56 protein-coding genes and 1 pseudogene (2 of these 57 cut by a window edge) are annotated in these 56,416 nt (G+C 68.2%); 28 read left to right on the top strand and 29 right to left on the bottom strand.

The features are described 5' to 3' along the window. A protein-coding gene (couN, locus tag H0B43_RS10590; protein WP_185727950.1) for a 4-hydroxyphenyl-beta-hydroxyacyl-CoA dehydrogenase crosses the window boundary here: on the bottom strand, window positions 1-390 show its 5' end (the start). The gene continues 522 nt to the left of window position 1, outside the view; the window shows 390 of its 912 coding nt (coding positions 1-390); it begins with the start codon at window positions 388-390; its stop codon lies beyond the left edge, outside the window. Window positions 391-505: 115 nt separating this feature from the next. Here couN and couR point away from each other — a divergent pair, with 115 nt between their 5' ends. Both couR and H0B43_RS10580 read left to right on the top strand, forming a co-directional pair. Then, window positions 506-955 (top strand): MarR family transcriptional repressor CouR, encoded by a 450-nt coding sequence (gene couR / locus H0B43_RS10585; RefSeq protein WP_185727952.1) that lies wholly within the window; start codon window positions 506-508, stop codon window positions 953-955. Window positions 956-1,011: 56 nt separating this feature from the next. Beyond that, entirely contained in the window at window positions 1,012-1,590 is a 579-nt protein-coding gene (locus tag H0B43_RS10580; protein ID WP_185727953.1) for a DJ-1/PfpI family protein, read from the top strand. Between the two features lie 14 nt (window positions 1,591-1,604). On the opposite strand, the gene couL is transcribed toward H0B43_RS10580, so the two are convergent. The 6 genes from couL to H0B43_RS41425 all read right to left on the bottom strand — a co-directional run bounded on the left by couL (window position 1,605) and on the right by H0B43_RS41425 (window position 6,885). After that, window positions 1,605-3,143: a p-hydroxycinnamoyl-CoA synthetase gene (gene couL / locus H0B43_RS10575; protein ID WP_185727954.1), complete on the bottom strand. Its 1,539-nt coding sequence runs from the start codon at window positions 3,141-3,143 to the stop codon at window positions 1,605-1,607. Between the two features lie 52 nt (window positions 3,144-3,195). Continuing rightward, the gene (gene couT / locus H0B43_RS10570; protein WP_185727956.1) at window positions 3,196-4,524 is read right to left on the bottom strand and encodes a p-hydroxycinnamate MFS transporter; all 1,329 of its coding nucleotides are present in this window, start codon (window positions 4,522-4,524) and stop codon (window positions 3,196-3,198) included. A gap of 121 nt (window positions 4,525-4,645) precedes the next feature. Beyond that, complete coding sequence (gene couH, locus H0B43_RS10565; protein ID WP_185727957.1) at window positions 4,646-5,812, bottom strand: dihydro-p-hydroxycinnamoy-CoA dehydrogenase; 1,167 nt, start codon at window positions 5,810-5,812, stop codon at window positions 4,646-4,648. A 129-nt stretch (window positions 5,813-5,941) separates the two neighbouring features. Further along, window positions 5,942-6,097: a DUF6131 family protein gene (locus H0B43_RS10560; RefSeq protein ID WP_005263616.1), complete on the bottom strand. Its 156-nt coding sequence runs from the start codon at window positions 6,095-6,097 to the stop codon at window positions 5,942-5,944. 33 nt (window positions 6,098-6,130) lie between these two features. Continuing rightward, window positions 6,131-6,337: a hypothetical protein gene (locus H0B43_RS10555; RefSeq protein WP_185727959.1), complete on the bottom strand. Its 207-nt coding sequence runs from the start codon at window positions 6,335-6,337 to the stop codon at window positions 6,131-6,133. Window positions 6,338-6,570: 233 nt separating this feature from the next. Continuing rightward, complete coding sequence (locus tag H0B43_RS41425) at window positions 6,571-6,885, bottom strand: hypothetical protein (RefSeq protein WP_252189823.1); 315 nt, start codon at window positions 6,883-6,885, stop codon at window positions 6,571-6,573. A gap of 225 nt (window positions 6,886-7,110) precedes the next feature. Here H0B43_RS41425 and H0B43_RS10545 point away from each other — a divergent pair, with 225 nt between their 5' ends. The 4 genes from H0B43_RS10545 to H0B43_RS10530 all read left to right on the top strand — a co-directional run bounded on the left by H0B43_RS10545 (window position 7,111) and on the right by H0B43_RS10530 (window position 9,423). After that, window positions 7,111-7,527 (top strand): LysR family transcriptional regulator, encoded by a 417-nt coding sequence (locus tag H0B43_RS10545; RefSeq protein ID WP_397517475.1) that lies wholly within the window; start codon window positions 7,111-7,113, stop codon window positions 7,525-7,527. A gap of 122 nt (window positions 7,528-7,649) precedes the next feature. After that, window positions 7,650-7,850 (top strand): hypothetical protein, encoded by a 201-nt coding sequence (locus H0B43_RS10540; RefSeq protein ID WP_252189824.1) that lies wholly within the window; start codon window positions 7,650-7,652, stop codon window positions 7,848-7,850. A 5-nt stretch (window positions 7,851-7,855) separates the two neighbouring features. Beyond that, complete coding sequence (locus H0B43_RS10535; RefSeq protein WP_213015118.1) at window positions 7,856-8,485, top strand: alpha/beta family hydrolase; 630 nt, start codon at window positions 7,856-7,858, stop codon at window positions 8,483-8,485. 41 nt (window positions 8,486-8,526) lie between these two features. Further along, entirely contained in the window at window positions 8,527-9,423 is an 897-nt protein-coding gene (locus tag H0B43_RS10530; RefSeq protein ID WP_185727962.1) for an alpha/beta fold hydrolase, read from the top strand. Between the two features lies 1 nt (window position 9,424). Here H0B43_RS10530 and H0B43_RS10525 read toward each other — a convergent pair whose 3' ends face one another. After that, complete coding sequence (locus tag H0B43_RS10525; RefSeq protein ID WP_185727964.1) at window positions 9,425-10,012, bottom strand: phosphoribosylanthranilate isomerase; 588 nt, start codon at window positions 10,010-10,012, stop codon at window positions 9,425-9,427. Between the two features lie 66 nt (window positions 10,013-10,078). Here H0B43_RS10525 and H0B43_RS10520 point away from each other — a divergent pair, with 66 nt between their 5' ends. The 4 genes from H0B43_RS10520 to H0B43_RS10505 all read left to right on the top strand — a co-directional run bounded on the left by H0B43_RS10520 (window position 10,079) and on the right by H0B43_RS10505 (window position 13,927). Beyond that, window positions 10,079-11,383: an esterase family protein gene (locus tag H0B43_RS10520; RefSeq protein ID WP_185727965.1), complete on the top strand. Its 1,305-nt coding sequence runs from the start codon at window positions 10,079-10,081 to the stop codon at window positions 11,381-11,383. Between the two features lie 27 nt (window positions 11,384-11,410). Beyond that, window positions 11,411-12,136, top strand: coding sequence for an ABC transporter substrate-binding protein (locus H0B43_RS10515; RefSeq protein ID WP_185727967.1), 726 nt, complete (start codon window positions 11,411-11,413; stop codon window positions 12,134-12,136). Window positions 12,137-12,240: 104 nt separating this feature from the next. Continuing rightward, window positions 12,241-13,479: an acyl-CoA dehydrogenase family protein gene (locus tag H0B43_RS10510; protein ID WP_185727968.1), complete on the top strand. Its 1,239-nt coding sequence runs from the start codon at window positions 12,241-12,243 to the stop codon at window positions 13,477-13,479. A gap of 70 nt (window positions 13,480-13,549) precedes the next feature. After that, the gene (locus H0B43_RS10505) at window positions 13,550-13,927 is read left to right on the top strand and encodes a VOC family protein (RefSeq protein ID WP_185727970.1); all 378 of its coding nucleotides are present in this window, start codon (window positions 13,550-13,552) and stop codon (window positions 13,925-13,927) included. 4 nt (window positions 13,928-13,931) lie between these two features. On the opposite strand, the gene H0B43_RS10500 is transcribed toward H0B43_RS10505, so the two are convergent. Genes H0B43_RS10500 through H0B43_RS10490 form a run of 3 tightly spaced genes read right to left on the bottom strand, consistent with a single transcriptional unit; the run spans window position 13,932 to window position 16,195 of the window. After that, window positions 13,932-14,735, bottom strand: a complete 804-nt coding sequence (locus H0B43_RS10500; protein ID WP_185727972.1) for an alpha/beta fold hydrolase — start codon at window positions 14,733-14,735, stop codon at window positions 13,932-13,934. 3 nt (window positions 14,736-14,738) lie between these two features. Further along, on the bottom strand, window positions 14,739-15,752 hold the full coding sequence (locus tag H0B43_RS10495) for an aldo/keto reductase (RefSeq protein ID WP_185727974.1): 1,014 nt from the start codon (window positions 15,750-15,752) through the stop codon (window positions 14,739-14,741). Then, entirely contained in the window at window positions 15,749-16,195 is a 447-nt protein-coding gene (locus H0B43_RS10490) for a MerR family transcriptional regulator (protein ID WP_185727976.1), read from the bottom strand. The genes H0B43_RS10495 and H0B43_RS10490 overlap by 4 nt, the downstream gene beginning before the upstream one ends. A 99-nt stretch (window positions 16,196-16,294) precedes the next feature. Between H0B43_RS10490 and H0B43_RS10485 the strand changes: the two genes are divergently transcribed. Next, entirely contained in the window at window positions 16,295-16,774 is a 480-nt protein-coding gene (locus H0B43_RS10485; RefSeq protein WP_185727978.1) for a nucleoside deaminase, read from the top strand. Between the two features lie 39 nt (window positions 16,775-16,813). On the opposite strand, the gene H0B43_RS10480 is transcribed toward H0B43_RS10485, so the two are convergent. Beyond that, complete coding sequence (locus tag H0B43_RS10480; RefSeq protein ID WP_185727980.1) at window positions 16,814-18,412, bottom strand: ABC-F family ATP-binding cassette domain-containing protein; 1,599 nt, start codon at window positions 18,410-18,412, stop codon at window positions 16,814-16,816. A 140-nt stretch (window positions 18,413-18,552) separates the two neighbouring features. After that, window positions 18,553-19,119: a hypothetical protein gene (locus H0B43_RS10475; RefSeq protein ID WP_185727982.1), complete on the bottom strand. Its 567-nt coding sequence runs from the start codon at window positions 19,117-19,119 to the stop codon at window positions 18,553-18,555. Window positions 19,120-19,213: 94 nt separating this feature from the next. Here H0B43_RS10475 and H0B43_RS10470 point away from each other — a divergent pair, with 94 nt between their 5' ends. From H0B43_RS10470 to H0B43_RS10460, 3 genes are all read left to right on the top strand, one after another. Continuing rightward, window positions 19,214-21,022 carry a penicillin-binding transpeptidase domain-containing protein gene (locus H0B43_RS10470; protein ID WP_185727983.1) on the top strand — a complete coding sequence of 603 codons (1,809 nt, stop codon included), beginning with the start codon at window positions 19,214-19,216 and terminating at the stop codon, window positions 21,020-21,022. A gap of 96 nt (window positions 21,023-21,118) precedes the next feature. Further along, window positions 21,119-22,798, top strand: coding sequence for an NTF2-like N-terminal transpeptidase domain-containing protein (locus tag H0B43_RS10465; protein ID WP_185730024.1), 1,680 nt, complete (start codon window positions 21,119-21,121; stop codon window positions 22,796-22,798). A 53-nt stretch (window positions 22,799-22,851) separates the two neighbouring features. Next, window positions 22,852-23,589 carry a sulfite exporter TauE/SafE family protein gene (locus tag H0B43_RS10460; RefSeq protein ID WP_185727984.1) on the top strand — a complete coding sequence of 246 codons (738 nt, stop codon included), beginning with the start codon at window positions 22,852-22,854 and terminating at the stop codon, window positions 23,587-23,589. Window positions 23,590-23,670: 81 nt separating this feature from the next. On the opposite strand, the gene H0B43_RS10455 is transcribed toward H0B43_RS10460, so the two are convergent. Beyond that, window positions 23,671-25,143, bottom strand: a complete 1,473-nt coding sequence (locus H0B43_RS10455) for a peptide MFS transporter (RefSeq protein WP_185727985.1) — start codon at window positions 25,141-25,143, stop codon at window positions 23,671-23,673. 59 nt (window positions 25,144-25,202) lie between these two features. Then, window positions 25,203-25,580, bottom strand: coding sequence for a DUF3054 domain-containing protein (locus H0B43_RS10450; RefSeq protein WP_185727986.1), 378 nt, complete (start codon window positions 25,578-25,580; stop codon window positions 25,203-25,205). Window positions 25,581-25,687: 107 nt separating this feature from the next. Here H0B43_RS10450 and H0B43_RS10445 point away from each other — a divergent pair, with 107 nt between their 5' ends. Next, complete coding sequence (locus tag H0B43_RS10445; protein ID WP_185727987.1) at window positions 25,688-26,323, top strand: TetR/AcrR family transcriptional regulator; 636 nt, start codon at window positions 25,688-25,690, stop codon at window positions 26,321-26,323. Continuing rightward, window positions 26,241-27,230: pseudogene (locus H0B43_RS10440) on the top strand (YbhN family protein); the annotation flags it as partial. The gene H0B43_RS10445 and the pseudogene H0B43_RS10440, both read left to right, overlap by 83 nt. A 141-nt stretch (window positions 27,231-27,371) precedes the next feature. Here H0B43_RS10440 and H0B43_RS10435 read toward each other — a convergent pair. Both H0B43_RS10435 and H0B43_RS10430 read right to left on the bottom strand, forming a co-directional pair. Beyond that, entirely contained in the window at window positions 27,372-27,926 is a 555-nt protein-coding gene (locus H0B43_RS10435) for a YceI family protein (protein ID WP_185726867.1), read from the bottom strand. Between the two features lie 150 nt (window positions 27,927-28,076). Next, on the bottom strand, window positions 28,077-28,655 hold the full coding sequence (locus H0B43_RS10430; protein ID WP_185727988.1) for a TetR/AcrR family transcriptional regulator: 579 nt from the start codon (window positions 28,653-28,655) through the stop codon (window positions 28,077-28,079). A gap of 83 nt (window positions 28,656-28,738) precedes the next feature. Between H0B43_RS10430 and H0B43_RS10425 the strand changes: the two genes are divergently transcribed. Beyond that, window positions 28,739-29,572 carry an alpha/beta fold hydrolase gene (locus tag H0B43_RS10425; protein WP_185727989.1) on the top strand — a complete coding sequence of 278 codons (834 nt, stop codon included), beginning with the start codon at window positions 28,739-28,741 and terminating at the stop codon, window positions 29,570-29,572. Window position 29,573: 1 nt separating this feature from the next. Here the strand turns inward: H0B43_RS10425 and H0B43_RS10420 are convergent, their stop codons facing one another. Further along, a complete protein-coding gene (locus tag H0B43_RS10420; protein WP_185727990.1) occupies window positions 29,574-30,701 on the bottom strand; it encodes a YbhN family protein in 1,128 nt (375 codons plus the stop codon). Between the two features lie 28 nt (window positions 30,702-30,729). Then, window positions 30,730-32,187 (bottom strand): adenylate/guanylate cyclase domain-containing protein, encoded by a 1,458-nt coding sequence (locus H0B43_RS10415; protein ID WP_185730025.1) that lies wholly within the window; start codon window positions 32,185-32,187, stop codon window positions 30,730-30,732. Between the two features lie 187 nt (window positions 32,188-32,374). Here H0B43_RS10415 and H0B43_RS10410 point away from each other — a divergent pair, with 187 nt between their 5' ends. The 5 genes from H0B43_RS10410 (at window position 32,375) to H0B43_RS10390 (ending at window position 38,105) form a co-directional block, all read left to right on the top strand. Further along, complete coding sequence (locus H0B43_RS10410; protein ID WP_185727991.1) at window positions 32,375-33,604, top strand: AI-2E family transporter; 1,230 nt, start codon at window positions 32,375-32,377, stop codon at window positions 33,602-33,604. Continuing rightward, window positions 33,588-34,790 (top strand): MacS family sensor histidine kinase, encoded by a 1,203-nt coding sequence (gene macS / locus H0B43_RS10405; protein WP_185727992.1) that lies wholly within the window; start codon window positions 33,588-33,590, stop codon window positions 34,788-34,790. The genes H0B43_RS10410 and macS overlap by 17 nt, the downstream gene beginning before the upstream one ends. Next, entirely contained in the window at window positions 34,783-35,451 is a 669-nt protein-coding gene (locus H0B43_RS10400; RefSeq protein ID WP_185727993.1) for a response regulator transcription factor, read from the top strand. Before macS ends, H0B43_RS10400 begins: the two co-directional genes overlap by 8 nt. Window positions 35,452-35,513: 62 nt before the next feature. Continuing rightward, window positions 35,514-36,155, top strand: a complete 642-nt coding sequence (locus H0B43_RS10395) for a DUF1707 domain-containing protein (protein ID WP_185727994.1) — start codon at window positions 35,514-35,516, stop codon at window positions 36,153-36,155. A gap of 66 nt (window positions 36,156-36,221) precedes the next feature. Continuing rightward, complete coding sequence (locus H0B43_RS10390; RefSeq protein ID WP_185727995.1) at window positions 36,222-38,105, top strand: DUF2339 domain-containing protein; 1,884 nt, start codon at window positions 36,222-36,224, stop codon at window positions 38,103-38,105. Here H0B43_RS10390 and H0B43_RS10385 read toward each other — a convergent pair. Genes H0B43_RS10385 through trmB form a run of 3 tightly spaced genes read right to left on the bottom strand, consistent with a single transcriptional unit; the run spans window position 38,080 to window position 42,588 of the window. Next, window positions 38,080-41,073 (bottom strand): MMPL family transporter, encoded by a 2,994-nt coding sequence (locus H0B43_RS10385; RefSeq protein ID WP_185727996.1) that lies wholly within the window; start codon window positions 41,071-41,073, stop codon window positions 38,080-38,082. The two genes, H0B43_RS10390 and H0B43_RS10385, sit on opposite strands and share 26 nt — an antisense overlap. A gap of 10 nt (window positions 41,074-41,083) precedes the next feature. Then, on the bottom strand, window positions 41,084-41,815 hold the full coding sequence (locus tag H0B43_RS10380; protein WP_185727997.1) for an NYN domain-containing protein: 732 nt from the start codon (window positions 41,813-41,815) through the stop codon (window positions 41,084-41,086). Continuing rightward, window positions 41,812-42,588 (bottom strand): tRNA (guanosine(46)-N7)-methyltransferase TrmB, encoded by a 777-nt coding sequence (gene trmB, locus H0B43_RS10375; RefSeq protein ID WP_185727998.1) that lies wholly within the window; start codon window positions 42,586-42,588, stop codon window positions 41,812-41,814. The genes H0B43_RS10380 and trmB overlap by 4 nt, the downstream gene beginning before the upstream one ends. 122 nt (window positions 42,589-42,710) lie before the next feature. Here trmB and H0B43_RS10370 point away from each other — a divergent pair, with 122 nt between their 5' ends. The 5 genes from H0B43_RS10370 to H0B43_RS10350 all read left to right on the top strand — a co-directional run bounded on the left by H0B43_RS10370 (window position 42,711) and on the right by H0B43_RS10350 (window position 48,198). Beyond that, complete coding sequence (locus tag H0B43_RS10370; protein ID WP_185727999.1) at window positions 42,711-43,583, top strand: hypothetical protein; 873 nt, start codon at window positions 42,711-42,713, stop codon at window positions 43,581-43,583. After that, entirely contained in the window at window positions 43,550-45,028 is a 1,479-nt protein-coding gene (locus H0B43_RS10365; protein WP_312037616.1) for a hypothetical protein, read from the top strand. Before H0B43_RS10370 ends, H0B43_RS10365 begins: the two co-directional genes overlap by 34 nt. A 104-nt stretch (window positions 45,029-45,132) precedes the next feature. Then, the gene (locus tag H0B43_RS10360) at window positions 45,133-45,444 is read left to right on the top strand and encodes a DUF6802 family protein (protein ID WP_185728001.1); all 312 of its coding nucleotides are present in this window, start codon (window positions 45,133-45,135) and stop codon (window positions 45,442-45,444) included. Window positions 45,445-45,717: 273 nt separating this feature from the next. After that, window positions 45,718-47,547, top strand: a complete 1,830-nt coding sequence (locus tag H0B43_RS10355) for a phosphoenolpyruvate carboxykinase (GTP) (protein WP_185728002.1) — start codon at window positions 45,718-45,720, stop codon at window positions 47,545-47,547. Between the two features lie 150 nt (window positions 47,548-47,697). After that, complete coding sequence (locus tag H0B43_RS10350; protein WP_252189825.1) at window positions 47,698-48,198, top strand: hypothetical protein; 501 nt, start codon at window positions 47,698-47,700, stop codon at window positions 48,196-48,198. Window positions 48,199-48,223: 25 nt separating this feature from the next. On the opposite strand, the gene H0B43_RS10345 is transcribed toward H0B43_RS10350, so the two are convergent. The 6 genes from H0B43_RS10345 to H0B43_RS10320 form a co-directional block, all read right to left on the bottom strand. Next, window positions 48,224-49,183 (bottom strand): cation diffusion facilitator family transporter, encoded by a 960-nt coding sequence (locus H0B43_RS10345; protein ID WP_185728003.1) that lies wholly within the window; start codon window positions 49,181-49,183, stop codon window positions 48,224-48,226. A 73-nt stretch (window positions 49,184-49,256) separates the two neighbouring features. Next, a complete protein-coding gene (locus H0B43_RS10340; RefSeq protein ID WP_185728004.1) occupies window positions 49,257-50,705 on the bottom strand; it encodes an aldehyde dehydrogenase in 1,449 nt (482 codons plus the stop codon). Between the two features lie 28 nt (window positions 50,706-50,733). Further along, window positions 50,734-51,879 carry a hypothetical protein gene (locus tag H0B43_RS10335; RefSeq protein ID WP_185728005.1) on the bottom strand — a complete coding sequence of 382 codons (1,146 nt, stop codon included), beginning with the start codon at window positions 51,877-51,879 and terminating at the stop codon, window positions 50,734-50,736. After that, window positions 51,876-53,045, bottom strand: coding sequence for a phosphotransferase family protein (locus H0B43_RS10330; RefSeq protein WP_185728006.1), 1,170 nt, complete (start codon window positions 53,043-53,045; stop codon window positions 51,876-51,878). The genes H0B43_RS10335 and H0B43_RS10330 overlap by 4 nt, the downstream gene beginning before the upstream one ends. 80 nt (window positions 53,046-53,125) lie before the next feature. After that, a complete protein-coding gene (locus H0B43_RS10325) occupies window positions 53,126-54,013 on the bottom strand; it encodes an ROK family protein (RefSeq protein ID WP_185728007.1) in 888 nt (295 codons plus the stop codon). Window positions 54,014-54,015: 2 nt separating this feature from the next. Further along, window positions 54,016-54,771 (bottom strand): class I SAM-dependent methyltransferase, encoded by a 756-nt coding sequence (locus tag H0B43_RS10320; protein ID WP_185730027.1) that lies wholly within the window; start codon window positions 54,769-54,771, stop codon window positions 54,016-54,018. Window positions 54,772-54,945: 174 nt separating this feature from the next. Here H0B43_RS10320 and H0B43_RS10315 point away from each other — a divergent pair, with 174 nt between their 5' ends. Then, window positions 54,946-56,166 carry a glycosyltransferase family 4 protein gene (locus H0B43_RS10315; protein WP_185728008.1) on the top strand — a complete coding sequence of 407 codons (1,221 nt, stop codon included), beginning with the start codon at window positions 54,946-54,948 and terminating at the stop codon, window positions 56,164-56,166. On the opposite strand, the gene H0B43_RS10310 is transcribed toward H0B43_RS10315, so the two are convergent. Then, on the bottom strand, window positions 56,107-56,416 hold the end of the coding sequence (locus H0B43_RS10310; protein WP_185728009.1) for a hypothetical protein. The gene runs 1,412 nt beyond the window's last position; the window shows 310 of its 1,722 coding nt (coding positions 1,413-1,722); its start codon lies beyond the right edge, outside the window; the stop codon is at window positions 56,107-56,109. The genes H0B43_RS10315 and H0B43_RS10310 overlap by 60 nt on opposite strands.

Raw genomic sequence — 56,416 nt, 5'->3', positions numbered from 1 at the left:
CTCGCGGAAGCGCAGGACCGCTTCGCGCACGCAGGTGAACGTGCCGCGCAGGTGCACGCCGACGACCGCGTCGAAGTCGTCGTCGGTCATCTTCCACAGCACCTTGTCGCGGAGGATGCCGGCGTTGGTGACCATGATGTCGAGGTGGCCGAATGCCTCGACCGCGCCGGCGACCAACTTCTGGGCGGTGTCGGTGCTGCCGACCGCGGCGACGACGGCGACGGCGCGCCCGCCCGCGGCGGTGATCTCTGCGACGGCGGCGTCGGCGGTGGCCTGGTTGACGTCGTTGATCACGACCGCTGCGCCGTGTCGGGCCAGGTCCTGGGCGTAGGCGAGCCCGAGGCCCTGCCCGCTGCCGGTGACGACGGCGACTTTGTGGCTGAGGTCCATGTCGCGATTCTCCTAAGGTCGTGTTCGGTGAATCACACGTAATCATTGATGATTGAGAATGTCAATGATTAAGGTCTGCTACGCTACCGGCAATCATCGGAAAGGGGGTCGTCGCATGGCCGACTCGCAGGCGTTATCGGACGACATCGGGTTCCTGCTCTCGCGCGTCGGCGGGATGGTGCTGGGGTCGGTCAACAAGGCCCTCGTCCCCACTGGTCTGCGGGTGCGCTCCTATTCGGTCCTGGTCCTCGCGTGCGAACAGGCTGAGGGCGTCAACCAGCGCGGGGTGGCCGCCACGATGGGGCTCGACCCCAGCCAGATCGTGGGACTCGTCGACGAACTCGAGGAACGCGGACTCGTCGTCCGCACCCTGGACCCCTCGGATCGCCGCAACAAGCTGATCGCCGCCACCGACGAAGGGCGTCGGCTCCGCGACGACGCGAAGGCACGTGTCGACGCCGCGCACGGGCGCTATTTCGAGGGCATCCCCGAAGCCGTCGTCACGCAGATGCGAGACACGTTGCAGAGCATCGCCTTTCCCTCATCTGCGCTGCCGCACCCGTGAGTACTTGTTAACCGCGGCCGGTTAACAAGTACTCACGGGTGTGCTTGCATGGTGGAATGAAGCACATCGGGATCGTGTTGTTCGACGACGTCGAAGAACTGGATGTCGTCGGCCCGTGGGAGGTGCTGTCCGCGTGGACGCGCACGTACCCGGACGACGGATACGCCGTGTCCTGCCTGTCCGCGACGGGCGGAAGTGTGCGGTGCGCCAAGGGGCTCGTCCTGGGCGCTCATCATTCCTACGCCGACGCTCCGTCGCTGGAGGTGCTGATCCATCCCGGCGGTCGGGGCACGCGGCCACAACTTCTCGACCACGAACACCTCGACTGGGTGCGTCGGCAGCGCACCGACGTCCCGTTGATGGCCGGCGTCTGCACGGGTTCCCTGGTCTACGCGAAAGCCGGCCTGTTGAAAGACAGGCCGGCTACGACGCATTGGGCGTCACTGGCACTGCTGGCGGAGATCGATCCCAGCATCGACGTGCGGCCGGACGATCGGTTCGTCGACGACGGTGACGTGATCACCTCGGCCGGCGTGTCCGCGGGTATCGACATGGCGCTGCACCTCGTCGCCCGCTTCGCCGGAGCGGAGCGGGCGCGGGAGGTGCGTCGCTACATCCAGTACGAGCCGCAGTAGCTCGTGAGTACGTGTCAACCGCGGGACGTTGACAAGTACGCACCGGCGCGGGAGCGCAGATCGGGTTTGCGGATCTTCCCGGTCGCAGTGCGGGGAAGCTCCTCCGCGATCTGGACGAACGTGGGAATCTTGAACCCCGCGAGCCTTTCTCGCAGCCGGGTGCGGACGGTCTCCGCGTCGAGCGACGTGCCGTCGGCGGCCACGACGAACGCCATGCCGGTCTCGCCCCACTTCTCGTGGGGGACGCCGATCACCGCCGCCTCCCGGATTCCGTCCAGTTTCAGCAGCGCCGCCTCGATCTCGGCGGGGTAGACGTTCTCGCCGCCCGAGATGTACATGTCCTTGTAGCGGTCGCAGATGAAGAGGAAGCCATCGTCGTCGAAGTAACCGGCGTCGCCGGTGTGCAGCCAGCCGTCCACGACGGTGCGGGCGGTCGCGTCGGGCTGATTCAGGTAGCCGAGCATCACGTTCGGTCCCTGGGCGACGATCTCGCCGACCTCGTTCGGTTCGGCGCTCGACCCGTCCGGGCGGACGACGTCGACGTCGGTGAAGAACGTCCGCTTGCCCGCCGATCCGACCTTCGCGCGCACGTCGTCACCCGACAGCATCGTCACCGACGGCGCGGTCTCGGTCAGCCCGTACGCCTGCGCGATCGCGACGCCACGTTCCTGCCACGGTGAGATCAACGCTTCGGGCACGGGTGCGCCGGCGACGCAGATGGCCCGCAGGCTGGACAGATCGGCGCCCGCGAACCGGGGGTGGTGCCACAGTTCCTGAATCATCGTGGGAACTGCGAAGAACGTGGTGATGCGTTCCTTCTCGATCGTGTCGAGGACGACGCCGGCATCGAACTTGCGCAGCAGCACCACGGTGCCGCCGGTGAGAAGCGTGGGTGTGACGGCACCGCCGATACCGCCGATGTGGAACAGCGGCGCCACCGACAGGGTGCGGTCCTTCGACGTCATGTCTTGGGCGAGAAGCTGGTTCAACGCGTTCCACAGCATGTTGCCGTGGCTGAGCATGACGCCCTTCGGTGCGCCGGTGGTGCCCGACGAGTACATCAGCACCGAGAGGTCGTCGAGGCCAACCCGCTCGTCGATGCGCGTGTCGGGTCGGCCGGCCCGCACCTCCTCGTACGTGAGACCCGGCCACGAGTCGTCCAGACCGATCCAGGTGGTCACGGGCGTCTCCGACTGCGCCAGCTCCCGCGCGACGTCGGATTGCTGATCTCCGAAGATGACTGTGCTGCATCGTGAATCGCGGAGGACGTAGCGCGCCTCTTCGGCGGTGAGGCGGGCGTTGAGCGGAAGATAGGTGGCACCGAGCAAGCCGGCCGCGAACATCACTTCCAGTGCCGCGGGATCGTTGAATCCGAAGAAGCCTACGCAGTCGCCCTTGTCGACTCCGAGGGCGCGCAGACCGTGGGCGAGACGACGTGTCCGCAGGGCCATCTCCTCGTAGGTGACGGCCTGTCCGTCGAAGACGAGCGCCTCGCTCTTCGGCGTCATCGCGATGCGGCGCTCGAGCCACGAGCCGATGCCTTCGTTGTTCATGGTGACTCCTCGTTCTCTTCGAAACTACTCTCGAGCGTGGTCGATGAATTTCTCAGGCCGACGGGGTGTCGGCGCTCAGGTCGTTGTCCTTGCTCTCCTTCGTCGCGACGAGGAAGACGGCGCTCACCACGCACAGTGCGATGATGAACAACCCGACGGGGAGGATCGATTTGCCCGACGACGCGAACAGCGACGCCAGAATGACCGGGGTGAATCCCGCGCCGATGAGCGTGGCCAGCTGATATCCGAGTGACGCTCCCGTGTAGCGCGCCCGGGTGCCGAACTGCTCGGAAATGAACGCCGCCATCGGCCCGTAGGTGGCCGAGTGGCAGACGGTGTAGCCGACGAAGGCGAGCGCGATGAACAGGAACCGTCCCGTGCTCAGCAGCAGGAACAGCGGGTAGACGCTGACGATCATCGCGCCGAGGCCCGCGAGCATGACCGGTCGCCGCCCGATCCGGTCGGACAGTCGCGCCGAACCGAGTACCAGGAAGATCGCGCAGAACTGGCAGATGGAGAACGCGAGCAGTACGTCGGATCGCTGGGCGCCACTCGACACGCCGAAGGTGATGGCGAACGTGGTGAACGCGGTCTGCATTCCGAAGCTCGCGATGCAGCTCATCGCGGCCACGACCACCGCGCGGGGACGCCTGAGGATCGTGACGATCGGCGGGGCGGTCTCCTTCTTCGCGGTCTCCTTCAGCGCCGCCGTGAACAGCGGGCTCTCCGACACTCTGGCGCGGATGAACAGGCCGAGGGCCAGCATGAATGCGGAGATCAGAAAGGGGATGCGCCAGCCCCACGTCAGGAACTGCTCGTCAGGGAGGAGCGACACGGCTGCCAGCGCGAGGGTGCCGAGCAGCGCCCCGGTCGGGGCCCCCGCGTTGGTGAACGCCGCAGCGAAACCGCGCTTGCCGGATTCGGCGTGTTCGAGCGACATGAGCGCTGCGCCACCCCATTCGCCGCCGACGGCGAGACCCTGGCAGACCCGGAGGAGGACGAGGATCACCGCGGCCCAGGACCCGATCATCTCCGGCGGGGGAATGAGCCCGATCGCGAAGGACGCGATGCCCATGACCGTCATGGAGATCAGCAGCATCGCCTTGCGGCCGACCGTGTCGCCGAAGTGCCCGAAGACGATTCCGCCCAGGGGGCGCGCGACGTAGCCGGCGGCGAACGTTCCCATCGAGGCGATGCTCGCGGCCAGGGGGTCCAGGCCGGCGAAGAACACGGGGCCGAAGACGAGGGATGCTGCGGTGGCGTAGAGCAGGAAGTCGTAGAACTCGATGGTGCTGCCCAGGTAGCTCGACAGGATCACCCTGCGAACTTCCTTCTTGCGGCGGGTGGCCGACATGGTGCCGGCGGTGGCGGTGACCGTCATCGATACTCCTTGGCCGAGCGGGACATCAGAGTGGATCGCGCATGTAGCGCGGATCACAATTAAACATTAATCATTGAAGATGTCAATGGAAGAGATCGACAACGCTTCCGCGCTCGGGCAGCTAGGCCCGTGTGAGCTTGCGCCCGATGATTTCCTTCATGATCTCGGTGGTTCCGGCGTAGATCGGCCCGCCGCGGCAGTCGAGGTAGTCCTGTGCGACGTCGTATTCCCGCATGTAGCCGTAGCCGCCGTGCAGCTGCACCGCGCGCTGGACGACGCGCTGCTGCAATTCGGTGATCCACCACTTGGCCATCGCCGCGGTCACCTCGTCGAGCGTGCCGTGCGCGGCGTCGAGGATGCAGCGGTCGGTGAAACACTGCGCGATCTCGATCTCGGTGGCGAGTTCCGCGAGGTAGAAGCGGTTGGCCTGGAAGTCGGCCACCCGCCTGCCGAACGCCGTGCGGTCGCAGCTGTACGCCAGCGCCTGGTCGAAGGTGCGCCGCATCGACGCCATCGACGTCACCGCCACGCTCAGGCGTTCCTGGGGCAGATTGTGGCGCAGGTAGCCGAAGCCGTCGTTCACTTCGCCGAGGACGTTCCCGAGGGGGACGCGAACATCGTCGAACACGAGTTCCGCGGTGTCCTGCGCTGCCAGGCCCACCTTGTGGAGTGGTCCGTTCCGGGTGAATCCCGCCACTCCGTCTTCGACCACCAGCAGGCTCACGCCCTTCTTGCCCGCGGCGGGATCTGTCTTGGCCGCTACGATCACGAAATCGGCGAGCATTCCGTTGCTGATGAAGATCTTGGTGCCGTTCAGGACCAGTTCGTCGCCGTCGCGCAGGGCGGTCGTGGAGATCGCGGCCAGGTCGCTGCCCGCACCCGGCTCCGTCATGGCGATGGCGCCGATCTTCTCGCCGGTGCACAGCGGGGTCAGGAATCGATGCTTCTGCTCGTCGCTCGCCAGCGACACGAGGTACGGCGTGACGAGATCGTTGATTCCCGCCAGGCCCATCACCACGGCCGGTGCGCCGACACGGCACAACTCCTCGATGACGATGGCGTTGAACCGGAAGTCGTCGGTACCGCCTCCGGCGAATCGTTCCTCGACGTTGATCCCGAGTAGTCCGAGTTTGCCGGCCTGGCGGTAGATGTCGCGGTCGACCTGCCCCGCATCTGCCCACTCACGCAGTCGAGGCGCGACGTCACGTTCGGCGAATCGGCGGACCGTCTCCCGGAACGCATCGTGATCGTCGTCGAAGATGTTCCGCTGCAGTGCAACCGAGGTCATGCAAGGCTCCTTTCGTCGGCATGCGTACGGCGCACGCATACCTGCTCGAAAGAAACCTATCCATCAATCGTTGACAATGTCAATGATTGATGGATGTAGGCTACTGCGCCGGCGAAGGGTACGTCGACGTCAATACCAGTACTTCCGCCCACCCACCGCGCGGCCGGTCGTGCCCAGCAGGAGTAGGACGAGGCCGATCACGAGAAGGATGATCCCGATCGTCGTGAGGATCGAGATCCCCGCGACGAGGCCGATGACCAGCAGGATGATTCCGAGAACGATCACAGTGTTCCCTCTTTTCGGTTGGGCGGGCTGGAGCTACTGACTCGGTTGCGGCACTTCACAATTGATCTTCGGATTCACACCCGCGTAGTTGAGTGGGCCGGCGAGGACGGTGACGGCAATCGTTCCGGCGCTGGCGCAGTCGGCCGTCGTGTCCTTGAAATAGCCTCGCTGCCACACGGCAACCGCACCGATGATCAGCCAGATGATCACGATGAGCGTCACGAGCCGTCCGATCCGCATTACCGACCTCCCGTGTGGGCGCCGGCGCCGGGCCGGTGCACGTGTCGTACTGAAAAGTTACGTCGACGTGGTGTCCGTCGGCTTCGTGTGCGCTCCATGGGTATTCGTGGAGGTTGTGCCATTGGTCCGAGGGGTGGCGGACCCGGTGTCGGCGGTGCGGGCATCGGTGGTCCGGGCGTCGGTCGACGGGGTATCCGTCGTCTTCACGTGCGGATCGAGTTCGTCGGCCCGCTTCACTCGTGCTTCAGGTCGTCACGGGACGTGGTCGCCGTGTTCCGATGCGTCTGCGCATCGACCTGCAGCCGCTTCGCTTCCGCGGCCTTGGCCTCGGCTTCTGCCTGCACCTTCCGTGCATTGGCCGCGGTTTCCTCCGCCAGCGCTTCGCGCTTCTCGACGACGGACGTCTGCTCCTGCGCCTTCGCGCGGATGCTGTCGGCCTCCTGATGGCGGCGCTCGTTGCGCTTGCGTGATGCCGCAACGAGCAGTGCGATCACAGCGAGTACGACGACGATCGCGACGATGATCCAGATGATGGTCATGGTGTCCATTGGCTACTCCCAGCAGTCGTGTTGTTCATGTACCCAGCCCTCGAACCCGGCAAACAGACCGAGAGCCAATCGCAATCAAACGTCGGATTGCGCACCACATAGGGGTGCGGGCATGGAGATCCGCTGGATGCGCGTGTTCGTCGCCGTAGCCGAAATGTCGAACTACGGCCGGGCCGCCGCGTCGTTGCGCATGGCCCAGCCGCCGTCAGTCAGCAGATCGAGCAGTTGGAGAGGCATCTCGGAGTGACGCTGTTCGACCGCGGAACGCAACCGATTCGGCTGACCGCCGGGCGAGCAGTTTCTCGTGCCGTGCCGGGCCGCGCTGAAAGCCGTTGCCTGGGCCGAGCAGTCGGCGTCGGTGGGCAATCCGGCGGAGGAGGGCCGCGTGCGGGTCGATTCAGCGGTGCGTACGGACAGTCGAAGCTGCCGCAGTTCGCCCGCACCGTCCGTCGGGGGGGGGTGTCGCTGATCCCAGCTCCCATCGCACCGGGGCCGTCGAACTCCGTCGTCGTGCCCACGGACGGCGGATGTCACCGTATTCGCGGTGCGCTGGCGTGGGCCGACAGGCCCCGGTCGCCCCTGCTCGAGACGGTCTCGGCGCGCGCGGAGGAACTCATGCCGACGATCGAGTTCGACAAGTAACTCTTATCGAATGTATGCCGATCTGATCTTGGACCGTGATGAAGACGCTTGGGCAGAGTCGTCGGGGCAGCGATGGTGTGATCCGCCGCAGGTTCCCATTTCACTCCGGTCCGAAAGGTCTGATGCAGGGCCTGACGATCGTCGCATTGTTCGTCCGCCGGACGATGGGGGACGCGCCGGTGTTCCGGGAGGCCGAACTCGGCAACGAGCTGGTGGCGATACCCGTCGTGGAACTGTGGGCGGGCGTCGTCGCGAACATTCTGCAGCTGTTGACCATTCCGGAGCTGCTCGCGCCGGAACAGCGCGACCTTCCACTACCGTGAACCGCATGACCGAGTTGCTGGAACGTGACGGTGTGCGCGGACATCTGCATCGCCCCGCGGGGGAGGCGGTGGCGGCGCTGGCACTGACGCACGGGGCGGGAAGTGATTGCGACACAAAGCTGTTGCGTGCCGTCACCGAGGGGTTCGTGGAGCGGGGGGTCGTCGTCCTGCGGTTCGATCTTCCGTTCCGTCAGCGCCGCGCGTCGGGTCCGCCGCACCCGTCGACCGCGGCGGAGGACCGGGACGGCGTCGCGGCCGCGGTGGCCGTGATGCGCGACCTGGTGACGGTTCCGGTGTGGGCCGGCGGGCACTCGTACGGCGGACGTCAGGCGTCCATGCTCGCGTCGGAACGGCCGGGTCTCGTCGACGCAATGTTGTTGCTGTCGTACCCGCTGCATCCGCCGGCCAAGCCGGACAAGCTCCGCACCGAGCACCTGCCGGGTCTGCGCACCCCGGCCGTGGTGGTGCACGGTTCGAAGGACCCGTTCGCCACCACCGGCGAACTGCAGTCGGCACTCGCACTGATACCCGCTCCGACGACGCTCGTCGAGTTCGAGGGTGCCCGCCACGATCTGGCCCCGGACAAGTTTCCGGTGGTCGAACGCGTGGTCGCGGCCATGCTCGACCTTCTGTAGGGCGGCCGATAACGTCTGCGGAGGGTCGGTATGTTCGGTGAATGAGCAACGTGCAGACGGACGCGCCCCACTGGTTCACGACGGCGTTGGCGGCCCCGGTCGACGTCGGCCGGGTCGACGTCGCCGGTGCGCAGGTCCACTACCGGGCGTGGGGCCCGGCGGGCACAGCGGGAATAGTGCTCGTGCACGGCGGCGCCGCCCACAGCCGGTGGTGGGACCATGTGGGCCCCATGCTGGCCACCGACCGTCGTGTCGTCGCACTCGATCTCACCGGGCACGGTGACAGCGACCGGCGTGACGAATACGGCCTCGAGCGCTGGGCGGAGGAGGCCCTGGCCGTGGCCAAGCCCGCGGGCGTCTCGGGGACGCCGGTGTTCGTCGGCCACAGCATGGGCGGAATGGTGTCGTATGTGGCCGCGCAGCTGTTCGGCGAGGATCTGGGCGGAGTCCAGCTGATCGATTCGCCAGTCCTCGCCCGGACCCCGGAAGAAGAGGAAGCGCGCAAGCAGCGTGCCTTCGGCCCGAAGAAGATCTACCCCTCCCGGGCGGAGGCGCTCGAGCGGTTCCGTTTCGTCCCGCCGCAGGACACGGCGGTGCCCGCGGTGCTTCGGCACGTGGCGGAGAACTCGATGGAGGAGGTGGACGGCGGGTGGTCGTGGAAGTTCGATTCCGCGTTCTTCTCCCGAGAGGGGAGTGGCCATCTGGGTGCGTCCGACCCGCGTTGCCGTCTCGCCTACTTCCGCGCCGAGAACGGCATCGTCACCGACACGATGATGGCGGACATGCGGCGCCGGTTCGGCCCCAGCGCGCTGGTGGTCGAGATCCCCGACGCCGGACACCACGTGATGATCGATCAGCCGCTCGCGCTGGTCGTGGGCATCCGGACCGTCCTGGCGTCGTGGGATGTGGAAGACACCGTCGCCGGAATGCCGGGCTGACTCAGGTTCCGGATCGGACCGCGGCGACGAACTGCTCGATCAGAGCCGCGTCCTTCACACCCCGCGAGGATTCGACCCCGCTGGACACGTCGACCCCCCAGGCGCCGGTCGCGTCGACGGCGGTCCGCACGTTGCCCGGGTGAAGTCCGCCCGCGAGAATCCACTCGCCATCGGGCCTGCTCTGGCTCGCCCAGTCCCAGGGCACCCCCGCCCCGGCGGTCGCCCCGTCGACGAGCACCCGGTCCGCGCCGAGATCGTCCGACGCGTCACCGGCGATCACCGCACGGATCACGCGTAGCCCCGCCGCCCGCAACCGGGACACGTCCGCGGCGGACGTCAGGTCGTGCACCTGGACGGTCCCGAGGCCGGCGGTCGCGGCGACGTCGATCACCTCCGCGACCGAACTGCCCTTGAACACACCCACCGCGACCGTCGGTGCGGTGACGCGGCGGACCAGCGGGGCGGCATCCTCGGGGGAGATCCGGCGGACGCTGTCGGCGAAGACGAAACCCACGGCGTCGACGCCGAGGCGCACCGCCAGATCGACGGAGGCCTCGTCTCGCAGGCCGCAGACCTTGATGAATGTCACCCCGGCAATTTTACCGGTGCTGCGAGTCGCCGACGTGGTGCGGGTTCGCGCTCTAGGCTTCGTGGCGTGGAATGGCTCAGCGACCTCAGCGTGATCTCAGGGCCTCTGCCCTGGATCCTCACGGCGCTCGGCGTGCTCGGCGGCGTGTGGCTGCTCGCCGCCCGCGCCCCCTGGTACCGCAGGAGGGCGATCCCGATCTGCCTGGCGGTGTCGGTCGTCGTCACCGTCGTCCTGTACGTGATGGTCGAGAAGGTTCTCCGGCCGTTTCCCGATCCGATCGAGATATCCATTTACGTGTGGATCGGTCTGGGACTCTTCGCGATCGTGCTGCTGGTGCCGAGGATCCGCGCCGGCCGGACGGTGGGATCGGCCGCCGTCTCGGTGCTCGCGGTCCTCGCGGTGGTGCTGGCGTCGGCGACGCAGATCAACCTCGTGTTCGACGCCTATCCCACGGTGGGCACGGCCTTCGGGGCGGAACCGTTCGACCGGGTGCAGATGAACGATCTGGGCGGCACCACCGAGAAGGTGGTGACGGGAACACCTCTCGACGCGTCGTGGACGGCCCCGCCCGGAATGCCCAGTGAGGGACGGGTCCTGACGGCGGCGATACCGGGAACGGTGTCGGGCTTCGGTGCCCGCGACGCCGAGATCTACCTCCCACCCGCCTACTTCACCAACCCCCGCCCGCTGCTGCCCGTGCTGGTGATGCTGGCCGGTCAACCCGGTGCGCCGGAGGACTGGTTCGCCGGCGGCAAGCTCGCGACCACGATGAACGAGTTCGCTTCGAAACACGACGGACTGGCCCCGATCGTCGTGGTCGCCGACGGCACCGGTTCGCAGATCGCGAATCCACTGTGCATCGATTCGAAGATGGGCAACGTGGCCACGTATCTCGCGAAGGACGTTCCGGCCTGGGTGAAGTCGAATTTGCAGGTGAACCCGGACCCGAAGGCGTGGGCCATCGGCGGCCTGTCCTACGGCGGCACCTGTTCGCTGCAGATGGCCACCAACTACCCCGACGTATACCCGACGTTCCTCGACATCTCGGGTCAGGAAGAACCCACACTCGGCGACCACCAGCGGACCGTCGACGACGGATTCGGCGGTGACCAGGCCGCGTTCACGAAGGTCAACCCCCTCGATCTGATGGGATCGAAGCAGTACCCGGACTCGGCCGGGGTCTTCGTGATCGGCTCCGGCGACGACGCGTACAAGCCGGGCGCGCAGAAGGTCTATCAGGCGGCGAAGGCCGCGGGCATGGACGTGCAGTACGTGGAGGTTCCGGGCGGGCACAGCTTCGCCGTGTGGTCGGCGGGACTGGAGAAGGAAATGCCCTGGCTGGCACAGCGGTTGGGGCTGATCGGTTCGTAGGCGCACATCAGGGTGGAGAGGGGCGACATGACAGCGTCCGCGCGGGTCCTGCGGGTGGGTTCGGCACTGCCCGACCCGCCGTTCGAGTTCCGGGACGGCGGCGCCCCCGCGGGTTTCGACGTCGAATACACCCAGGCGATCGCCCGGGTTCTCGGCGTCGAATGGTCGCTCGTCCCGTACCGGGGCACCGACTTCAACGGGATCTTCGATGCTCTCGCCGACGGCGAGTTCGACTGCATCGCGTCGGGAACCACCGTGACCCCGGACCGCAGGGCCCGCGCGGATTTCTGCGCACCGTATCTCGTGTCCGGTCAGTCCCTCGCCGTGGACACGTCCCGGCATCCGGGGGTGCGGGGGGTGGGCGACCTCGCGGGGCTGACGGTCGGGGTTCAGCACGGCAACACCAGCCAGCCGATCGTGGAGAGGCTCGTCGCGGACGGCCGCGTGGGGGCGATCCGGGTATACGCGTACGACCGGATCGGACAGGCCCTCGACGACCTGTCCTCGGGCGGCTGCGACGCCGTCATGAAACTCGCCCCGGTCCTCACCTGGCTCGTCCGGGACCGCCCGCACGTGGAGGTGGTCGAGCGCGGCATCTCCCGTGAGGAGATCGCGGTCGCCGTCCGCACCGGCGATCACGCGCTGCGGGAACGCCTCGAGTGCGCGCAGCGCACGCTGGGCGAGGACGGCACCCTCGACCGGTTGCGGTCGACATGGCTGGGGGTCGGTGAAACGACAGGCGACTCGGCCTGATTCGCCGTGCGCGATCGCGGACCGTCCGGGACACCTGTCCAAGAATAGGAACGTGTTCTATATTTGCGGCAACCGTTTGTCTCTCGGCGACTGGAGTGCCCGGCATGTATGAGTGGTCAGATACCGACCTGATGTTCCGTGACGCGATCCGCGGTTTCATCGACAAAGAGATTCGACCGCACGTCGACAAGCTGGAGACCGGCGAACTACCTCCGTTCGACATCATCCGCAAACTCTTCGCCACGTTCGGCCTGGACGAGATGGCGCGTGACGCGCTGACGAAGTCGCTCGAGCGCGAGCGCAGCGGTGACGCCGCGTCCGACGCGACGGGGGAGAAATCCGGCGGCCTCGGCGGTGCGGGCAGCATGGGCGTCATCATGAACGCCGAGCTGGCCGGGGTGAGTCTCGGGCTCGTCGCGTCGCTCGGGGTCAGCCTCGGGCTGGCTGCGGGAACCATCCGCAGTCGCGGCACGCTGGCGCAGAAGGAGCGGTGGCTCCCCGGTCTGGTCACGTTCGAGAAGGTGGGCGCCTGGGCCATCACCGAGCCCGACTCCGGGTCGGATGCGTTCGGCGGCATGAAGTCGTACGTGCGCCGCGACGGCGGCGACTACATCCTGAACGGGCAGAAGACGTTCATCACCAACGGCCCGTACGCCGACGTCATCATCGTTTACGCGAAGCTCGACGAGGGGGAGTCGTCCGTCGACCGCCGCGACCGGAAGGTGCTCGCGTTCGTGCTCGACGCGGGCATGGAAGGCCTGACCCAGGGGGCGCCGTTCAAGAAGATGGGCATGAACTCCTCACCGACCGGCGAGCTGTTCTTCGACAACGTGCGCCTCACCCGCGACCGTCTGCTCGGCGAGACCGAGGACGGCGGACAATCCGACGGCAAGTCCAGCGCCAAGGAGAGCTTCGCGGCCGAGCGCATCGGCATCGCGTCGCTGTCGCTCGGCATCATCAACGAATGTCACCGGCTCTGCGTCGACTACGCCAAGTCCCGCACGCTGTGGGGCAAGGAGATCGCCCAGTTCCAGCTCATCCAGCTCAAGCTCGCCGAGATGGAGATCGCGCGCATCAATGTGCAGAACATGGTGTTCAACGCGATCGAGCGCACCGCGGCGGGGGATCGGGTGAGTCTTGCGGAGGCGTCGGCGATGAAGCTCTACTCCTCGCGGGCGGCCACCGAGGTGGCGATGGAGGCGGTGCAGTTGTTCGGCGGCAACGGGTACATGGCCGAGTACCGGGTCGAGCAACTCGCGCGCGACGCGAAGTCGCTGATGATCTATGCCGGCAGCAACGAGATTCAGGTGACGCACATCGCGAAGGGCCTGCTGGCGATGTGATGCGCGGTCCCGGGAACAAAGTGTCGTACGGCGTACGTTAGTGGGGTGTCGTCAACGAAAGGACACCATCGTGAAGGTCACCGCGAGCGCACTGTCGCTGAACGTCGCAGACCCCACCGCATCGGCCGAATTCGCCAAGACCCACCTGGGCTTCGTCGAGGAGATGGCAGCGGAAGGCTTCGTGTCGCTGAAGCGTCCGGACGTGGCCTTCAACCTGATCTTCCTGAAGACGGGGCTGGAGACGTTCAAGCCCGCGCGGATCGCGGGCGACGCCGGCCAGGGGTTGCTGATCGCACTCGTCGTCGAAGGCATCGACGGCGAATACGAGCGACTGCGGGCGGAAGGCGTTCCGATCGTGACGCCCATCGACACCGAGCCGTGGGGCGAACGCTACTTCCAGATGAGCGACCCCAACGGGGTGATCATCCAGCTGGTCGAGTGGATGTAGCGCCTCACACCGCGGCGAGAAACGGCTCGACGGCCGCGAGTACCTCGGTGCTCGCGGCCACCGCCGTCGAATGGTCGAAACCGGGCAGGATCGTCAGCGACGCACCGGGAATCAGTGCCGCCACCCGCTGGGTGTCGCCGAGCCGTTCGGCGTCGTCCGAACCGACGAACAGCAGGGTGGGAACGGCGATCCCACGCAGGACGTCGTCGTCCACCCCCGGCTCGGCACCGGAGCGCCGCATGTACGCGGCGAGGGCCCTCGCGTCGTTCGCCAGGAACGCGGCCCGGGTGCCGGCGTCGATCGGCCACGAGCGCCGGGCATTCCACCCGTCGAGGAACGCATCCATGCCGTCCCGCGCGAGGACGTCGATGCAGCCGGGGAAGAACAAGCGGTCGAACGCCCCGGCCTGCGGTCGGCTGCTGCCGCCGCCGATGATCAGGCTCTCCAGCCGTTCGGGCGCCCCGACCGCCAACGCCAGCGCTACCCGGCCGCCGAGTGAATACCCCAGCACGTGCGCGCTGGGAAGCTCCAGGTGGTCGAGGACGGCCAGGGCGTCACCGCTGACCAGATCCATCGCATATGCGTCCTCGTCGTGCGGTGCGTCGCTGCGTCCGTGACCCCGCAGATCGACCAGGATCAGCCGGTACCGATCACGCAGCGCGGCGACGTAACCGAATCCACGCCAGATGGCGTGCGACAGGGCCGTGCCGTGAAGGAGAACGAGAGGTTCCCCCTCGCCGACGGTCTGATACGCGATCCGGACGCCGTCGACGGGATTGGTAGCGTGCTGCACCCGCCCAGTCTGCATCACTCAGACGTCGCGGCCCTCCGACACCCACTGCAGATCCTCCGAACGCGCACCCTCCACGTGGTCCCGGGCCGAATTCAGCACAGCCAGCTGCGCCGCATCGAGTGCGATATCGAGTGCGCCCGCGTTCTCCGTCACCCGGTCCGCGCTGCGGGTGCCGGGAATGGGCACGACCGGCAGTCCGAACTCGCGGCCCTGGGCGTAGAGCCACGCCAGCGCCACCTGGGCGGGCGTGGCGCCCAGTTCCCGGGCAACCGAATTCACCGCCTCCACCACACCGAGATTCCGTTGCAGCGCGCCCTCCGCGAACCGGGGAAGGGTCCGGCGGAAATCGTTGGGCGCCAGGGCATCGACGTCTGTGACGGTCCCGGTGAGGAACCCCCGGCCGAGTGGCGAGTAGGGGACGAACCCGACACCCAGTTCGGCCGCCGCAGGCACGATCCGCGCCTCGACGTCGCGGCTCCACACGCTCCATTCCGACTGGATTGCCGCGATGGGATGTACGGCGTGCGCGGCCGTCAATTCCCCGGCCGTCACCTCCGACAGCCCGAGATGCCGCACCTTGCCCGCCGCCACCAGTTCAGCCATCGCACCGACGGTGTCCTCGATCGGAACCGACGGGTCGGGGCGGTGCAGGTAATAGAGGTCGATCGTGTCGATTCCGAGCCGGCGCAAGCTGGCGTCCACCGCCTCGTGGACGTACCCGCGGTCGCCGCGGGTGGAGGCGCCGCCCTCGCTCCGTTTCCTCGGATCGCCCAGAATTCCGAACTTGGTTGCCAGCGTGACGTCCTCGCGCCGATCCTTCAGCAACTGCCCGATCAACCGCTCGTTGTCGCCGGCGCCGTACACGTCGGCGGTATCGATGAAACTGACTCCGAGATCCACCGCGTGACGGAGTGTGGCGAGTGCGCTTTCCGGTTCCACCCCGCCGTAGACGGGGGTGAGAGCCATTCCTCCGAAACCCATTCCGGAGACGGTCAGCGAGTTGCCCAGGGTGGTCGTGCCGATGTCGGTCATGCTTCTCCTCGTCGTTGTCGAGAGCGGTCCTGTCGGGCGGGAAACTTGTCGGGGCCGGCGATGAGGGCCCGGTAGTGATCGACCTTGGTGTCGAGGGCCGCCAGGGCGTCGTCGAGCCTCGCCCGATGGGCGAGGATGCGCTCGCGGTGGTCCAGGAGCAACGACAATCGCCGCTCGTGGGTCTCGGCGCCCCCGGCCAGCAGCACCGCGAATCGCTGCATGTCACTGGTCGGCATGCCCGTCGTTCGCAGTTTCACCAGCAGTTCGATCAGCCGCACGTCGCGCTCGCTGTACCGGCGGCGACGGTCCGAACCCCGCGCGATTGCGGGGATCATCCCCTCGCGCTCGTACCAGCGCAGGGTGTCCTGCGTGAGGCCGGTGATCGCCGCGACCTCCGAGATGCTCGCGAACGTTCCGGTCGACTGCTCCAGCTGGGTGGTCATGCCTGAAACCGTACGACCTGGAGTGCACTCCAGCGCAAGCGTCGGGGCGAGCGCGGTGTGTACGTTGTGGGGGCTGCGTCCCGGATGGAAGGTAGAGGCATGACGATTCCCTTCGAGTCCCCGCTGACGACGCTGGATCCCGAGGAACTACTGGCCGTGGCGATCGCCGAAGCCGAACTCGGCAGACGCGAGGGTGGAATACCGATCGGGGCAGCGCTCTTCGCGGGCGACGGAACCCTGCTCGGCAGCGGCCGCAATCGCCGGGTCCAGCACGGAGACCCGTCCGTCCACGGTGAGACCGACGCGTTCCGGGCGGCCGGGCGTCAGCGCGACTACCGCTCGACGATCATGGTGACGACCCTGTCGCCGTGCTGGTACTGCAGCGGCCTCGTGCGGCAGTTCAACATCGGCGCGATCGTCGTGGGGGAGAGCGTCACGTTCACCGGCGCGCACGACTGGCTCCGCGAGAACGGCGTCGACGTGACCGTCCTGCGTGATCAGCACTGCATCGACCTGATGACCGAGTTCATCGAGGCCCGGCCCGAACTCTGGAACGAGGACATCGGGGTGGCCGACTGAGGCGCCTCCGGCGCTCGTGCGCCTTTCGGGTAGCTGAGGCTACCCGAAAGGCGCACGAGCCCGAAGGGCCTCGTCGGTGAGTTCCAGCCACCGGGTGACGCCGATGTCGTGGAGGAACTGCCGGTCGTGGCTGACCACGATCAGGGCACCGCGATAGCTGCGGAGCGCCTGCGTCAGGTGCGCGAGGCTCGGCAGGTCGAGGTTGTTCGTCGGCTCGTCCATCAGCAGCAGCCGGGGCGCGGGTTCGGCCAGCAGGATCGTCGCGAGCGCCGCCCGCAACCGTTCCCCACCCGAGAGTGCCGACGCGAGCACGTCGGAATCGTTGCCCCGGAACAGGAACCGGGCCAGCTGGGCGCGAATCTGTTCCTGCGACGCATGCGGCGCCGCGGCGGCCACGTTCTCGGCGACCGTCAGCGACTCGTCGAACACGTCGAGTCGCTGGGGCAGCGCCCTGAACGGAACCCGCGGTCCCGCGGCCACGACGGCGTCGAGCAGAGTCGTCTTCCCGATGCCGTTGCGTCCGACGAGCGCGATCCGCTCGGGACCGACGACGTCCAGCGACACCTGCTGTCCGCTGCGCAGTCGCACGTCCGGGACGGAGACCACCGACTGGCCCGCATGCACCTCGGTGGCCGGCAGATCGATCCGCACCTCGCGGTCGTCCCGCAGCGCATTCTCCGCTTCCGTCAACGATTCTCGCGCTTCGTCGACCTTCGCGATGTGGTTGTTCCGCAGTTTTCCCGCGGATTCCTGCGCCTGGCGCTTCCGCAACCCCATCACGATCTTCGGTTCCCGCTTGTTCTCGAACATCTTCTGCCCGTACCGCTGACGACGGTCGATCTTGACGCGGGCCTCGACGAGTTCGCGCTTCTGCTTCTGCACGTCGCTGCGGGCATCGCGCACCGCAGCGCGGGCGGTCTCCTGCTCCGACTCGACGATCTCCCGGTAGGTACTGAAATTTCCCCCGAACATGCGGATCTCGCCTGCGCGCAGTTCCGCGGTGGAATCCATCAGGTCGAGCAGGTCGCGGTCGTGGCTGACCACCAGCAGGGTTCCCGAGAACTGTCGCACCACGTCGTAGAGCCTGCTGCGGGAATCGCTGTCGAGGTTGTTGGTGGGCTCGTCGAGGAGCAGCACCTCCGGTTCCCGCAGCAGTTCCGCGGTGAGGCCGAGCAGCACGGTCTCACCGCCCGACAGGGTGCCGACGGTGCGGTCGAGGTCGGACGTGCTTCCCAGCACGCGCTCGAGACCGAGCCGGTGCAGTGTCGACACCGCGAGTTCCTCGATGTCCCATCGGCCGGTGGCGGCATCGAAATCCTCGGGCGTGCCCTCACCGGATTCGATGCGGTGCAACGATGCCCGCAGTTCGGCGACACCCAGGATCCGGTCGACCCGCAGACTGGGGTCGAGCGTGATGTCCTGCGGCAGGTAGGCCACCTCGCCGTGCGCCGTCACCGACCCGCGGTCGGGATGCAGGCGCCCGGCGATCAGCCGGAGCAGTGTGGATTTGCCGGCGCCGTTGAGACCGACCAGGCCGGTGCGGCCGGGCCCGAATACGGCGTCGAGGCCGTCGAAGACGGGCTCGCCGTCGGGCCAGGTGAACGTGAGGTCGGACAGGGACAGATATGACTGGGCCATGAGTACTCCCGAGGTGTGTGCGGATGACGACTCGCGTGACTACCTCGGCAGGAGCAATGGACCGTTCCCCTCTGTCTGACGCGCCCGGTGCGCATCGGTGACGTTCACGATAGGACGCCACCGACGCCCGTGCAATCGAATTAGATCTGGGGCCCGTCGGCCCGGAGTTCGTCCACCTTGGCCATGGCTTCGCGAAGCTCGGTCAGCCACTGCTCGCTGTGCTGGCCGGCGAGGCGGACCGTCCACATCAGCGCGTCCGACCGTGACCTCGCCACGCCGGCGTCGACGAGTGTGTCGAGAACCTTGCGTTCGGGTTGGCGGAGCCGGGTCATCACCGGGACGGCGAGGTGGGTGAACAGTGTCCTGTGGCCGTCGAGGCTGACGCCCCACGCGACCTTGCGGCCGTACCGCGCCTCTGCCTCGTCCGCGATGCGCATCCGATCGGCCCTCGTCGTTTCCCGGAACCGCGAGATGCGTCCGTCGATCGCCGCCTCGGAGCCGGAGTCGGCGGACTCGACGGGGGGCAATTCGCCGACGACGACGATTTCCTCGCGGTCGACCTCGACGGTGGCGGGACCGGTGAACCAGTCGCCGGGAAGGCGGCCGGCGAACCAGTCGGCGGCATCGCTCGCGTCGGGGACGTCCGCCTGTTGCCATCCACCGGGCCGGCCGAAGCGGCGACCACCCGGACCGTGTGCGTTCTTCATGGCGTCCTCCTGGGAGCCGGGTGCCCCGATCACGGTGATGAAGCACTGATTACATGATTACACCCATTGTTCGAAGCGCGCCACCACGTCAGGCATGATCGAGTCCGTGCGCACCTCAACCGTTCGTCACAGCCCCACCCGTCCCACCTCCACCCGCAAGGCAGTGGCCGGAATCGCGGTACTCGCGTCCGTGCTCTCCGCCTGCGGGCTGTTCGGCCCCGATCAGCCCGACACCGTGTCGCAGCAGTTCGCCGACGCGCTGAACAGCGACGACGTGCAGGCCGCCGCCGACCTCACCACCGATCCGGCCGCGGCCGCCGCCGCGATCACCGCGATGTACGACGGCCTCGGCAACAAGGACGGCACGTTCACCCGCACCGAAGTGCAGGAGTCCGGTGACAACGCCGGATCGTTCACGATGGACGTGTCGTGGCCGTTCGCCCCGGGGCAGGAATGGAAGTACAGCACCACCGGTAACGCCACCAAGGACGGCGACGACTGGAAGATCGCCTGGGATCCGGCCGTGCTCGCGCCCGGACTCACGAACGACACCACCGTCCGGTACACCACCACGACCGGGACGCCGCCGAAGGTCCTCGCCGCGGGCGGCGCACCGCTCCTCGAGCAGCAGGTCGTCACGCTGGTCGACGTCGAACAGGGCGCCGACACCGCCGCGGTCGCCGCGCTGCTGGCGCCGATCGCACCCACGATCACCGCGGCCTCGCTCCAGCAGGATCTGGCGGGTGCCCAGGGCAAGCCGGTCACCGCCATCTCGCTGCGCGCCGAGGACCTGGCGCCGATCGAAGCGCAACTGCGGCAACTACCGGGTGTCACGCTGGCCCCGCAGACCAGGCTGCTCAGCGCCGACAAGGCGCTGGCCTCGCCCACCCTGGCCGGCCTCGGTGACCTGTGGCAGGAGGGGCAGGACGCGTCCGCCGGCTGGGCGGTGCAGGTGGTCGGCCAGGACGGCTCGGCGAAGACCGTCGCCGGCGAGGCGGGCCCCGACGCGCCCGACATCGCGACCACCCTCGATCTCCCGATGCAGACGGCCGCCGAGCGGGCGCTCGCCGACGTGCCGCAACAGGCCGCGATCGTCGCCTTGCGTCCCTCCACGGGCGCGGTGCTGGCGGTCGCGCAGAACGCCCCGGCCGACGCGCTCGGCCCGATCGCGCTCACCGGCCTCTACCCACCCGGGTCGACGTTCAAGACGGTGACGACGTCGGCCGCGCTGCAGGCCGGTGCCGCGACCCCCGACACGGTCCTGCCCTGCCCCGGCACCGAGAACATCGAGGGCAGGCAGATCCCCAACGACGACGAGTTCGACCTAGGTGCGGTTCCGCTGCACACCGCGTTCGCCCGCTCGTGCAACACCACCATGGGACGGCTGGCGGTCGGGTTGCCGCCCGACGCCCTGCAGAAGGCCGCGCAGCAGTTCGGGCTCGGCGTCGACTACGTGACGCCCGGCCTGACGACGGTCACCGGCAACGTGCCGATCGCCGACAGTTCGGCGGCCCGCGTCGAGTCCGCGATCGGGCAGGGGCAGGTGACTGCATCCCCGTTCGGGATGGCAATGGTGGCCGCATCCATCGCGAACGGATCGACGCCGTCGCCGATGATCGTGCAGGGGCAGCCGGGTACCGCCGACAAGACGGTGACCCCGGTGCCGGCGAACGTCACCGCGGACCTCCGGACTATGATGCGAGAAACTGTGACGGGGGGTACCGCTACTGCGCTGCAGGACATTCCGGGTCTGCTTGGCAAAACGGGCACGGCCGAGTCGGGAAGTGGTCCGGCTCACGGCTGGTTCGTCGGAATCAAGAACGACCTAGCATTTGCCGTTTTTATAGCAACAGGTGACAGTTCGGCCCCTGCGGTGCAGGCTGCGGGGCGTTTTCTTCGATAAACCCGTTCACGCGTTGCTGTTCGGGGATAAGTTGTGGCTCAACCGTAACTCCTTCGTAGGCAACTCGTGCTTGTTACGCATGTGACTGAAAGCAAGATGGTGGACATGGGGAATGGACGATCGCTTGGACGCCGCAATAAATATGTGATCGCCCTGACGTCGGCTGTCGTCTTGGCAGTGATCCTGGCGTCGTGTGTGCTCTCGAAAGAGGAGGAAACCGCTCATTCGGTCGTCGACAAATTCGTCAACGCACTGAACGAGGGCGATGCCGCTGCCGCCGCAGCGCAGACCTCCTATCCCAACGCCGCGGAGACGGCGATTCAACAGATGTTCGACGGATTACATCCGCAGGACGCCAACTTCGACCTGACCCAGTTCATGGATCTCGGCTCGGACTCCGGCTTCTTCACCGTTGGTGCCGCTTGGCATTTCGGTGAGGGCAAGGACTGGAGTTACCAGGTTCAGGGCGGCGTGCGGAATCTGTCCGTCGGCTGGCGTATCTCCTGGGATCCGTCGATCCTCGCGCCCGATCTGGGCAACGGGCGCGTCGTCCGCTACGACCGGACGGACGCCGCTCCGCCGCGGATCTTCGACGCCTTCGGTGGCCTGCTCATGAACGAGCAGACCATCAACTCGGTCACCCTCGACCCCGCCACCATGCCCGATCCCGTCGCCACCACCCGGCGTCTCGCCGAGGTGCTCGAACCGGTGGCTCCCCTCGTGACGGCCGACACGATGATGGTCGACATGGCGGCGAAGCCCGGCGAGCAGGTGACCGCCGTGCTGCTGCGCGACCAGGACTACCAGTTCCTCGAACAGGATCTCGCGATCCCCGGCGTCGTCACCATCAAGACGCCGAAGCTCATCACGTCGGATCGCCGCATCACGACACCGCTGCTGGATCCGCTGCGGAAGGTGTGGCAGGCAAACCGGGACGCCACGGCCGGCTGGGCCGTCCACCTCGTGGACCCCGACGGCACCCTGATTCCCCAGGCCGGATTCCAGGGCCCGCCCGGACCGGACATCGCCGCGACCCTCGACTCCCACCTGCAACTGGCGGCCGAGGAAGCCGTGGTCAGCGTCGGCACGCCCGCGACGATCGTCGCGATCCAGCCGTCCACCGGCGCCGTGCTCGCCGCGGCGCAGAACAACCAGGCCATGGAACAGGGGCCGATCGCGTTCCAGGGCCTCTACCCCGCCGGATCGAACCTCGACCTGGTGAAGAAGGCCGCCGGACTGCAGAAGGGCGTCGACCCGTCCTCGCTGTCGATCGAAGACATCGAGAAGGCGGGCAACCAACTCGGGCTCGGGATGAACTACAAGATCCCCGGCCTCGACCAGCAGACCGCCGTCTTCACCGCCGACCAGTCGGGCATGAATCAGGTCATGAACCGCAAGGACAGCGACCTGCCCGCCGTCACACCGTTCGGGATGGCCATGCTGGCCGCGTCGATCGCGCGGGGCAGCGCGCCGGCGCCGATGATCGTCCAGGGGCAACCGGGCACCACCGACGTGGCCGCTCAGCCGCTTCCTGCCAACGTCAACGACCAACTCCGGGGAATGATGCGCGACAACGTGGTGCGCGGCGGAGCGTCGTACCTGAACGGCTACCCGGACCTCATGGGCATGAACGGTGCGAGCGGCGACGACCGCTGGTTCTACGGCTCACGCGGCGATCTGGCGTTCGCCGTCTTCGTCGCCGACGCCGACGGTGGTGACCGGGCAGTGAAGATGACCGACATGCTGTTCCGTGAGATGGCGAAGCCGGCGAATTGACCGGATGGGCTACGCGCTGAGGGAGTAAGTACGCAAGGGTAAGTTTCTACCTTGTGTCCCTGCTTGATATCGGTTTACTCGTCGTAGCGGGGTTCTTCGCAGGACTGGTCGGGTTCGTCACCGGCCTGGCGTCGATCGTGTCGTATCCCGCACTGCTCGCGGTCGGTCTGCCGCCCGTCACCGCGAACGTCACCAACACGGTCGCGATGGTGGCGGTCGGCGTCGGAGCCCTGTCCAACTCGACGCGGGAGGTCGCCGACACCGGTCCCAAACTGTGGCGCTGGGCCCTGTACTCCGCCTTCGGTGGCCTCGTCGGGGCGGGGATCCTGTTGGTGGCCCCGGCCGGGTCGTTCGAGGCGATCGTTCCGTTCATGGTCGCATTCGCCGCGCTGGCGCTGCTACTGCAACCGCGCCTGCGCGCGCTGGCCGGCGAGCGGGACATGCCCCGCGCCTACTCCGTGTCGCTGTTCGTCGTCGCCATCTACGGCGGATACTTCGGCGCGGGCGCGGGCGTGATCTTCCTGGCGATCGCGCTGATCCTCACGTCGGAGCGGATCTGGCGCGCGACCATTCTCAAGAGCTTCCTCCTCGGTGTCGCGAACCTGGTCGCGGCGATCGGATTCGCGCTCTTCGGCCCCGTCCACTGGGGCGCCGCCGCCGCGATGGCGGTCGGCGCCCTGGCCGGTGGCTGGTGCGGCCCGCCCGTCGTCAAGCGGATACCGCCGTCCGTCCTCCGCGTCGTCATCGCGATCGCGGGATTCGGTCTGGCCGTATGGCTGTGGTTCCGCTAGACGACGCAGTCAGAACGCAGCTGACGCTCGGCGTCAGTGCAGATGTGACGCTCGGCGTCAGTGCGCATGTGACGCTCGGCGTCAGTGCACGCCCTTCATCAGGCGCCGGATCCACGGCGACCCGATGGCGAGGAGCACGCCGACGGCGATCGACCCCAACCCGACCGCGGTGAAGTACGGGATCTCGTTGTTCTCGTCGTAGTAGCCGGCCAGCGTGCCCGCCATCGCGGTACCGAGGGCGACCGACAGGAAGAACAACGCCACCATCTGGGTGTGGAAGGCCTCGGGCGCCAGCTTGGTCGACAGCGACAGACCGACCGGCGACAGCAGCAGTTCGGCGAACGTGAACAGCAGCAGGATGCCGGCCAGACCCAGCAGCGGTGCGCTGTTCGCGCCGCCGCCCGACATCGGGATGAACGCGAGGAACGCGATACCCATGATGATCGTGCCGGCCGCGAACTTGATCGGCGACGACGGCTGACGGGAGCCGAGCTTGGTCCATGCGGCGGCGAAGACACCCGCGAAGATGATGATGAACACCGGATTGATCGACTGCACCCAGGACGGCGGGAAGTCCCAGCCGAACAGGTTGCGGTCGAGTCGTTTGTCCGAATACACCGCGACGGTGGTGAACTGCTGCTGGAACAGCGACCAGAACACCGCGCTCGCGACGAACATCGGGATGAACGCATAGACGCGGCTGCGCTCGACGGCGGTGATGCGCTTGCTCGACAACATGATCGCGAAGTAGCCGATCGCGGCGACGATGGTGAGTCCGACCACGATGTCCGACATGTTGGCCGCGGTGATCACCCCGGTGAGGGACAGGGCCGCGATCACCACGACCGCCGCGGCGGCGATGGCGATCCACTTGGGACGCTGGCTGCGGGGGAGAGGGTTGGGCGGTTCGGCGCCGATGCCGCGCAGGCGTGTGCGTCCGATCGTGTACTGGATGAGTCCGAGCGCCATGCCGATCGCGGCCAGCGCGAACCCGGCGTGGAAGCCGATGGAGTCCTGGGCCCACCCGGTCAGCAGCGGTCCGACGAGTGCGCCGAGGTTGATGCCCATGTAGAAGATGGAGAACCCGGCGTCGCGGCGCTCGTCGTCCGCGTCGTAGAGGTCACCGACGAGTGAGGTGGCGTTGGCCTTGAGCCCGCCACTGCCGAACGCGACACAGACGAGGCCGATCCCGACCCCCCAGAGGCCGGGGAACACCGCTAGTGCGATGTGGCCCAGCATGACGACGATTGCGCTGTAGAACAGGGTGCGTTCGGAGCCGAGGAGCCGGTCGGCGATCCAGGCGCCCAGGATGGTGGAGAGATAGACCGTGCCGCCGTAGGCTCCGACGATGCTGGTGGCGGACGATTCGGCGATGCCGAGGCCCCCGTCGGCCGCCGAATAGTAGAGGTAATAGATCAGGATGCCCTGCATCCCGTAGAAGGAGAATCTCTCCCACATCTCGACGCCGAACAGGTTCGCGAGGGCGAACGGCTGGCCGAAGAAGCCGCGGTCGGACCTCTTCTCGTCCCGGGCCGGATCGATAGTGTCGCTCATGGGGAAACTGTCTCACCTCGCGCGGAAGTTCGTGTGCCGTCGGGGCGGATTCGCCGTGATCAGGTGGTTGCGCGGGTCCTCGTGACGACCTTCGCGACGGCGCGCCAGCCGAGGAGGAACACGGCGAGAACGGTGCCCGCCACGATGATGAAGCTGAACGCCGTTCCCTGGCCGCTGACGACGCGCAACAGCATCCCCACGACGAGCGTCGACAGCCACACGACGATGCCGGTGGGGATGAGAAGGAACGCGTCGAACTTGTCGCGGTAGAGCGCGAGGGTCGCGATCCAGCCGACCGCCAGTCCGGTCAGGAACGGCCACGCGGTGGTGGCGAGACCCGTCAGAGCGTTGGCTTCGTCGTGGCTGCGGCGGCCGATCGCGCAGAACACGATCACGAGAACGACGTCGACGGCGAGCGCGGGGAGGTACTTCTTCACACCGTCAGCCTAGAGGTGGCCTCGTCGCACCGGACTTTTGGACTCATGCCAATAGTAGACCGAGAATAAAATTGTACCGGGTCCAAGTTGAGGCTAGGGTTCAGTACATGGCCAAGGACAGCGGAGCGGGGCTGCGCGAGTCGAAGAAGCACGAGACGTGGCGGACCTTGCACGCCTGCGCGCTCGAACTGGTCGATGAGCGCGGCTACGACGACGTCAGCGTCGAAGAGATCGCGGCAGCGGCCCGCGTGTCCAAGAGCACTCTGTTCAATTACTTCGCGTCCAAGGAAGCGCTGCTCTTCGACCCCGGGCCGGGTGAGTGTGGGCGGTGGCAGACGCTGGCGGACGAGCGTCCGGCCGACGAGCCGCTGTGGGTGTCGGTCCGGGAGATCATCCGCGGACGCATCGCTCAGAATGCACCGACCCTCGTGATCCAGCGGCGGATCCTGGGTGCGGCTCCCCACCTCGCGCAGTCGACCAAGGCGGCCGGCGAGCGATTCCAGCAATTCGTCCAGGACTGGGTCGACGCGAGGACGCAGTCGAACCCGGTCGACCCGCTCTGCCGCGCCCTGCTCGTCAACACGGCCTTCGCCGTATTGCGCACCGCCTATCTGCAGTGGCAGCCCGGCGACGACGCGGAGCACTTCCTCCGGTTGCTGGATGCGGCATTCGGTGAGATCGAGGCCGGCGTCCTCGACCTTCCCCGGCCGCGCACCGGAAGCGCGTCCGATGACCGTCGCTGACACGGGGCGCGGGCGGTCGGCATTCCGGACGGCCCTGGGGGTCGCCGCCACCGCGGCACTCGTGATCGAGGTGCTGGTGCTCAGTCCGTACATCGCGCGGGCGTCGGGCGCGTTGCTGCATCCGCGGTGGCGGTGGCTCGCGCTGGCGGTCGTCGCGGAGATCGCGTCGATGACGACGTTCGCGCGACTGCAGCGGCAACTGCTCGCGGCCGGTGGGCTCCGGGTGGCGCTCCGTAGTTCGATTGCACTGACTTTCGCATCCAACGCGTTGTCCGTCACCCTTCCCGCCGGGCATCTCGTGTCCGCGGGATTCACATTTCGCCGGTTGCGCAAGTGGGGGGCCAGCACGCCACTGGTCGCCTGGACGATGCTCGCCTCGGGGGTCATCAGTTCCGTGGCGCTCGGTGCGCTCGGCATTCTCGGGGCGACGATCGGAGTGCGGGCGCATGCCGATCCGATCACCCTCGTCGGTGAGATCGCCGGCGTTCTCGGGCTGGCCCTCGCGTTTCGGGAACTGATTCGCCGACCCGCGCTGCTCGTGCGTGCGGGGGAGCGGGTTCTCGGCTGGGTCAATGCAGTGTTGCGGCGGCCCGTGACGACGGGCGCCGAACGCGTCCGCACCGTCGTCGAGCAACTCGCGCTCGTCCGGCCACGCCCCCGGGACTGGGTTCTCGGGGGCATGTTCGCGGGACTGAACTGGATCGGCGACCTACTGTGCCTGGTCGCGGCGTGCCGGGCGGTGGGCGTCGCCGACGTCGGCATCGGGCTCGCGATGACGGCCTACGTCGCCGGCATGGCCGCGTCGAGCATCCCCCTGATCCCCGGCGGCATCGGTGTCGTCGACGGCGCCCTGATCGTGGCGTTCGTCGCCGGTGGACTGGGCACGGACGAGGCGACCGCGGCCGTGATGCTGTACCGGCTGATCAGTTTCGCTTTGATCGGCGCAATTGGGTGGGCAGTGCTGTTCGCCGCCAGATCTGCCGGTGGCACGAAACGACCGCGCCCCGTTCTCCGGGTGGAGGACGGGGCGCGGGTGGTGCGGGATGGGTCAGGCCTGCAGGCCGGCCTCGATCTCGAGGGTGATGGTGATCTTGTCGCCGACGACGGCTCCGCCGCCTTCGAGGGGCATGTCGATGGTGATGCCGAAGTCCTTGCGGTTGAGGACGGTGGTGGCTTCGAAGCCGGCGACCGGTCCGTTGCCCATGCCGGGGTTGACGCCGCCGAATTCGAGGGCGAGTTCGACGGGGCGGGTGACGCCGTGGAGGGTGAATTCGCCTTCGACCACGTAGTCGTCGCCCTTGGCGCGGACGGCGGTGGAGGTGAAGGTGGCGGTGGGGTACTGCTCGGCGTCGAAGAAGTCGGCGGACTTGATGTGGGCGTCGCGGTCGGTGTTCTTGGTGTCGATGGACGCGACCTGGATCTCGGCGGTGACGGTGGGGGTGCCGTCCTCGGCGACGGTGATGGCGCCGGTGAAGTCGTTGAACGTGCCGCGGACCTTGCTGACCATGAGGTGGCGGACGGAGAAGCCGACGGTGGAGTGGACCGAGTCGATGGCCCAGGTTCCGGCGGTGAGGTTGGGCAGGGTGGTGGTGGCGGTGGTCATGAAAACTCCTCGGGTAGTCGACGATGCGATTAGTTGAAGGTTCAAGTTCTTGTATCTTCAACTATGGACGCCGGGGATTTCTTCCGCAACCGTAGTGTGACGCCTGTCACCTTCCAACGTGAGTTCCGTTGTGTGCGCGGGCACGCTTTCTCATTCACGTGCGGGGAGGCAGGCACGCGCGGCGGCGACGACTGCGGCGCCGGCCGCATCGAGCGGTTCGGTGCTGCGCAGCGCGCGGGCGAGGACGAACGCGCCCTCCAGGCCGGTGATGAATCCCAGAATCAGGCGCCGCGCCGCGGCTTCCCCGAAGCCACGGTCGCGCAGGAGCGCGCTGCCCGCCTCGATCCAACTCGTGAACACGTCCGCCGTGGCCGCGCGAAGCACCTCGTTGGTGCTCGCGACCTCGAGTGCGACCGTGGCGATAGGGCAGGCGTCCGCGTAATCGGTGGCCACCAGGGTCTCGCCCGCCAGGCGGAACCCTGCCTCGATTCCCTCCAGGATGTCGGGGTGCGCGTCCAGGATGGCGAACACCAACCGGGCGTACTCCTCGCCGGACGTCCGGATGACCTCTTCCCCGAGTTGCTGCTTACCGCCAGGGAAGAAGTGGTAGATCGAACCGAACGGCGCCCGCGCCTCGGCGGCGACCTGCTTGAGACCCGTCCCGGTATAGCCGTTGCGGCGGAAGAGTTCGCCGCTCGTGCCGAGGATCCGGGCCTTGGTGTCGTTCATTTTCTGCCTCCGGCCGTTGCGCTCGGTGCGTACCTCATCGTACCGTGAGATTCAGTAGAACGATCTATCAAATAGTGGGCGCCATGAAGCAGATCGAACTCTCCGCAGGCACCGTCGAGTATCGCGACACCGGGGGCGACGGTCCTGTGCTCGTGTTCATCTCCGGACTGACGATCGACGGCACCGTCTGGCGGCACGTCGTCAACCGTCTCGCTCCCGACTACCGCTGCATCCTCCCGACCCTCCCGCTCGGCGCGCACCGGATCCCGATGCGCGACGACGCCGACCTCTCGTTGCGGGGGCTCGGACTGCTCGTCGGCGAATTCCTCGACCGACTCGACCTGGCCGACGTCACGCTCGTCCAGAACGACTGGGGTGGCGCCCAGGTGCTCATCGCCCTCGGCGACACCCGCCGCCTCGCCGCTCTCGTGCTCACTCCGTGCGAGGCGTTCGACAACTATCCGCCCGGAATTCCCGGTCGCGCAATAGGTCTCGCCGCCGCGGTGCCCGGGGGTCTGGCCCTGACCATGCAGGCGCTGCGATTCACCGCGATGCGGCGGGCACCCGCGTCGTGGGGCTGGATGAGCAAGCGGCCGGTGCCGAAACCTGTGATGGACGCGTGGTTCCGGCCCGCGACCACCGACCGTCGGGTGCGACGGGATCTGCGCAAATACGGGACGTCCCTGCCGCCGAAGGCGACGCTGCGGCAATGGGCGGACGCGAACCGCCGCTTCGACCGGCCGGTCCTCGTGCTGTGGGCCGTCGAGGACAAGGTGATGCCCCGCGACCACGGTTGGCGCCTCGCCGAGTTGTACCCACGCGGCGAACTTTTGGAGGTCGACGACAGTTACACATTGATGCCCGAGGACCGGCCGGACGTCGTGGCGGACGCGATTCGGCGGCTCCGCCCCCTGTGAGCTAGGAGTCGGGCTCGGGTTCCGCGTTGCGCTGGGTGTGGTTGGTGGTGGGTGCGGACTGCTCGCGGCGCTCGAATTCGAGGTCCATCTCCAGGTCCTCGTGCTGGTTGTGCCGGAACAGGATGAGGAAGACGACCCAGCCGACGAGCGCGACGAGGATGTAGCTGACGACGCGATAGACGAACACGGCGGCGAGGGCCTGCGACGCGGTGGCTCCCGCTGCAGTCAGGGTGGCGATCAGCGTGCCGTCGACGAATCCCAGTCCGCCGGGGGCGAGCGGAATACTGGCCACGGCCTTGGCGGTGGCGAACGCGATCAGCAGGCCGGCCAGCGACGGTGCCGCCCCCACCGCCCAGCACGCGAAACCGAGGCACGCGACGTCGGCGAGCCGGTGCACGGCCGACCAGCCGAAGGTGATGACGGTGTCCTTGCGGCTGAGCTCGACCGAGTCGAGCTGGCCGAGGATCTCCTTCCACCGCGCGACGCCGGTACGTGGAGGGTTTTTGCGGAACCTGTTGTACCGCGCGAGTACCGAGTTGCCGATCGATTCGATCGAGTCGGGATTGCGTGAGATGTATCGCAATCCGTAGAACAGTGCGAACGCGCCCACCAGCGACAGCACGAGCGTGACCGGGCTCACCTTGGTGCCCACCGCGAATGCGCCGGCGGCGCCGAGGAGCGCGAGGCTGCCCGCGGCGATGACGCCGGAGATCGCGAGCTGCCACGACGCCACGATGGGGGTCGCGCCCCACTTGCGGGTCTGCTTGTACGTGAAGGCCGTCGAGAACACCTGACCGGCCGGCAGGCTCACGGCCATCGCGGTGCTCGCGTAGATCACCGACACCGATTTCAACTGGCTGACCACGACACCGCCGGCCTGCAGCAGTCGCTGCTGGACGGCGCCGTATCCGCTGAGGGAGACGGCCTGGGCGGCGATACACGCGGCGACCCACCCCCAGTGGATCTCGGTGAGTGCTTTCCACGAGTCGCTGAGTGTGGGCCACAGGTAGATGCCCTCGACGGTCAGCAGGGCCAGGAGGCCGGCGCCGAGTAGCCATTTGATCCACCAGTATCGGCTTCGCTGCCGAGGAGGCTCGGCAGTGGGCGGGTCGGATCGAGGCTGGGCCACCTGGCCAGCGTAACCAACGGATAGCGGATTACTCCGGATAGTCCTCCGGCCAAGCCAGGTGGGTGTTGCGGCGCCGGCCGCGCAGCTGGACCTGTTCGCCGAGTTCCCAGTGGGCCTGTTCGTCGTCGTCGGCGAAGTACAACGCGCTCGTCGATGCCAGCACCCGGCTGGGGTGGAGCTTGGCCAGCTCGGTGAGCCGCGACGCCTCGTTGACCGGGTCGCCGATCACCGTGTACTCGAAACGTTCGGCGGCGCCGATGTTGCCGGCGACGGCGAGCCCGGCGGAGACGCCGATACCGACGTCGAGGCCGGTGATCTCGTTCAACGCGAACCTCAGTTCCCGGGCCGCGGCGAGCGCCGCCGTCGGTGCGTCGGGGCGGTCGAGCGGGGCCCCGAAGATCGCGAGCGCTGCGTCGCCCATGAACTTGTTGACGAAGCCGTGATGCCGGTCGATCACGTCGACGACGACGCGGAAGAACTCGTTGAGCAGGTTCACGACCTCGCCGGGGGGACGCTCCGCCGCGGCGCCGGTGGAGCCGACCATGTCGACGAACAGCACGGCCACGAATCTGGTCTCACCGCCGAGTTCGGTACCGAACTGCAGTGCCCGCCGCGCGACGTCCTCGCCGACGTGCTGACCGAACAGCTCGCGCAGGAGGCGCCGCTCGTCCGACTCGCGCATCATCCGGTTGAACCCGACCTGCAGTCGCCCGATCTCGCTGCCGTCGAAGACCTCGACCCGGACGTCGGTGGCGCCGCGCTGGACGCGTTCGATCGCTCGTCGCAGCTGCTTGATGGGATCGGAGATCTGACTGGCCGTCAGCATCGACAGCGCGAAGGCCTGCGCGATGGCGATGATCGACAGCAGCATGATCGCCCACGCGAGCGCGTCGGGGGAGAACACGAGATCGGTGGTGATCTGTGTCACGCACAGCAGAATGATGCCGATGACGGGCATCAGTGTTCCGAGTCCCCACGTCATGGCCATCCGGGTGCCGACGCCGGGCGCCATGGTCCGGTCGAATTCGCCTTCGCTGAGCGCGCGGGCGGCGACGGGACGCAGGATCCGTTCGCCGAGCATGTATGTGAAACCGAACGTCGTGGTCGCGGCCATGCAGACGGTGACGATCACGGCGACCGCGAGTTCCGGCATCTCGGTGATGGTGAGCAGCACGAAGATGATGCCGCCCAGGATCCACAGCACGAGGTGCACGATCGCTTGTCGCAGGGGCGCGTGCAGCGCCGACATCTGCTCGCTGCGCGTCGGCGGACCTCCACGCAACTGCCAGCGGACGACGGACCGCAGCATCATCGCGGCGGCGGTGAGACTCACCACGGCGGCGAACGCGAGATAGCCGCCGAAGATCGCGACGTTACGCACCCGGTCGGCCATGATGGCCTGCGATTCGGGGATCGGCACGCCGTAGCGCACGAAGGCGAACACGAGGATGGCGCCGATGAAATTGGCGAGAAGCATCGAAACCATATAGAGCGGCCATCTGCTGCGAACCGTCGCCGCGATCGCTCTATAGGATTTGCGCACGACGTTCAATTTAGCGGTGGGTGTACCGGGTGGCGTAGGACACGTCCCCTAAACGGCGCATATCGCGCGCTCTGCGCATGTTTCCCACGCGAATCACCCGACGTCCCCCGAACCTCGATACGCTCCGCAGGTGAACGCGAACGAGCAGCGCTCGGAAACAGCCGCGCCAATACCGGGTGCGGGCCGTGCGTCGGCGGCCGTGCATCCGGTGGTGCGGGTGGCAGCCGAATGGACGTGGCGTCTTCTCGTCATCTTCGCGGGTCTGCTGACGCTGGGCTACATCGTGACCAGGCTCGACACCGTCCTCATCCCGGTGGGTCTGGCGCTCCTCGCGTCGGCGCTGCTGGTGCCGCTCGTCGACTGGTTGCAGCTCAAAGGGGTGCCGCGGTCGGCGGCGGTCCTGGTCGTCCTCATCGGCTCGATCGGCATCGTCGCCGGGATCATGACGTTCGTCGTCGAGCAGTTCATCGAAGGACTTCCCGGCCTCACCGAACAATTCGAGGCTTCCGTCACCCAGATCCAGGGGTGGCTCACCGACGGACCGTTCCACTTCAGCGAGGATCAGATCCGGCAGGCCGGCGACTCGGTGGTGAAATCCATCCAGGACAACCGGCAGCAGCTGACGAGCGGCGCGCTCACCACGGCCACGGTGGTCGGCGAGATCTTCACCGGCGCCCTGCTGACACTGTTCACTCTCATCTTCTTCCTCTACGGCGGAACGCAGATCTGGGAATTCGTCACCCGCCTCGTGCCCACCGCGTCGCGGCGGCGGGTCCGGTTGGCGGGAAGTCAGGGATTCGGCTCGCTCGTCGGGTACGTCCGGGCGACGGTGGCGGTGGCCGCGGCGGACGCCGTCGGGATCGGCGCGGGACTCGCGATCCTCGGGGTCCCGCTCGCCCTGCCCCTGGCGTCGCTCGTGTTCATCGGTGCGTTCATCCCGATCGTCGGTGCGTTCCTCACCGGGTTCCTCGCGGTGCTCGTCGCGCTGGTCACCCAGGGGTTCCTGACCGCGCTGATCGTGCTCGGCATCATCATCGGGGTGATGCAACTCGAGGCCCACGTGCTCCAGCCCCTGCTGCTGGGCCGCGCGGTCCGGCTGCACCCGCTCGCCGTGGTGCTGGCCATCACCACCGGCATCGTGCTCGCCGGAATCGTCGGCGGTCTCCTCGCCGTGCCGATCGTCGCGCTGCTGAACACGGCGGTGCGGTCGCTGCTCTCCGAGGACCCCGACGCCACCTACGAGGCGCTCGAGATCGACGACCCGGCGGTCCCGCTCTACCCGGCCGAGGCCGACGGAACACCACACACCGACCCGACGGCGGCAGACGACACGGCGCACACCCATGACCGACGAGAGTGAGCGCCGCACTCGACTGCACTATCGGCCGGGCACCCCGGCCGAGCCCGACACCCAGCCGGACGCACCACTGTGGCGGGCCGCGCAGGCGTTCCGCCTCGTCACGCTGATCTACGCGGTCAGCTACCAGTTCGTGTCGGTGCAGTACTACACCCATCCACGGCTCAGCTGGTTCTTTGTCGCCCTGATGGCGGTGTGGTCCGGGCTGTCCGCAGTCCTGTTGTCCCACGGGAAGGTCCCGCGGTACCGGATCGTGATCGCCGACCAGCTGGTGGTCATCGCGCTGATGGCGTCGACTCGCCTTGTCGCCGATCATGATTGGTACAACAACCATCAGACCCTGCCCACCACGCTGTGGGTCACCAACGCCGTCATCTCCGCCGCCGTCTACGGCGGACCCTGGCTCGGCATGGCGTCGGGGGTGCTGATGGCGACGGTGAGCGCCGTGGTGCGCGACCAGGTCAACCTCGACCTGTGGCGGGACGCGACGGCGCCCGTCCTCGTGTCGGTGGGGCTCGCGCTCGGACTCGCCACCACCACCGCGCGGCGCGCACAGGCTCAGTTGGAGCAGGCCGTGCGGTTGGCCGCCGCGACCGAGGAACGGGAACGGCTCGCCCGTGAGGTGCACGACGGCGTCCTGCAGGTGCTCGCGCTCGTCCGTCGTCGCGGCAACGAGATCGGCGGACCGGCAGCCGAACTCGCGGACCTCGCCGGGGAGCAGGAGGTGGCGCTGCGCATGCTGATCTCCGAGCAGGGCGCGGGCGTGGCGTCGGATCTGGGTGGGAGCGCACTCGACCTGCGACTGTTGCTGGGCACCCGGGCCAGCACCACGGTGTCGGTGTCGACCCCCGCTGCGCCCGTGACGATCGAGCGGCACAGGGCAACGGAACTCGCCGCGGTCGTCGACACGGCGCTGTCGAACGTCGCGTTGCACGCCGGCGCGGGCGCCAAGGCGTACGTGCTGCTGGAGGATCTCGGCGACGAGGTGATCGTCAGCGTCCGCGACGACGGCAGCGGAATCGCGCCGGGCCGGCTCGCCGAAGCGGAGGCTGAAGGACGCATGGGAGTATCGAAATCCATTCTCGGCCGCGTCGGTGCGCTCGGCGGCACCGCCGAACTCGACACCGAACCCGGCCAAGGCACGGAATGGGAGATCCGCGTGCCGAAGGGAGATGACACACATGGGTGACACGGACACCGGTGAACAGATCACCGTGATGGTCGTCGACGACCACCCGATGTGGCGGGACGCCGTCGCCCGCGACCTCGAAGGCGCCGGATTCAGCGTCGTCGCCACCGCGGACGGCGTCGCCTCCGCGGGACGCCGCGCGGCCGCGACACGGCCCGATGTCGTGCTCATGGACATGCAGCTACCCGACGGAAACGGCGCCGACGCCACCGCCGCAGTCCTCGCAGTGTCGCCCGACAGCCGGGTGCTGGTGCTGTCGGCGTCGTCCGAGCGCGACGACGTCCTCGACGCCGTCAAGGCAGGCGCGTCCGGGTACCTCGTGAAGAGCGCGTCCGTGGAGGAACTGCTCGACGCGGTCCGGGCCACCGCGGCCGGGCAGGCAGTGTTCACCCCGGGCCTCGCCGGGCTCGTGCTGGGGGAGTACCGCCGCATGTCGAGCGCGCCCGCCGCCGAGCAGGGACCCGCGGTCCCGAAACTGACGGAACGCGAGACGGAGGTGCTGCGGTTCGTCGCGAAGGGCCTGAGCGCCAAGCAGATCGCGACCAAACTGTCGCTGAGTCACCGGACCGTCGAGAACCACGTCCAGGCCACACTCCGCAAGCTGCAACTGGCCAACCGCGTCGAGCTGACCCGGTACGCCATCGAGCAGGGCCTCGAATAGCCGTGAGTGCTTGTCAACGTCCCGGCGGTTGACGAGTACTCACGGGCGCTAGCCTGGTGGACATGGAGGCACGGGACCTACGCGTATCGGATGCGGAGCGGGAACACGTCGGTGAACTGCTGCAGCGTGCGGTGGGTCAGGGGATGCTCTCCCTCGGCGAGTTCACCGAGCGAATGGACACGGCACTCGCCGCGAAGACGCGGGCGGAGCTGAACGTCGTCCTGGTGGATCTCCCGGGAATCCAGCTGATCTCCGAGTTCACGCCGCCCCCGTACCCCGACCAGCGGTACGTGTCGCGACCTGCGCCGCCGGTCGCGCACCGGTCGCCGGTGCCGCCGCCGGGGGACGTCATCCGGGGCCGGATGTCGTCGGTCAGCCGGACCGGATCCTGGAACGTTCCCCCCGCCCTCGTGGTGAACACCCGGCTGTCGACGGTGACGCTCGACTTCACGCGGGCCGTCATGTCCACACAGGTGGTGCACGTGACGATCGACGACTACGCGAGCACGATCTCGCTGGTCGTGCCGGAGGAGGCGACGGTCGACCTCAACGGGGTGGAGACGGTCGGCGGTTCCGCGAACAACAAGGTGCGGACCGGACCTCCGATCGGCCCGCTGCACGTCGTGGTCCGGGGCCGGGTCCGGTTCGGGAACGTGACCGCGAAACACCCTTTCGGCACCTCGATCCGCCGGATGTTCGGGTAGCACGACCCGGTCCGCTCGAGTAGGCCTACTCATGTGTGGACGCCGTCGTCGCCGGACGATGGATCCATGTCCACACCTGGTATTCCTTCAGTCGACCCCCGGCTCGTCGCGCAGCTCTCCGGCGACTTCTCGGCACTCGGTCAGCAGATGCGTCACGTGGGTGAGAACCTCGCCGTCCTGCAGGCGCAACTCGCGAGCGTCCCGCGGCCCCAACAGCAACCGCAACCTCAGCCGGCTCCCCAGCCTCAGCCGGCTCCCCAGTCGATGTACCGGCCCCCGGTGGCGCAGACTGTCCCGGTACCGCCACCCCCGCAGCCCCTCCCGTACCGCCCCGCCCCGCCGGCGCCGCCGCGGGTGGTGCGCGAACCCTGGTGGCAGCGCGACGGGATGATCAGTCGCGTGCTGGCCGTCGCGGGTGTCGCCGTCACCCTCATCGGGGTGGTGATGTTGCTCGTGCTGGCGGCGCAGGCCGGATTCTTCGGCCCCGAACTGCGCGTCGCGGCAGGCGGGCTGTTCTCGGCCGGTCTGGTCTACACCGGCATTCGCGTCTTCGGACGCCCGGGCGGCCGGGTGGGCGGGATCGCGCTCGCGGCAACGGGTATCGCAGGCGCCTATCTCGACGTCGTGGCCGTGGCCGTCGTCTATCACTGGTTGCTGCCGGTGCTCGCGATGGTCGCGGCGCTCGGGATCGCGGGCGCCGGTGTCGCACTGGCCGTCCGGTGGGATGCGCAACCCCTCGCGCTGCTCGTGGTGACCGGTGCCGCCGTGCTCGCGCCCGTTCTCACCGACGGGGTGACGCTGACGCTCGTCGGGTTCCTGTTCGTCATCCAGGTCGCCAGCTTCCCCGCGCAGGTCGGCCGCGACTGGCCGTACCTGTCGATCGCGCGGACGGGTCCGGTGGTGATCGCGCTGCTGATCGCGACCGGGAGTTCCGGACTGTCCGAGCGGCCGGAGAGTTACTGGGTGCTCGCCTCCGCCGCCCTGGTTGCCGTCTTCGGTCTGGTGACGTCGATCATTCTGTTGCGCAGCAACTCTCGTGACGTCACCGCGACCGCGATGATCGTCGCCACGGCGGTCCCGACGCTGGTGCTGGGTCACTTGTTCGACCGCCTCGTGTCCACGTCGATCGCGCTGGCACTGGCCGCCGTGATGTTCGGGGCGTTCGCCGCCGTGCGGTCGTTGCCGCGTCACGCGCGGATCGCTCTCGCAGGTGTGGGAACCCTGGCGCTGCTCGAGGCCTGCCTGATCGGGTCGAGCGACGACCTAGCGCCCCTCGTCCTGCTCGGGGTGGCGGCGCTGTTCCTGACCGTCGGCGGGCAGGCGGACTCCCGGATCGCGTACGCCGTCGGCGCGGTCTTCACCGTCGTGGGCGGGATCGCGTTCCTGGTCACCGCTCCGCCGTTCGTCCTCGTCGACGAGGACAGTGCGCTGGATGCGCTCGGGGTGACGACGGTGCTGTCTGCCCTGGTGCTGGCGGGAACGGTCTTTCTGTTCGCCTGGTACGCGCACTCGCTGACACTGTTGAACGACGACAATGCCCAGCCGTGCTGGGTGCTAGCGGGGCTGGTGATCCTGTATGCGGTCACCACGGCAACGGTGTCGGCGGGCACGACGCTCACCGGCACGTCCGCCGGATTCATCGCGGGGCACTGCGCCGCGACCATCGTGTGGATGGCGGCGGCGACGGCGGCCCTGGTGTTCGGACTGGCTCGACGCGACTATGCGCACACCGCGCTCGGCGTCGGGCTGGGACTGACCGGAGCGGCGCTGGCCAAGCTGTTCCTGTTCGACCTCGCCACCCTCGACGGACTGTTCCGCGTCCTCGCGTTCCTCGTCGTCGGCCTGCTGCTGCTCCTCGCCGGCACCCGCTACGCGCGTGAGTTCGCGGAACGGGATTCCGGACGGGAAACGCCGAACGGCTCCGTCAGCGCCGGTTCTGCCGAGCGATGAGTTCGCTGACACTCACCGCGTTGCCGTCGTCCGCGCGATGCCGTCCGCTCGAAGCGTCGTCCGGATCGACGGGCGGCTCCTCGACGCTGCGACGACGGGAGCCGTTGGCCGGAGCCCCGTTGGCGGGTGTGCCGTTGGTGCCGTTGGTGCGCCTGCCGCTGTTGACGGGCTCCGACGGCTCGGCCGCACGTCGCCTCGACGGGATCGGGGGCACGGGGCGGACAGGAGACGACTGGAGGGTCTCCTGCTCGTACGGTGCGGGCACCGAACGGGGCGAGCGGGTGGGCAGGGACGGCGCCGGCGCGCTCGGCCGCGGTTCCGCCGGCGAGGAGATCGGCCGGGGTTCGGCGGCCGACGTGGACCGCAGGTCCGCGAGCCAACTCTCGATGGGACGCGACTCGGTGGCCGGACCCGGCGCCGGAGCCGCCGGACGGGGCCGCGGTGCCGGCCGCTGCGGTGCGGGCCGTGGCGGCGGTGCGGGACGCGACTGGGTCGGTGCCGGCTGGGATTGCGTCGGAGCCGGCCGCGGCGGGGCGGGCTGCGGCAGCACCGTGGTCCGCGGTTCCTCCGGCGGCGTGTCCGCGACGTCCTCCGGCGGACGGGCAGGCCTGCCGGTGGCCGAGCGCCGAGCCTCGTTCTGCGCCCGGCGCGTTTTCGCGTCGTCCTTCGACAGCTTTGCCGCCAGCGCCCGCGCCGCGACCAGCGGGATCGGTTCCGTGAGCGGTTCCGGTTTCCGCGGTGCCGGTGGCGCCGTGACCTTCCGCTGCTGCGGGACGGCACCGATCGGGGTCAGTTCCGGGACGTCGTCGGGCATCAATTCGCTGTCCAGGATGGGCTCACCGAGACCGGTCTTCTCCTGGATGCGTTTCATCCATGCGGGCGCCCACCAGCAGTCGTCGCCGAGCAGTTTCATCGTGGCGGGCACGAGGAACATGCGGATGAGGGTCGCGTCGATGACGAGCGCGGCGATCATGCCGTAGGAGATGTACTTCATCATCACCAGTTCGGAGAACCCGAACGCGCCGGTGACGACGATGAGGATCAGGGCCGCGGCCGTGATGATGCGCCCGGTGTGTGCGGTACCGATGCGGATCGACTCGGTGGTACTCGCCCCCTGCGCCCGCGCCTCGACCATGCGGGAGAGCAGGAACACCTCGTAGTCGGTGGACAGGCCGTAGACGATCGCGATGATCAGCACCAGCACCGGCGACATGATCGGGCCGGGGGTGAAGTTCAACCACCCCGAACCGTGACCGTCGATGAAGATCCACGTCAGGATGCCGAGCGTGGATCCGAGTCCCAGCGCGCTCATCAACGCCGCCTTGATCGGCAGCACCAGCGAGCCGAACGTCAGGAACATCAGCAGAGTCGTCAGCACGAGGACGGAGATCACCATCGTCGGCAGGTGGTCGAGCAGCGCGGAGATACTGTCCTGCTCGATGGCCGGGGTGCCGCCCACCAGCACCTGCACCCCGTCCGGTTTGTCCATGGCACGGAGATAGTCGATGGTCGGTTTCGACTCGTTGCGGTCGACGAGACCCGCCTTGAGGACGACCACACCGTCCTTGGCCGCGCCCTCCGGGGAGAACCGTTCGATCAGTCCCGGCGCGCCGCTGGCCTCCTTGATGATCTGGCCGAGCGCCTTGTTGTCCGCGTCGGAGACGACGAGTTTCACCGGTTCGGTGCGAAGATTCGGGAAGATCTCGTCGAACTGTTCCTGCGCCGCTCGGGTCGAGCTGCCCGGGGGGAGGTAGGTCTCGTTGATGCCGCCGAACTTGATGCCGGTCAACGGCACGATCAGCAGCAGCAGGCCGACGACGATGGGGATCGTGACCTTGAGCGGGTTGCGCATCACCCAGCGGGTCAGCCGGCCCCAGATGCTCGCCTCGATCTCCTCGGTGTTCCTCGTCTGGCGGAAGCGCTCGGTGCTGAGGGCGTCGATGCGCTTGCCGAGGATGCCGAGGATGGCGGGCAGGATCGTGATCGACGTCAATGCCGCGAGCCCGACCGTCGCGATGGCGCCGTACGCGACGGACTTCAGGAAGCCCTGCGGGAACAGCAGCAGACCGCCGAGGCTGGCCACGATCATCGTCGCCGAGAACACCACGGTGCGGCCCGCGGTCATCACCGTTCTGCGAACGGCGGAGCGGGTGTCGTACCCCTCCGCCATCTCTTCCCGGAACCGGCTGACGATGAACAACCCGTAGTCGATGGCCAGGCCGAGACCCACGAGGGAGACCACGGGCGCGACGAACGAGTTGACCTCGGTGAAATTGGTGATGAGCCGGACGATCCCGTTGGCGCCGACCACGGTCAGACCGCCGATGATCAGCGGCAGCGCCGCCGCGACGACACCGCCGAACACGAAGAACAGAAGGACGCCGACGGCAGGGATCGCCAGCATCTCCATCCGTCGGATGTCCTTGGCCATCGTGTCGTTCAGCGCACCCGACACGGGCTGGAGTCCGGCAAGTTGCACGTCGACGCCGTCGATGAAGAACTCGTCCTTGACGTCCCGGAAATTAGCGGTGACCTCGGTGTCGTTGTCACCGACGATCGCGATGCTCTCGATCGCGTGCTGCTTGTCGGCGTCCGCCGCGGACGCCAGCTGCGGAGCGGTGCCGACCTTGAAATACCCGCCGTTGATCTTGAGGATCTTGTCCGGGTGCTCCGCGGCCACGCGCTCGAGGTTCTCGACGACCTTCGCCTGGAACGCGGGGTCCTCGATCGTCTTGCCCTCGGGCGCCGTGTAGAGCGCGACGACGTCGCTGTTGGTGTCGCGACCGAAGGTGCCGTCAGCCAGCTTGGCCGCGGCGACCGACTCCGAGCCCGGATCGTCCCAGCCGCTCTGGCTGAGATGCTTCTCGAGGCCGAGGCCGTACGCGGCCGAACCCAGCAACAAGGCAACCATGATGCCGATGACGGTGAATCGGGCCCGGTAGACGACGCTTCCCCAGCTCGCGAACACTGATCAACTCCTACTCGGCAGCACTCTTCCGCCCGACGAGCAGGGCGGAAAGCGGTCGGAACGGCTGCAACCAGGCACCCTCGTCGGGCAGTGTGTCGAGGCTGACCCGAGGGAGCGGCTCCCGGAACACGCCGGGGATGTCCTCGAGATCGACGAAGTCCAGAAGATCGGACGCAACCGCCCAGCTGGCGTGCTCGCGGAACCCGAGTATCTGGACCGGAATGCCGGTCGCGGCGATGTCCTCCAACGGTTCGCGAAACGCTTGACCGTCGGCGGAGGCGACCATGACACCGGCCAGCCCCTCACCATGGCGAAGCGCGATGTGGTCCAGCATGTCGGAATCGACGTCGCTGTCCTCATCGACCTTCGGCTTGGCGAACACCGCGAAGCCCACATTACGCAAGGCTTCGACCCACGGTCTCACGACATCGGCGCTGCCAGCCGCGATGTTGGTGAAGACCGTCGCCTCGGGTTCGAGTGTGTCGGTGCCGGATGCGGACAGTTCCGCGGTCCGGGAGAGCAGCCAGCGGCCGAGTGCGTCGAATCGTGGCCGGTAGGCGGCCGTGGGCCGGCCGCCGAGGATGGCACCGAGTCCCATGTCGAGGTTGGGTGCGTCCCAGACGAGAAGAACTCGCTTCTGGTGACGTCCGTCACGTGCGCCCGCCGCGGGAGATCCTGACGACACCGCGGCGCCTGCCGGGGCGGCGCCGGCCATGTCGGAGTACTGCTCGCTGACACTCATGGCCTGATCTTCCCCCAAATCAACTCGGTGATCGCACTGCCGACCTGGTGGGCCTTGTCCTCGAACTTCGTCACCGGACGTTCGTGCGTCATCGGCGATTCCCAGTCGAGGGAGGTCAGGAGGGGTTCTGCGTTGCCCGCCTCGGCGATGGCCTCGGCGTACTCGGCGTGGTCTGTTGCGACATGCAACACACCGCCTGCCTTGAGCCTGCTCGCGATCAGGGCGAAGGTAGGGGCCTGCAGCAGGCGCCGCTTGTGGTGGCGGGCCTTCGGCCACGGGTCCGGGAAGAAGACACGGACACCGGTGAGCGATTCCGGTTCGATCATGTTCTCGAGGACGTCCATGGCGTCGCCGCGCAGGACCCGGATGTTCGGGATCTCGTCCCGCTCGATCTGCTGAAGCAACTGCGCGAGCCCCGGCCGGTAGACCTCGACGGCCATGAGATTCACGTGCGGTTCGGCCTTCGCCATCGCCGCGGTCGCGGTGCCAGTTCCCGAGCCGATCTCGAGGATCAGGGGCGCGTCGCGGCCGAACCAGGACGCCGCATCCAGGCGATCGTCGGAGACGTCCGCGCCGATCTTCGGCCACTGCCGGTCCCAGGACTCCTGCTGGGCGGCGGTCAGAGCGCCCCTGCGCGAGCGAAAACTTGTCACCCTCGGGTGGAGACGCGACCCCTTCGAGTCCTTCGTCTGCCCCTCCTCGGGGACGGCGGGTGCATCCTGATCAGCGTGGTTCACCGGACCATTGTCACGCATGAGGGGCGTTTCCGGCATACGGGTCTGAAGTTCACGTTGAGACTTTTTCCGTAATCCGGTGCTCAGCCTGCACGGTTGCCCACGCCGATTCGGTCGGGGTCTGACAGAATCGGCGCGGTACGAAGGGGGGTGACTGCGTCATGGGCACAGCGGATGCCGGGGGCGGGAAACTGGCGGAACTGGCCGGGGACGTCGCGTCGCGAGACCGGACGGCCGGTGATCGCGTGCGCGAGGCCGTGGCCGCGTTCCGAGCGCCGATTCGCGTCCAGACCGCCGGTCGAGCGGGTGTGGGCCGGTCCACGGTGGCCGCGGCGCTGACCGCGGGCACGATCCCGGGAGTCGTCGTGGAGGAGACGGATCCCGTCGACGTGCCCGGTGCGCCCGACCCCGTTCTCGACGCGGATGTGGTGGTGTACGTCGTCGTCGAAACGGTGCGCGACGCCGATCGGGACGCGGTGCGGCCGCTGGATCCGGCGCAGACCTTCTTCGTTCTCAACAAATCGGACACGGTGGGCGAGTCGCGGGCCCCGGCCGACGCGTGGGCGGCCGCGACCGCCCGTGCCGCCGAGTGTGCGACCGAGAGCGGCCTTCCTGCTCTGCCCCTGATCGGGACGCTCGCGACCGCGGGCGATCCGAACAGCGGAATCGACGCGGTGTCGGCCGCCGTCGCCGACCGGGCCGCACGAACCCGGGCGCGCCGGGCGGACACACTGCTGACGTCGCTGCGGTCGCTGGCGGCACGCAGCGCGGCGGCTCGGGACGTGCTGGAGGCGTATCTCGCCGACGACGACGCCGTCGCACTCGCGGCCGTCGCGGCCCGGCTCCACCTGGACGACTGCGCCGCGGAGGCGCCGGAGCCGCCGCGAAATGCCGAGGACGCCGGGAGATGCGCGGACTGGTGGCGCGCACAACAGGCCCTGCAGCCGACGGCCCGCGGGCGCCGGGCCGCCGTCGACGTGCGGCGGCACTACGTGCGCGTGTGGCAACAGCTGAGCGGCAGTCGCGGCGCGTGACCGCGCACCAGTTGTCGGATCTGCCTGCCGAGACGGTCGACGTCGTCACGCGGTGGAATCCGGACGCCGCCGCTCGGCTGCGGTCCGGTGCTGCACCGGGGCGCGGTGTCTTCGTGGCCGGACCGCGCCGGGCCGGGAAGTCGACGCTCGTGCGTGGGCTCCGCGCGCTCGATCGGTCGGCCCTCGCGTTCGTGGACGATCCGGTCGACGCCCTCGTCGTCCTGATGGTGCTCGACGCCGCGGCGCCGCTCGGCCGCGAGGAGCTGTCTGCCCTCGATGTCGTCGCGCGCCCCGCCGGTCCCGTGGTGTTCGCACTCACCAAGACCGACGTCCACCGGGACTGGGCGCGGGTGAGCGAACGCAACCGGACGCTGCTCGCCGCTCACTCGCCGCGATTCGCCGACTCGACCATCCACCCCGTGGCGGTCGGCGGGTCCGGGGTCGAGGCCGTGTTCGCGGCACTCCTGTCCGCCGCTCGCGACGACACGCGTGACAGCCGTTCCCCCGTCGAGACCGCGCTCGAGCAGACCCGGCGCATGATCGTCACCACCGCGCGGTCCGTGCGGGACTCCGAGCCCGGCGCGGAACTGCGCGCCGAGCGGGTGCGCTCGCTCGCGCAGCGTGACGGCGGGCGCACCGAACGGGTCGCGCAGTTGCGCGGGCAGGTCCAGCTCGCGAAGGTCGAGTTGATGCACGAGGTGGCGTCGCAGGTTCGTACGGTGGGAACGACCGTGCGCGCCGAGATCGATCGCGCCGGGCGTGGAACCCTCGCCGGGTATCCGGACCGGCTGACCGACATCGTGCGCGAGCGGAGCGGCGCGGTCGACGCCGCGGTGACCGCGCGCCTCGACACCCTGACATCCCGCCTGGGGGTCACCGGATCGACACCCGCGACCGACGTTCCGCTGCCGGACCCCGCCGCGCCGGACGGGCCCGAACCGCGGCACCGCGGACTCGAGGACCGGATGACGGTGCTGATCGGCGCGTCCGCGGGGCTGGGTCTCGGCAGGCTGGTGGTCTCGCCATTGTCGATGGTGCCCGTCCTCGACATCGCGACCATCCCGCTCACCCTGGCGCTGGGCGCGGTCGCGGCGTGGTGGCTGACGCGGGCACGCGGGCAGGTCGCCGAGCGTGCCCACGTGCGGCAGTGGGCCACCGACGCGCTGGTCCACGTGCGGTCGCAGTGGGAGCAGTTCGCCCTCGGCCGACTGCTCGCAGCGGAGACCCGGGTGAGTGAGGCGATCATCGCCGAGAGCCGGGTCTGCGTCGGGAAGGTGGACGAGCGGGTCGCGCAGATCGACGCCGAACTCCGTCGGGTCGTCGCGCGACGCTCCGGGCAGCTGTCCTCCTGTGAACGCGACCTCGCGGCGGTCGACCGCGGACTGCAGGAGGTCCGCCGCCGTGTGGGGGAACCGAAACGAACCGTCGAACGTCTGAATACATAGGTACCGACCGATGTTCGCCCGATTTCCTGTGGGATCGTGTTGAATCATCTTGATATGTCTTGATTCGTGCGTGAAAATCGCTCGAAATGTGAAGGGGGACCGCGGTGGCGACGACGGAGAGTTTTCTCATCCCGGACGTGCCGGACGTCGATCCGAGCACTTTCGGCCACGATTCCGGGGCGGTCACCCTCACCGACCCGACCCATGACATCGACGGAGACGGGGTCCTGGACACCCAGACCTTCGAGGCCGGCGACGCGGTCGTCATCGCCTCTGACCTCGACTCGGACGGCGACGCAGACCATCTGACGCTGATCCACGACGACGGCGCCTATGCGTCGTGGGAGTTTCACCGCGACGGCGACGGCGTCGTGCACTGGCAGCAGACCGATGGCGGGACTCTCGGTAACGGCTGAACGCCTCCGAAATTCGCACTCCAGACCCGGAAAGGCCCCTGGCAACGCTACTGAATCGTTCTTGTGACCATTCCAACCGCACCCGATTCCCCGTGATGGGACTCGCGGCGTTAACCTCTAGGGATAGGACACCCGGCGCCCGCGTCTTCCATGTGGCATGGACGGCCTGGCTGGACCCCGCCGAGAGGGGAAATCGGACCGTCTGGCACTCGCTGTGAGGTTCTCTCAGCGGACGGCAGATGGTCCGGTTCCGGCTCACCCCAGGAGAGTTTGATGACCTCAGCGACCATTCCCGGTCTGAACGGAACTGACGGCACGCCCCCCACGGAGCACAGTGAGCTGCTCGCCTGGGTTCGAGAGGTTGCCGAACTCACTCAGCCGGAACGGGTCGTCTTCGCAGACGGCTCGGACGCCGAATGGGATCGACTGACCGAGCAGCTCGTCGAGGCGGGCACGTTCACCCGCCTCAACGACGAGAAGAAGCCGAATTCGTTCGTCGGCAACTCCGACCCGTCGGATGTCGCCCGCGTCGAGTCGCGCACCTACATCTGCTCGCGTGAGGAGATCGACGCCGGGCCCACCAACAACTGGATGGACCCGACCGAGATGCGGTCGCTCATGACCGACCTCTACCGCGGCAGCATGCGCGGACGCACCATGTACGTGGTGCCGTTCTGCATGGGACCGCTCGGCGCCGACGACCCGAAGCTGGGTGTCGAGATCACCGACTCCGAGTACGTCGTCGTGTCGATGCGCATCATGACGCGCATGGGTACGGCCGCCATGGAGAAACTCGGCACCGACAAGCCGTTCGTGAAGGCGCTGCACTCGGTCGGCGCACCGCTCGAAGAGGGTCAGGCCGACGTCCCGTGGCCGTGCAACGACACCAAGTACATCACCCACTTCCCCGAGGACCGCGAGATCTGGAGCTACGGTTCCGGCTACGGCGGAAACGCTCTGCTCGGTAAGAAGTGCTACTCGCTGCGCATCGCGTCGGCGATGGCCCACGACGAGGGCTGGCTCGCCGAGCACATGCTGATCCTCAAGCTGATCTCCCCGGAGGACAAGCCGTACTACATCGCGGCCGCGTTCCCGAGCGCCTGCGGCAAGACCAACCTCGCGATGATCCAGCCGACCATCCCCGGATGGCGTGCCGAGACCCTCGGCGACGACATCGCGTGGATGCGGTTCGGTGAGGACGGTCGCCTGTACGCCGTCAACCCGGAGTACGGATTCTTCGGCGTCGCGCCGGGCACCAACTACGGCTCGAACCCGAACGCGATGAAGACGCTCGAGGCGGGCAACTCGCTGTACACGAACGTCGCGCAGACCGACGACGGCGATGTGTGGTGGGAGGGTCTCGAAGGGGACCCGCAGCACCTCGTCGACTGGAGGGGCAACGAGTGGACGCCCGACTCCGACCAGAAGGCCGCGCACCCCAACTCGCGCTACTGCACCCCGATGTCGCAGTGCCCGATCCTCGCCCCCGAGTGGGACGACCCGCAGGGTGTGCCGATCTCCGCGATCCTGTTCGGCGGACGCCGTAAGACGACGGTCCCGCTGGTCAGCGAGTCCTTCGACTGGCAGCACGGCACGTTCCTCGGTGCCACGCTGTCGTCCGAGCAGACCGCGGCCGCCGAGGGTGCCGTCGGCACCGTCCGCCGCGACCCGATGGCCATGATCCCGTTCATCGGCTACAACGCCGGCGACTACCTGAACCATTGGATCAACCTCGGCAAGCACGCGGATTCCGAGAAGCTGCCGAAGATTTTCTACGTCAACTGGTTCCGTCGCGGTGACGACGGCCGCTTCCTGTGGCCCGGTTTCGGCGAGAACTCCCGCGTGCTGAAGTGGATCGTCGACCGCATCGAGCACAGGGCCGGCGCCGAGTCCACCCCGATCGGATTCGTTCCGACCGCAGCCGATCTCGAGCTCGGTGGCCTGGACGTCGACGCAAACGACGTCGACGAGGCGCTGAAGGTCGACGTCGACGAGTGGAGGAAGGAGCTGCCGCTCATCGAGGAGTGGTTCGAGTTCCTCGGCGAGAAGGTTCCCTCCGGCATCCGTGACGAGTTCGAGGCCCTGAAGCAGCGCCTGAGCTAGTCCCACCCCGGTGACCGAATGTCACAGTGGTTCAGTTCGACTGAACCACTGTGACATTCGTCGTTCCAGGGGACGTTCCCGAAGTAAACGCATACCATTCGGTTTGTAAAGGCCTCGATTCTCGAAGCTCGCGCGACGAAAGGATTGCAGATGCAGACAGGGACCAGCAGGGGCATGAAACGACTCGCCGGAGGTGCCGCACTCGCTGCCGCAGCCGCCGCCACCGTAGCCATGACCATGCCGGCGACGGCGTCCGCAGCGACGGAAGTCCAGCCTCCCACCGTGGTGACCGCGGCCGACGGAAACACCCTCGACATCACCGTCACCAACCCCAACGTCCTGAATCTGCTGGACGCCCAGTCCTGCGGTGCAGTGGCTTTCGACGCCACCAAGTTGCCCGCCGTGCTCGCCGATCCCACCGTGGTGCTCGAGCCGGGATTCGTCGCGTGGGCCACCAACCCGCTCGAGCGGGTCGTCGCCAACCAGGCCGGTAACGCGGTCAAGACGTTCACCACACCGGAACTCCCGGACGGCGCCTACGCGGTCATCGGCGAATGCCTGTCGCTGACGACGGTCGCGAACCCCCAGACCACGCTGCCGCAGATCGTTCTCGTCGGCGGCCCGCTGGGTGGAATGCAGTTCGGCAGCTAGACCTCGGATCGGAAGGGGCCGGCGATCACACCGTGATCGTCGGCTCGTCCTCTGTGGACAGGGTGAGAATCGCGCGGACCACACGGGAGCTCCGCTCCAGCCGGGCCTCGAGGTCGCGGAGGGTGCGGGCGACACGGGACTCCGAGTAGTCGCCGACCAGGTCGACGCTTGCCACCAGATACGCCTGCCGCGGTCCGAGATACTCCATCCGCAGGAACGTCACCCGGTCGACCTCGGGCAGCGCCACGAGCGCCTCGATGCCGGCCTGGCGCAGAGCGGGAGATGCCTCCTCGCCGAGCAGGAACCGCCGGTTGCGGTCGATCAGGATCAACGCGATGACGCCGAGCAGGATTCCGACCAGGATGGAGCCGACGGCGTCCGGGATCGCCGACCCGGTGATCTGGTGCAGGAGTACGCCCAGGAAGGCGATGCCCAAACCGATGAGCGCCGCGGCGTCCTCCGCGAACACGGCCCGGGTGGTCGGGTCCGACGTGCGGAGAGCGTGGGCCAGGACGTCGCGGTCGATGGCGATCGCCTCGGCGCGCAGCTGCCGGTACGCCTGCTGGAACGAGATGGATTCGAGGACGAACGAGACGCCGAGCACCACATACGCGACCGCGAAGTTCGTGGCCGGCTCGGCGTGCACGAGTTCCTGGATGCCGTGCGTGACGGACACTCCCGCGCCCAGGGCGAACAGCCCGAGTGCCGCAAACATCGACCAGACGTACGCCTCCCGCCCGTACCCGAGCGGATGGATGCGGTCCGGCGCGCGCTTGGCCCGGGAATTGGCGATCAAGAGCAGGATCTCGTTGCCCGAATCGGCCCACGAGTGGGCAGCCTCCGCCACCATCGACGCCGAGCCGGTGACCACGGCGGCAACGGTCTTGGCCAGTGCGATCAGGATGTTCGCGCCGAACGCGAGAACGACCGTGAGCGCACTCTCGCTTTCGGAGTCGTGGGCGGTGTCCGGAGTCGATGCGGTCACCCGATCACGCTAACCCCTGTGCGCCTTTCTGGTTGCTGCAGCAACCAGAAAGGCGCACAGGCGGCGAAGCCGCCTATGCCGTGTAGCCGGGCGGCATGAGGACGGATTTGGTCTCGCAGAAGGCCTCGAGCCCTTCCGGTCCGTTCTCGCGGCCGATGCCGGAGGCCTTGTAGCCGCCGAACGGCGATCCCGGATCGAATGCGTACCAGTTGATGGCGTAGGTGCCGGTGCGGATCTGCTTGGCGACGGCGAGTCCGTGCTCGATGTCGGTGGTGTACACCGAGCCGGCGAGTCCGTAGTCGGAGTCGTTGGCGATCTTGATCGCCTCGTCCTCGGAGTCGTAAGGGATCACGGACAGGACGGGTCCGAAGATCTCCTCGCGGGCGATGGTCATCGAGTTGTCGACGTCGGCAAAGATCGTCGGCTCCACGTACCAGCCCTTGTCGAAACCGTCTGGTCGGCCGCCGCCGAGCACCACGCGGGCGCCCTCCTCCTTGCCCTTGGCGATGTAGCCCTCGACGCGGTCGCGCTGCTTCTCCGAGATCAGCGGTCCGAGTTGCGCGGCCTGGTCGGACGGATCGCCGACGGTCATGAATCCGGCACCCGCCACCAGCGCGTCCAGGACCTCGTCGTACCGGGACCGCGGGGCGAGGATCCGGGTCTGCGCGACGCAGGCCTGGCCGGTGTTCATCAGCCCGGACATCACGAGCATCGGCATGGTGGACGGGAGGTCGGCGTCCTCGAGGATGATGGCCGCCGACTTGCCGCCCAGTTCGAGGGAGCAGCGCTTGAGGTTCTGTGCGGCGATGGCCCCGATCTTGCGGCCGACGGGACTGCTGCCGGTGAACGTGATCTTGTCGATCCCGGGATGCGACACCAGGTACTCGCCGGTCTCGGCGCCGCCGGGCAGGACGGAGATGACGCCCTCGGGGACCCCCGCCTCGGCGAAGATCTCGGCGAGAAGGTGTGTGGAGAGCGGAGATTCGGGTGCCGGCTTCAGCAGCACGGTGCAGCCGGCGAGCAGTGCCGGGGAAAGCTTGTTGACGGCGAGGAACAGCGGCACGTTCCAGGCGAGGACCGCGGCCACTACACCGACCGGCTCGCGCAGCACCTTCGTCTGGCCGAACGCGCCGGTACGGGTCTGCTCCCACTCGAACTCGTTCGCGAGACCGGCGTAGAAATTCAGGGTCGCGAGCGACGGCGTCTGCTGCATCATCCCGACCATCGCGGGCGGCTGACCCATCTCGGACGAGATCAGCGCGTTGAGGGTGTCGCCGCGCTCCTCGATGAGTTTCGCGGCCTTCGCCAGGATCTCACCGCGCTCGGCGGGTGTGGTCCGCGGCCACGGACCCTCGTCGAATGCCTGCCTGGCCGCGGCGACGGCGTCGTCGATGTCGGCCGGTGACGCGACGGGACAGCGGCCGACGCGTTCCTCGGTGGCCGGGGAGAACACGTCGAGCACCTGATCGGTGGCCGGGGCCACCCACTTGCCGCCGATGTAGAGCTTGTCGTATTCGGTCATTTGTCCATTCCTCGTGTCGTTACCCCGGTCAGGAGGCGGTGTCGGTGAAACTGTCGAATCCGTATCGTGCGTGCGGGCCGATCGCGGCCACTTCGAACAACCCCGTCCCGACGACGGTGCCGCCGCCGTCCTCGAGTCGGAAGCGGGTGAGATTGTCGACAGGACAGAACATCCGGAGCCCCGGGTCGATCTCGGAGGCGCGCTTGCGCAGTCCCTGCACCTCGAGTTCGCCCTGCCACATGCCGTGGCGCCAGTCGGCTTCGAGGCCGTACCCCGTGCCGATGCCGATGTAATTGGGCACCAGCAGTTCGCAGGTGACGGTGACGACTTCGCCGGTCGGGCGGTGGAAACTCAACGACGCCGCCGTCACGTCCCGAGTCCCCGGCTCGAACTTCAACTCGTGCTCGGGCCGGCCCAGCCATTCGGGTTCGCGGTCGGCGTCCGGCCAGATCCGGACGGCGTCCTCCACGATCCGCCGGCCGAGTTCGTCCTCTTGCAGGACGACGGAGACGGTGTAGTCCTCGAACTGCATCACCGAGTAGATCCAGAAGAAGTTCTGGATGCCGTCGACCGCCCGCCGGCCGGGTGGTTCGGACTCACCGACCGGGCGAACGCCCCACGACCGGTCGCGGTTGCCGCGCCAGGTGTCGGGGGTGACCGGGACGCTCTGCCCGTCGATCGTGAGTTCGCCTGCCCAGGTGCCGGTCTGGACGAAGCGGCTCGTGTCGAACGTGACCCGTTCGAGTTGCCTGCGGAAGTGCCGGGGCTCCAGCGTCGCGGGGATCGTGCCGTCGAAGGTGAGGTCGAAGGAGAGGTCGTAGTCACCGGGCTCGAGCACCACGCGCAGCCGTTGCAGACCCTCGAGGACCTCCACGCGGAACGGCCCGATCGAAGTGTCGGAGCGGTCGTGGCCCAGCGCCGCCGACCCGCGGACGACGATGTGATCGTCGCCCCGGCGGAGCACCGCGAACGCGTCCGTCACGCCGAGGTTCGGGTACTGCCCGAGACCGATGATGAGGAAGAGGTCGGACTCCGCCGACGGATAGCAATTGAAGTAGTAGCGGTCGTAGAAGTTCCGGTCGGATGTCGCGACGCGCCGAATGGGTTCGGCCACCTGATGAACGGGGTAGTCGTCCATCGGGGAGAGCGGGTTTCCGCTGTAGTCGGCGGTCATCGGATCTTCGCCCAGTAGGTGCCGTCGAGCATCGCCTCCAGCGAGGCGCGGTGCATGATCATGTCGTCCGGGTCCTCCGGCGCGACGGCTTGCCCGAAGTGGATGGCGCGCTCCTGGATCCGCAGCATGATGGTGGCCTGCCGGAGTGCCGCGTAGGCGGTGTAGTACTCGAGATCGCGGGGCGTGTGGCCCGTCAGTTCCTCGTAGCGGGCGGCCAGGTCGTCGAGTCGCAGGAAGTCGGGCATCCCGTCGAGTCCGGCGGCCGCCGCGATGTCCTCGAAGAACCGGTGCAGGTACGTCATCCAGCCCAGGTCGAGTTCGCGGGGCCCGAGTGCCGCCATCTCCCAGTCGAGTACGGCCACGGGCCGGAAGTCCTCGAATATCATGTTGCCGATGCGGGCGTCACCCCAGCAGAAGACGGCGGGGGAGGAGTCGTCGGGGAGGTTCTCCTCGATCCACGCGAAACCGCGTTCGATCAGCGGCGACCGCGGACCGGACCGCGTCGTCCATTCGTAGTATTCGCGTTGCTGCCGGATGTGCGCGGCGAGCGCCTCGGTGACGGTGGGGCCGGCGCCGGGCAGCCGCAGGAACGCGAACCGCTCCCACGGCCGATCGATGTCGTGCAGTTGCGCAAGCACATTCACCGCACTGTGCTGCAGCAGTGCGCGCTGCTCCTCGGTCGCCTCCGTCACCCACGACCCGAAGTTGTAGGGCATCACGTCCGGCGGGACCTGCCCCGACACGCGGGCCATGACGAAGAACGGAGCGCCGAGCGGACCGGGATCGGACTCGGACCAGTAGACGACCGGGACCGGGACGGCGGAGTGCTCCCGCACCTGTGCCATCACCTGGAACTGTCCGTCGAGGTCGTAACTGGGGAAGACGGGCATCGTCGTGTCGGCCGGTGCGACCCGGGCGACCAGCGGGTGGATCTGGCCCGACCAGGTGGCGTCGAACAGGATGGTCTCGCTCGACATGCCGTTGGCGTCGGGAAGATGGACGTGGGTGACCTCGGGTGCGGCGTCGGCGGGCAGTCGATCGGCGAGCCAGCGTTGCAGCGCGTCTCGTAACACCTCCGGATCGCGGCGGGAGTCACTGGGCCTGGCGACTTCGGACGAGTGATCGGAGTCGTCGGCGGATCGGGCAGTGCTCGTGCTCACGGTCACCTCCTCTCCTGAACGTGGTGTGACCCTGAACACTAGAACACGTTACAGAATTTCGGAACAGGTGAGGAGATCCTGCTGCGTCAGCCCTCGCCGACGGCCAGGACTCCCGCCCCGACGAGGGTTCCCGAGGCGCCGAGTTCGGCGGGAACCACCCGCAGATTCGCGACGAACGACAGCCGGGCGTGACGCTCCGCGGCCCGGCGCATCGGCTCCCACAGCGGGGGTCCGGCCTGGGCGAACCCGCCACCGATCACCGCGAGATCGACGTCGAGCAGCGCGGCGGCGGACGCGATCGCCTGCCCCAGCGCGGTCCCCGCGCGGTCGAGTGCGGCCACGGCGACGTCGTCACCGTCGGCGGCCGCCCTCGCCAGTTCGACACCCGTCGTTCCGCGCCACCCGTGGGATCGGGCCCAGCGGACGGACGACGGCCCGCTGGCCACCGTTTCGAGGCATCCGGCCCCGCCGCACGCGCAGGTTTCGGTCGCGCCGGGCACCACCATGTGACCGATGTGTCCCGCATTGCCGGTCCGGCCGGCGGCGATGCGGCCGCCGAGAACCACCCCGCCGCCGATACCGGTGGACACGACGAGACTCAACAGGTCGGGGACGCGCCGCCCGGCGCCGTGGTGGTGTTCGCCGAGTGCGGCGGCGGCGCCGTCCATGGCGAGCCGGGTTCTCGCGCCGGGGAAGAGTTGCCGCACGGCGTCGACCAGGCCGAATCCGCCCGACCACTCCTCGATGTTGATGGGGGACACGGTGCCGGCGATCGTGTCGACCGGTCCCGCGCAGGCGATGCCCACCGCCGTGATCTGCGCCGAACCCGCGACCTCGCGCAGCAGGGCGGCGCATGCGTCGGCGACGCCGGCCGCCGGCGTCGGCGTGGTGGCCGGGTGCGGCACCGTACCGTCCGCGTCGACGATCCCGGCGGCCATCTTCGTGCCGCCGATATCGAGAGCCAGCGCGACCACGGTCAGTTCTTCCGCATCACGAGGACGAGGTTGCTCACCAGGAACTCCCGCAGTCCGGGGACGCGCACCAACCACCATGCCCACCGCGGGTGGTAGCGGGGGAAGGCCGCCAGGAACTCCGCGCCCCGGGTGTGCCGCGCCCACCGAAGCCCGTCGGTCGCACCCACTTTGAACAGGGAGACCCCGAATCGGTTCTTGGGCTCGCGGCCGTTCTTCCGCAGGTACCGGCGTGCGGCGTACTCGCCGCCCAGTGCATGCCACGGTCCGGTCTCGTGCCCGCCGAACGGTCCCCACCACAGCGTGTAGGACAGCACGATCAGGCCGCCGGGTTTCGTCACCCGGACCATCTCGTCCGCCATTGCCCACGGTTCGCTGACGTGCTCGGCGACATTGGAGGAGAAGCAGATGTCCACGGACGACGTCCGGAACGGCAGTGCCAGCCCCGACCCGCGGACCGCGCCGCCCACGGCCAGGCCCGCGGCATGCATCTCGGACGGATCCGGTTCCACGGGGACGTACCGGGCGCCGGCCTGCTGGAACACGTCCGCGAAATAGCCGGGTCCGCCGCCGACGTCCAGCACCGTCGTTCCGGTGAGGTCCGAGTCGGTGAGACCGCCGTACAGGTCGCCGATCAGTTCGACGGAGTCGCGGGCGAGGGCGCCGTAGAACAGGTCGGGCGCGGTCTGTTCGTGCCGGAAGTCGCTGAGCAGGCCGAACGACCGCTTCAGGGTTGCCCGTCGACCGAATCGCCGGGTCACGGGAGGCGTCGTCACGAGACTGAACCTTAGCGAGTGCGGCCGCCGGGGCCGCAATCCGTTCGCGGTGGCTGCAACATCCGATTGAATGCGACCGATAGGGTGTTCGGGGACTACCGCACGGAACGTCCCGCCCCGAGACCACATGTACCGCACCGACCACAGGAGTATATGAACGTGCGAGAGGTTCTGCTGCTCTGCTGGCGCGACACCGGTCACCCGCAGGGTGGCGGCAGTGAGCGGTACCTCGAGGAGGTCGGCGCCCAGCTCGCGGCGCGGGGAATCAAGGTCACCCTCCGCACGGCCGGTTACCGCGGCGCCGCCAAGCGGGAGACCGTTCACGGCATCGAGATCAGCCGGGCAGGCGGACGGTACAGCGTGTATCCCCGCGCCCTCGCCGCGATCGCCGCGGGCCGGCTCGGGTTCGGCCCACTGCGCGGCATCCGGCCCGACGCCGTCATCGACACCCAGAACGGCATCCCGTTCTTCTCCCGCGTCGTCGCCGGCGCACCGGTGACGCTGCTCGTCCACCACTGCCACCGCGAGCAGTGGCCCGTGGCCGGCCGCCTGATGGGCAAGATCGGCTGGTGGGTGGAATCCCGGCTGTCGCCGCGCACGCACCGGGACGACCAGTACCTCACCGTGTCGCTGCCGTCCGCCGACGAACTCGTCGAGCTCGGCGTGGAACGCGAACGGATTGCGGTGGTGCGCAACGGAGCCGACGACATCCCTCCCGGTGTCGCGGTCGGCGGCACCGGCACCCGGACCGCGCACCCGAGCGTGTGCGTCCTGTCCCGGCTGGTGCCACACAAGCAGATCGAGGACGCCCTCCAGGCGGTCGCCGCCCTGCGCCCCACCGTCGCCGACGTGCACCTCGACGTCATCGGCGGCGGCTGGTGGGAGCAGAATCTCCGCGACCGCGCGCACGAACTGGGCATCGGCGACGCCGTCACGTTCCACGGGCACGTCGACGAGGCGCGCAAGCACCGGTTGCTGTCGCAATCGTGGGTGCACGTGATGCCGTCCCGCAAGGAAGGCTGGGGTCTCGCCGTCATCGAGGCCGCGCAGCACGGGGTCCCGACCGTCGGCTACCGCAGCTCCAAGGGTCTGACCGATTCGATCGTCGACGGTGTGACCGGGATTCTGGTCGGCAGCGCGGAGGCGGCTACAGCGGACGTCGGTGAACTGACCGCGGCCGTCCACACCCTCCTGCTCGACCCCGAGACCCGTCTGGTGCTCGGCGAGAAGGCCCGCGTCCGGGCCGGCGAGTTCTCCTGGCGGCACACCGGGAACGGCGTCCACGAGGTGCTGGCGGGTACCGCCGCGGGTCTGCGTACGTCAGGGCTGGTGTCGCCGGCGCTGGCGCGCCCGGGCCTCGAACACGCCCGCGCCGAGTAGCCCGCCTGCCAGCAGCAGCGCCCACAGCACGTGGGCCGCGATCACCGCGTCCCGCGCCCGGTCGGACGCCTCGTGCGGTGCGACGTCGCCGTCGACGCGGTACAACTCCAGATGCTCGTCCGAGAACCGTCGTTCCAGTCCGGTCAGGGTGCTCGCGGATTCGCCCCGCGGTCCGGGCGTGTCGCGCTCGACCAGCACCCACCGGACACCGAGCGACGCGAGATCCGCGGCGGAACCGCCGGTGAGCAGC

Origin of the sequence: Rhodococcus sp. 4CII, assembly GCF_014256275.1 — a bacterium.
GTDB lineage: Bacteria > Actinomycetota > Actinomycetes > Mycobacteriales > Mycobacteriaceae > Rhodococcus_F > Rhodococcus_F wratislaviensis_A.
The sequence above is the reverse complement of the archived record's forward strand: the minus strand, read 5'-3'. Positions and strand labels throughout refer to the sequence as shown.

Excerpts from the sequence above, each read along its gene's own strand:
- couR (WP_185727952.1), top strand. The coding sequence starts at position 506 with ATGGCCGACTCGCAGGCGTTATCGGACGACATCGGGTTCCTGCTCTCG.
- H0B43_RS10580 (WP_185727953.1), top strand. The coding sequence starts at position 1,012 with ATGAAGCACATCGGGATCGTGTTGTTCGACGACGTCGAAGAACTGGAT.
- couL (WP_185727954.1), bottom strand. The coding sequence starts at position 3,143 with ATGAACAACGAAGGCATCGGCTCGTGGCTCGAGCGCCGCATCGCGATG.
- couT (WP_185727956.1), bottom strand. The coding sequence starts at position 4,524 with ATGACGGTCACCGCCACCGCCGGCACCATGTCGGCCACCCGCCGCAAG.
- couH (WP_185727957.1), bottom strand. The coding sequence starts at position 5,812 with ATGACCTCGGTTGCACTGCAGCGGAACATCTTCGACGACGATCACGAT.
- H0B43_RS10555 (WP_185727959.1), bottom strand. The coding sequence starts at position 6,337 with ATGCGGATCGGACGGCTCGTGACGCTCATCGTGATCATCTGGCTGATC.
- H0B43_RS41425 (WP_252189823.1), bottom strand. The coding sequence starts at position 6,885 with ATGGACACCATGACCATCATCTGGATCATCGTCGCGATCGTCGTCGTA.
- H0B43_RS10540 (WP_252189824.1), top strand. The coding sequence starts at position 7,650 with ATGCAGGGCCTGACGATCGTCGCATTGTTCGTCCGCCGGACGATGGGG.
- H0B43_RS10535 (WP_213015118.1), top strand. The coding sequence starts at position 7,856 with ATGACCGAGTTGCTGGAACGTGACGGTGTGCGCGGACATCTGCATCGC.
- H0B43_RS10530 (WP_185727962.1), top strand. The coding sequence starts at position 8,527 with ATGAGCAACGTGCAGACGGACGCGCCCCACTGGTTCACGACGGCGTTG.
- H0B43_RS10515 (WP_185727967.1), top strand. The coding sequence starts at position 11,411 with ATGACAGCGTCCGCGCGGGTCCTGCGGGTGGGTTCGGCACTGCCCGAC.
- H0B43_RS10510 (WP_185727968.1), top strand. The coding sequence starts at position 12,241 with ATGTATGAGTGGTCAGATACCGACCTGATGTTCCGTGACGCGATCCGC.
- H0B43_RS10500 (WP_185727972.1), bottom strand. The coding sequence starts at position 14,735 with ATGCAGACTGGGCGGGTGCAGCACGCTACCAATCCCGTCGACGGCGTC.
- H0B43_RS10495 (WP_185727974.1), bottom strand. The coding sequence starts at position 15,752 with ATGACCGACATCGGCACGACCACCCTGGGCAACTCGCTGACCGTCTCC.
- H0B43_RS10490 (WP_185727976.1), bottom strand. The coding sequence starts at position 16,195 with ATGACCACCCAGCTGGAGCAGTCGACCGGAACGTTCGCGAGCATCTCG.
- H0B43_RS10485 (WP_185727978.1), top strand. The coding sequence starts at position 16,295 with ATGACGATTCCCTTCGAGTCCCCGCTGACGACGCTGGATCCCGAGGAA.
- H0B43_RS10480 (WP_185727980.1), bottom strand. The coding sequence starts at position 18,412 with ATGGCCCAGTCATATCTGTCCCTGTCCGACCTCACGTTCACCTGGCCC.
- H0B43_RS10475 (WP_185727982.1), bottom strand. The coding sequence starts at position 19,119 with ATGAAGAACGCACACGGTCCGGGTGGTCGCCGCTTCGGCCGGCCCGGT.
- H0B43_RS10470 (WP_185727983.1), top strand. The coding sequence starts at position 19,214 with ATGATCGAGTCCGTGCGCACCTCAACCGTTCGTCACAGCCCCACCCGT.
- H0B43_RS10465 (WP_185730024.1), top strand. The coding sequence starts at position 21,119 with ATGGTGGACATGGGGAATGGACGATCGCTTGGACGCCGCAATAAATAT.
- H0B43_RS10455 (WP_185727985.1), bottom strand. The coding sequence starts at position 25,143 with ATGAGCGACACTATCGATCCGGCCCGGGACGAGAAGAGGTCCGACCGC.
- H0B43_RS10445 (WP_185727987.1), top strand. The coding sequence starts at position 25,688 with ATGGCCAAGGACAGCGGAGCGGGGCTGCGCGAGTCGAAGAAGCACGAG.
- H0B43_RS10435 (WP_185726867.1), bottom strand. The coding sequence starts at position 27,926 with ATGACCACCGCCACCACCACCCTGCCCAACCTCACCGCCGGAACCTGG.
- H0B43_RS10430 (WP_185727988.1), bottom strand. The coding sequence starts at position 28,655 with ATGAACGACACCAAGGCCCGGATCCTCGGCACGAGCGGCGAACTCTTC.
- H0B43_RS10425 (WP_185727989.1), top strand. The coding sequence starts at position 28,739 with ATGAAGCAGATCGAACTCTCCGCAGGCACCGTCGAGTATCGCGACACC.
- H0B43_RS10415 (WP_185730025.1), bottom strand. The coding sequence starts at position 32,187 with ATGGTTTCGATGCTTCTCGCCAATTTCATCGGCGCCATCCTCGTGTTC.
- macS (WP_185727992.1), top strand. The coding sequence starts at position 33,588 with ATGACCGACGAGAGTGAGCGCCGCACTCGACTGCACTATCGGCCGGGC.
- H0B43_RS10400 (WP_185727993.1), top strand. The coding sequence starts at position 34,783 with ATGGGTGACACGGACACCGGTGAACAGATCACCGTGATGGTCGTCGAC.
- H0B43_RS10395 (WP_185727994.1), top strand. The coding sequence starts at position 35,514 with ATGGAGGCACGGGACCTACGCGTATCGGATGCGGAGCGGGAACACGTC.
- H0B43_RS10390 (WP_185727995.1), top strand. The coding sequence starts at position 36,222 with ATGTCCACACCTGGTATTCCTTCAGTCGACCCCCGGCTCGTCGCGCAG.
- H0B43_RS10380 (WP_185727997.1), bottom strand. The coding sequence starts at position 41,815 with ATGAGTGTCAGCGAGCAGTACTCCGACATGGCCGGCGCCGCCCCGGCA.
- trmB (WP_185727998.1), bottom strand. The coding sequence starts at position 42,588 with ATGCCGGAAACGCCCCTCATGCGTGACAATGGTCCGGTGAACCACGCT.
- H0B43_RS10370 (WP_185727999.1), top strand. The coding sequence starts at position 42,711 with ATGGGCACAGCGGATGCCGGGGGCGGGAAACTGGCGGAACTGGCCGGG.
- H0B43_RS10355 (WP_185728002.1), top strand. The coding sequence starts at position 45,718 with ATGACCTCAGCGACCATTCCCGGTCTGAACGGAACTGACGGCACGCCC.
- H0B43_RS10350 (WP_252189825.1), top strand. The coding sequence starts at position 47,698 with ATGCAGACAGGGACCAGCAGGGGCATGAAACGACTCGCCGGAGGTGCC.
- H0B43_RS10340 (WP_185728004.1), bottom strand. The coding sequence starts at position 50,705 with ATGACCGAATACGACAAGCTCTACATCGGCGGCAAGTGGGTGGCCCCG.
- H0B43_RS10335 (WP_185728005.1), bottom strand. The coding sequence starts at position 51,879 with ATGACCGCCGACTACAGCGGAAACCCGCTCTCCCCGATGGACGACTAC.